This is a genomic window from Bradyrhizobium arachidis, from assembly GCF_024758505.1.
GTDB lineage: Bacteria > Pseudomonadota > Alphaproteobacteria > Rhizobiales > Xanthobacteraceae > Bradyrhizobium > Bradyrhizobium manausense_C.
The window spans coordinates 6,075,781-6,133,451 of the sequence record NZ_CP077970.1; the positions used below are offsets into that span (position 1 = coordinate 6,075,781).

At 64.7% G+C, this 57,671-nt stretch carries 48 protein-coding genes (1 of these 48 running past the window's edge); 11 read left to right on the forward strand and 37 right to left on the reverse strand.

Going from position 1 to position 57,671, the window contains the following annotated elements; translation table 11 throughout:
- Together KUF59_RS28145 and KUF59_RS28150 are read left to right on the forward strand one after the other, a co-directional pair.
- Positions 1–528, forward strand: partial view of an ABC transporter ATP-binding protein gene (locus tag KUF59_RS28145; protein WP_212455453.1) — the 3' portion only. 258 nt of this gene lie to the left of the window's left edge; the window shows 528 of its 786 coding nt (coding positions 259–786); its start codon lies off the left edge, out of view; its stop codon occupies positions 526–528.
- Positions 521–1,747, forward strand: a complete 1,227-nt coding sequence (locus tag KUF59_RS28150; RefSeq protein WP_212455454.1) for a Zn-dependent hydrolase — start codon at positions 521–523, stop codon at positions 1,745–1,747. The genes KUF59_RS28145 and KUF59_RS28150 overlap by 8 nt, the downstream gene beginning before the upstream one ends.
- A gap of 3 nt (positions 1,748–1,750) precedes the next feature.
- On the opposite strand, the gene KUF59_RS28155 is transcribed toward KUF59_RS28150, so the two are convergent.
- Positions 1,751–2,647, reverse strand: coding sequence for a LysR family transcriptional regulator (locus KUF59_RS28155; RefSeq protein WP_212455455.1), 897 nt, complete (start codon positions 2,645–2,647; stop codon positions 1,751–1,753).
- A gap of 125 nt (positions 2,648–2,772) precedes the next feature.
- Here KUF59_RS28155 and KUF59_RS28160 point away from each other — a divergent pair, with 125 nt between their 5' ends.
- The 5 genes from KUF59_RS28160 to KUF59_RS28190 all read left to right on the forward strand — a co-directional run bounded on the left by KUF59_RS28160 (position 2,773) and on the right by KUF59_RS28190 (position 17,228).
- Entirely contained in the window at positions 2,773–3,711 is a 939-nt protein-coding gene (locus KUF59_RS28160; RefSeq protein WP_212455456.1) for a ring-cleaving dioxygenase, read from the forward strand.
- Positions 3,708–4,337, forward strand: coding sequence for an alpha/beta hydrolase (locus KUF59_RS28165; RefSeq protein WP_212455457.1), 630 nt, complete (start codon positions 3,708–3,710; stop codon positions 4,335–4,337). Before KUF59_RS28160 ends, KUF59_RS28165 begins: the two co-directional genes overlap by 4 nt.
- A gap of 504 nt (positions 4,338–4,841) precedes the next feature.
- Positions 4,842–16,520, forward strand: a complete 11,679-nt coding sequence (locus KUF59_RS44090) for a cadherin-like domain-containing protein (protein WP_309500872.1) — start codon at positions 4,842–4,844, stop codon at positions 16,518–16,520.
- Between the two features lie 39 nt (positions 16,521–16,559).
- The gene (locus tag KUF59_RS28185) at positions 16,560–16,958 is read left to right on the forward strand and encodes a hypothetical protein (RefSeq protein WP_212456032.1); all 399 of its coding nucleotides are present in this window, start codon (positions 16,560–16,562) and stop codon (positions 16,956–16,958) included.
- A gap of 147 nt (positions 16,959–17,105) precedes the next feature.
- Positions 17,106–17,228, forward strand: coding sequence for a hypothetical protein (locus KUF59_RS28190; protein ID WP_258767253.1), 123 nt, complete (start codon positions 17,106–17,108; stop codon positions 17,226–17,228).
- A gap of 24 nt (positions 17,229–17,252) precedes the next feature.
- Here KUF59_RS28190 and KUF59_RS28195 read toward each other — a convergent pair whose 3' ends face one another.
- The 10 genes from KUF59_RS28195 to KUF59_RS28240 form a co-directional block, all read right to left on the reverse strand.
- Positions 17,253–18,260, reverse strand: a complete 1,008-nt coding sequence (locus KUF59_RS28195; RefSeq protein WP_212455459.1) for a formate dehydrogenase subunit gamma — start codon at positions 18,258–18,260, stop codon at positions 17,253–17,255.
- A gap of 44 nt (positions 18,261–18,304) precedes the next feature.
- Entirely contained in the window at positions 18,305–18,901 is a 597-nt protein-coding gene (gene fdh3B, locus KUF59_RS28200) for a formate dehydrogenase FDH3 subunit beta (protein WP_212455460.1), read from the reverse strand.
- 12 nt (positions 18,902–18,913) lie between these two features.
- Positions 18,914–21,856 (reverse strand): formate dehydrogenase subunit alpha, encoded by a 2,943-nt coding sequence (locus KUF59_RS28205; protein ID WP_212455461.1) that lies wholly within the window; start codon positions 21,854–21,856, stop codon positions 18,914–18,916.
- A 14-nt stretch (positions 21,857–21,870) separates the two neighbouring features.
- Positions 21,871–22,080 carry a twin-arginine translocation signal domain-containing protein gene (locus tag KUF59_RS28210; RefSeq protein WP_212455462.1) on the reverse strand — a complete coding sequence of 70 codons (210 nt, stop codon included), beginning with the start codon at positions 22,078–22,080 and terminating at the stop codon, positions 21,871–21,873.
- A 27-nt stretch (positions 22,081–22,107) separates the two neighbouring features.
- Positions 22,108–22,887 (reverse strand): molecular chaperone TorD family protein, encoded by a 780-nt coding sequence (locus tag KUF59_RS28215; RefSeq protein ID WP_212455463.1) that lies wholly within the window; start codon positions 22,885–22,887, stop codon positions 22,108–22,110.
- Positions 22,888–23,046: 159 nt separating this feature from the next.
- Positions 23,047–23,676 carry a DUF3306 domain-containing protein gene (locus tag KUF59_RS28220; protein ID WP_212455464.1) on the reverse strand — a complete coding sequence of 210 codons (630 nt, stop codon included), beginning with the start codon at positions 23,674–23,676 and terminating at the stop codon, positions 23,047–23,049.
- A complete protein-coding gene (locus KUF59_RS28225) occupies positions 23,673–24,188 on the reverse strand; it encodes a DUF3305 domain-containing protein (RefSeq protein ID WP_212455465.1) in 516 nt (171 codons plus the stop codon). Before KUF59_RS28225 ends, KUF59_RS28220 begins: the two co-directional genes overlap by 4 nt.
- A complete protein-coding gene (locus KUF59_RS28230) occupies positions 24,185–25,192 on the reverse strand; it encodes a DUF6352 family protein (RefSeq protein ID WP_212455466.1) in 1,008 nt (335 codons plus the stop codon). Before KUF59_RS28230 ends, KUF59_RS28225 begins: the two co-directional genes overlap by 4 nt.
- Positions 25,189–25,734: a DUF6505 family protein gene (locus KUF59_RS28235; RefSeq protein ID WP_212455467.1), complete on the reverse strand. Its 546-nt coding sequence runs from the start codon at positions 25,732–25,734 to the stop codon at positions 25,189–25,191. The genes KUF59_RS28230 and KUF59_RS28235 overlap by 4 nt, the downstream gene beginning before the upstream one ends.
- The gene (locus KUF59_RS28240; protein WP_249139969.1) at positions 25,731–26,438 is read right to left on the reverse strand and encodes a biotin/lipoate--protein ligase family protein; all 708 of its coding nucleotides are present in this window, start codon (positions 26,436–26,438) and stop codon (positions 25,731–25,733) included. Before KUF59_RS28240 ends, KUF59_RS28235 begins: the two co-directional genes overlap by 4 nt.
- A gap of 197 nt (positions 26,439–26,635) precedes the next feature.
- Here KUF59_RS28240 and KUF59_RS28245 point away from each other — a divergent pair, with 197 nt between their 5' ends.
- Complete coding sequence (locus KUF59_RS28245) at positions 26,636–28,606, forward strand: 4Fe-4S binding protein (RefSeq protein WP_212455469.1); 1,971 nt, start codon at positions 26,636–26,638, stop codon at positions 28,604–28,606.
- A 20-nt stretch (positions 28,607–28,626) separates the two neighbouring features.
- Here the strand turns inward: KUF59_RS28245 and KUF59_RS28250 are convergent, their stop codons facing one another.
- Entirely contained in the window at positions 28,627–29,916 is a 1,290-nt protein-coding gene (locus tag KUF59_RS28250) for a c-type cytochrome (RefSeq protein ID WP_212455470.1), read from the reverse strand.
- A gap of 83 nt (positions 29,917–29,999) precedes the next feature.
- Positions 30,000–30,275, reverse strand: a complete 276-nt coding sequence (locus KUF59_RS28255) for a hypothetical protein (RefSeq protein WP_212455471.1) — start codon at positions 30,273–30,275, stop codon at positions 30,000–30,002.
- A gap of 119 nt (positions 30,276–30,394) precedes the next feature.
- On the opposite strand from KUF59_RS28255, the gene KUF59_RS28260 reads away from it, so the two are divergent.
- A complete protein-coding gene (locus KUF59_RS28260; protein ID WP_212455472.1) occupies positions 30,395–30,634 on the forward strand; it encodes a hypothetical protein in 240 nt (79 codons plus the stop codon).
- A 7-nt stretch (positions 30,635–30,641) separates the two neighbouring features.
- Here KUF59_RS28260 and KUF59_RS28265 read toward each other — a convergent pair whose 3' ends face one another.
- From KUF59_RS28265 to KUF59_RS28295, 7 genes are all read right to left on the reverse strand, one after another.
- Positions 30,642–30,857, reverse strand: a complete 216-nt coding sequence (locus tag KUF59_RS28265; protein WP_212455473.1) for a hypothetical protein — start codon at positions 30,855–30,857, stop codon at positions 30,642–30,644.
- Between the two features lie 156 nt (positions 30,858–31,013).
- Positions 31,014–32,510: an ABC transporter substrate-binding protein gene (locus KUF59_RS28270; RefSeq protein ID WP_212455474.1), complete on the reverse strand. Its 1,497-nt coding sequence runs from the start codon at positions 32,508–32,510 to the stop codon at positions 31,014–31,016.
- 56 nt (positions 32,511–32,566) lie between these two features.
- Positions 32,567–33,580, reverse strand: coding sequence for an ABC transporter ATP-binding protein (locus tag KUF59_RS28275; RefSeq protein ID WP_212455475.1), 1,014 nt, complete (start codon positions 33,578–33,580; stop codon positions 32,567–32,569).
- Complete coding sequence (locus KUF59_RS28280) at positions 33,577–34,587, reverse strand: ABC transporter ATP-binding protein (RefSeq protein ID WP_408918036.1); 1,011 nt, start codon at positions 34,585–34,587, stop codon at positions 33,577–33,579. Before KUF59_RS28280 ends, KUF59_RS28275 begins: the two co-directional genes overlap by 4 nt.
- Before the next feature lie 2 nt (positions 34,588–34,589).
- Positions 34,590–35,486 carry an ABC transporter permease gene (locus KUF59_RS28285; RefSeq protein ID WP_408918037.1) on the reverse strand — a complete coding sequence of 299 codons (897 nt, stop codon included), beginning with the start codon at positions 35,484–35,486 and terminating at the stop codon, positions 34,590–34,592.
- Entirely contained in the window at positions 35,483–36,433 is a 951-nt protein-coding gene (locus KUF59_RS28290; RefSeq protein WP_212455477.1) for an ABC transporter permease, read from the reverse strand. Before KUF59_RS28290 ends, KUF59_RS28285 begins: the two co-directional genes overlap by 4 nt.
- Before the next feature lie 99 nt (positions 36,434–36,532).
- Complete coding sequence (locus KUF59_RS28295) at positions 36,533–37,957, reverse strand: amidase (protein ID WP_212455478.1); 1,425 nt, start codon at positions 37,955–37,957, stop codon at positions 36,533–36,535.
- 123 nt (positions 37,958–38,080) lie between these two features.
- Between KUF59_RS28295 and KUF59_RS28300 the strand changes: the two genes are divergently transcribed.
- The gene (locus tag KUF59_RS28300; protein WP_212455479.1) at positions 38,081–38,968 is read left to right on the forward strand and encodes a LysR family transcriptional regulator; all 888 of its coding nucleotides are present in this window, start codon (positions 38,081–38,083) and stop codon (positions 38,966–38,968) included.
- Between the two features lie 123 nt (positions 38,969–39,091).
- On the opposite strand, the gene KUF59_RS28305 is transcribed toward KUF59_RS28300, so the two are convergent.
- From KUF59_RS28305 to KUF59_RS28375, 15 genes are all read right to left on the reverse strand, one after another.
- Positions 39,092–40,027, reverse strand: coding sequence for a carbohydrate kinase family protein (locus tag KUF59_RS28305; protein ID WP_212455480.1), 936 nt, complete (start codon positions 40,025–40,027; stop codon positions 39,092–39,094).
- An 11-nt stretch (positions 40,028–40,038) separates the two neighbouring features.
- On the reverse strand, positions 40,039–41,700 hold the full coding sequence (locus tag KUF59_RS28310; protein ID WP_258767256.1) for an FGGY-family carbohydrate kinase: 1,662 nt from the start codon (positions 41,698–41,700) through the stop codon (positions 40,039–40,041).
- Between the two features lie 28 nt (positions 41,701–41,728).
- Complete coding sequence (locus KUF59_RS28315; RefSeq protein ID WP_212455482.1) at positions 41,729–42,502, reverse strand: SDR family NAD(P)-dependent oxidoreductase; 774 nt, start codon at positions 42,500–42,502, stop codon at positions 41,729–41,731.
- Positions 42,503–42,535: 33 nt separating this feature from the next.
- Positions 42,536–43,543, reverse strand: coding sequence for an ABC transporter ATP-binding protein (locus KUF59_RS28320; protein ID WP_212455483.1), 1,008 nt, complete (start codon positions 43,541–43,543; stop codon positions 42,536–42,538).
- 14 nt (positions 43,544–43,557) lie between these two features.
- The gene (locus KUF59_RS28325; protein ID WP_212455484.1) at positions 43,558–44,388 is read right to left on the reverse strand and encodes a carbohydrate ABC transporter permease; all 831 of its coding nucleotides are present in this window, start codon (positions 44,386–44,388) and stop codon (positions 43,558–43,560) included.
- A 3-nt stretch (positions 44,389–44,391) separates the two neighbouring features.
- On the reverse strand, positions 44,392–45,264 hold the full coding sequence (locus tag KUF59_RS28330; protein WP_212455485.1) for a carbohydrate ABC transporter permease: 873 nt from the start codon (positions 45,262–45,264) through the stop codon (positions 44,392–44,394).
- Positions 45,265–45,347: 83 nt separating this feature from the next.
- Positions 45,348–46,601 carry an ABC transporter substrate-binding protein gene (locus KUF59_RS28335; protein ID WP_249140012.1) on the reverse strand — a complete coding sequence of 418 codons (1,254 nt, stop codon included), beginning with the start codon at positions 46,599–46,601 and terminating at the stop codon, positions 45,348–45,350.
- Positions 46,602–46,901: 300 nt separating this feature from the next.
- Positions 46,902–47,855: a sugar-binding transcriptional regulator gene (locus tag KUF59_RS28340; RefSeq protein ID WP_212455487.1), complete on the reverse strand. Its 954-nt coding sequence runs from the start codon at positions 47,853–47,855 to the stop codon at positions 46,902–46,904.
- Between the two features lie 8 nt (positions 47,856–47,863).
- Positions 47,864–48,529, reverse strand: a complete 666-nt coding sequence (locus KUF59_RS28345; protein ID WP_212455488.1) for an HAD family hydrolase — start codon at positions 48,527–48,529, stop codon at positions 47,864–47,866.
- Between the two features lie 72 nt (positions 48,530–48,601).
- Complete coding sequence (locus tag KUF59_RS28350; protein WP_212455489.1) at positions 48,602–50,527, reverse strand: nitric oxide reductase activation protein NorD; 1,926 nt, start codon at positions 50,525–50,527, stop codon at positions 48,602–48,604.
- A gap of 8 nt (positions 50,528–50,535) precedes the next feature.
- The gene (locus tag KUF59_RS28355; RefSeq protein WP_212455490.1) at positions 50,536–51,348 is read right to left on the reverse strand and encodes a CbbQ/NirQ/NorQ/GpvN family protein; all 813 of its coding nucleotides are present in this window, start codon (positions 51,346–51,348) and stop codon (positions 50,536–50,538) included.
- A 64-nt stretch (positions 51,349–51,412) separates the two neighbouring features.
- Positions 51,413–52,759: a cbb3-type cytochrome c oxidase subunit I gene (locus tag KUF59_RS28360; protein ID WP_212455491.1), complete on the reverse strand. Its 1,347-nt coding sequence runs from the start codon at positions 52,757–52,759 to the stop codon at positions 51,413–51,415.
- Positions 52,760–52,795: 36 nt separating this feature from the next.
- Positions 52,796–53,248 carry a c-type cytochrome gene (locus tag KUF59_RS28365; RefSeq protein ID WP_212455492.1) on the reverse strand — a complete coding sequence of 151 codons (453 nt, stop codon included), beginning with the start codon at positions 53,246–53,248 and terminating at the stop codon, positions 52,796–52,798.
- Between the two features lie 115 nt (positions 53,249–53,363).
- Entirely contained in the window at positions 53,364–53,621 is a 258-nt protein-coding gene (locus tag KUF59_RS28370; RefSeq protein WP_249139971.1) for a cytochrome C oxidase subunit IV family protein, read from the reverse strand.
- Positions 53,621–54,196, reverse strand: coding sequence for a cytochrome c oxidase subunit 3 family protein (locus tag KUF59_RS28375; RefSeq protein WP_212455494.1), 576 nt, complete (start codon positions 54,194–54,196; stop codon positions 53,621–53,623). Before KUF59_RS28375 ends, KUF59_RS28370 begins: the two co-directional genes overlap by 1 nt.
- 173 nt (positions 54,197–54,369) lie before the next feature.
- Between KUF59_RS28375 and KUF59_RS28380 the strand changes: the two genes are divergently transcribed.
- On the forward strand, positions 54,370–54,525 hold the full coding sequence (locus KUF59_RS28380) for a hypothetical protein (protein WP_212455495.1): 156 nt from the start codon (positions 54,370–54,372) through the stop codon (positions 54,523–54,525).
- Positions 54,526–54,698: 173 nt separating this feature from the next.
- Here the strand turns inward: KUF59_RS28380 and mmsB are convergent, their stop codons facing one another.
- Positions 54,699–55,889 carry a multiple monosaccharide ABC transporter permease gene (gene mmsB, locus KUF59_RS28385; protein ID WP_212455496.1) on the reverse strand — a complete coding sequence of 397 codons (1,191 nt, stop codon included), beginning with the start codon at positions 55,887–55,889 and terminating at the stop codon, positions 54,699–54,701.
- A complete protein-coding gene (mmsA, locus tag KUF59_RS28390; protein ID WP_212455497.1) occupies positions 55,886–57,463 on the reverse strand; it encodes a multiple monosaccharide ABC transporter ATP-binding protein in 1,578 nt (525 codons plus the stop codon). The genes mmsB and mmsA overlap by 4 nt, the downstream gene beginning before the upstream one ends.
- Between the last annotated feature and the right edge of the window lie 208 nt (positions 57,464–57,671).

Sequence of the window (57,671 nt, forward strand, 5' to 3'; positions counted from 1 at the left end):
TACACGCTGTTTCCCTGGCTCACCGTGCGCGAGAACATCGCCTTCGGGCTGCGCGAACGCGGCGTCTCGCAGGACGAGCGCCACAAAATTGCTGATGGCTTCATCAAGCAGGTCGGCTTGTCCGGCTTCGAGAACCACTGGCCAAAGCAGCTCTCCGGCGGCATGCAACAGCGCACGGCGATCGCGCGTGCGCTCGCCAACGATCCCAAGATACTTTTGCTCGACGAGCCCTTTGGCGCGCTCGACAACCAGACCCGCGCGCTGATGCAGGAGATGCTGCTCGGCATCTGGGAGCGCGACCAGAAGACCGTGCTGTTCGTCACCCACGACATCGAGGAAGCGATCTTCCTCGGCAGCCGCGTCGTCGTGATGAGCGCACGTCCCGGCCGCATCAAGGCCGATATTCGCATCGACCTGCCGCATCCGCGCTCCTACAAGATCAAGACCACGCCGGAATTCACCGCGTTGAAGGAACGGCTGGTCGAGGAAATCCGCACCGAGGCTTTGAAGGTCGCTGCCCATGCCTGACGATCGTTTCGACGGCGCGCGCGTACTCGCCGATCTCAACGCGCTACGGGCGATCGGTACCTACAAGACCGGCGTGCACAAGCCGACCTTTTCCGAGCCGCACAAGCAGTCCCTGGAGTGGCTAGCGCGGAAGCTGCCCGAAGCTGCGCTCAGCGCGACTATCGACGGCATCGGCAATGTCTTCGGCACCAGCACTAAGGCAGGACCCAAGCTGCTCGCCGGCTCCCATCTCGAAAGCCAGAACTATGCCGGCTGGCTCGATGGCCCGCTCGGCGTCGTCTATGCGCTCGAAGCGGCGCGCGTAATCAATTCAGATCCGAGTGCGCACGGCGCGGTCGAGGTCGCCTCGTGGTGCGATGAGGAAGGTCATTTCGGCAGCTTCCTGGGCTCACGCTCCTATGTCGGTCAGGTGACGGAGGCCGAGATCGACGCCGCGCGCGACCGAACCAATGGTCGCACCATGCGCGATGCCCTCGCCGACATGGGTCTCGCGGGACGCGCGCGCGTCGCGGTCGAGCCGGGACGGCACGTCGGATACCTGGAGGCACATATCGAGCAGGGCGACACACTCGAAAGCGGCAAGCTCGCGATCGGCGTCGTGACCTCTATCGTCGGCATCTGGCAATACAGGATCAATTTCATCGGTGAACAGAACCACGCCGGCACCACGCGCATGGCCGTGCGCAAGGATGCCGGCCTGGCAATGGCCAGATTCTGCGTAGCGATCGACGAGCGCTTCCCCGGAGCGCGCGGTCCGCGCACGGTGTGGACCACCGGCCGCATCACGCTCGATCCCGGCGCGCCGAGCATCATTCCCGGCGGCGCCGAGATGTTGTTCCAGATCCGCGACGACAATCCGGCCGTCATCGCGCGGCTGGAGGAGTTGCTGCGAGCGATGGCGGCCGAGGCCACCGCGAAGGGCCCCTGCACCGTTACCGTGGAAAAAATCCGCACTGGCGCGCCCGCCATGATGAACCCGGGCATTCGGGACGCAATCGAAGCCGCAAGCAAGGCTCTGGCCGACGGACGTTCCATCCACATGCCCAGCGGCGCCGGCCATGATGCGCAGATGCTCGCGACCGTGATGCCGGCGGGCATGCTGTTCGTGCCGTCGATCGGCGGCATCAGCCATCACTGGACCGAGAACACTGCTGATGCCGACATCGTTACGGGTGCACAGGTGTTCGTCGATGCCTGCCGGCGCATTTTGGCAGGTTAGGCGCTACGCGCCGCCTTCGCGGCCAAAGCGCTCGACCAGAAAATCGATGAACAGCCGCACCTTCACCGAGAGGTGCCGCGTCGGCGGGTAGACGGCGTAGAGTGCGAGCGGCGGCGCCGCGTATTTTTCGAGCACCGGCCGCAACTCTTTGCGCTTCAGCGCATCCTCCGCAATGAAGGTCGGCAGCAGCGCGAGACCCCTGCCCTTGATCGCGACGTCGCGCAACACCTCTGCATTGTTGACGCAGAGCGACCAGGCGGGCTGGATCCAGTGCACGCCGTCCTTTCCCGTCAGCTTCCACTGATTGCCGGTGAGCAGAAAACCGTAGGTCAGCGAGACATGCATGCGCAGATCCTGCGGATGGCTAGGGGTGCCATGACGCCTGAGATAGTCCGGCGAGGCGCAGATCGACCGCTCGACCGGCATGATCTTGCGCGCGATCAGGCTGGAGGATTCGAGCTCGGCAATGCGCAGCGTCACGTCAAAGCCGTCCTGCACGGGATCGAGCAGATCGTCGCTGAGCACGAGCTGAAGCTGAAGCTCCGGATACTTCGTCATGAAATCGGCGAGCACCGGCCCGAGCCGCATCGTGCCGAACGACATCGGCGCATTCACGCGCAACAGCCCGCGCGGCGCCGACTGCGATTGCGTCACGGCCTGATCGGCGGCCTCGATCTCGCCGAGAATGACCAGCGCACGCTCGTAATATTGCTGGCCGTTCTCAGTCGGGCTCGCATGCCGCGTGGTGCGGTTGAGCAATTGCACGCCGAGGCTCTCCTCGAGGTCGGCGATGTATTTTGAGATCGCCGAGCGCGACAGCCGCAATTGCCGGCCGGCCTCGGCGAAGCTGCCGCTGTCGACCACTTTCACGAAGGCCCGGAGGCTCGCGAGCTTATCCACCTGGGCGGCTCGATTGTTTCCAAATCGTAGACATAGCCGTCATAAAAGCACGGATTGTCGCCAAAACAAAGCTGCACGATATTTCCTGCCAGAGCGAAACTGCTCCCCAAGCTTTGGAGGATGAGATGTCAGGACTTCATCACGTCACCGCGATCGCCGGCGACCCCATCAGGAATTTCGGCTTCTACACGCGCGATCTCGGCCTGCGCTTCGTCAAGAAGACCGTCAATTTCGATGATCCCGGCACCTATCATTTCTATTACGGCGACGAGACCGGCCGCCCCGGCACGATCCTGACGTTCTTCCCCTGGCAGGGCGTACCGGCCGGGCGCCGCGGCGTCGGCGAGACGCATCAGACCGCGTTCCGCGTGCCGCAGCGCTCGCTCGGCTACTGGACCCAGCGCTTCACCGAAAAGGGTATCCGCTACGAGGCGCTCGAAAAGCGTTTTGGCGAGTCCGTGCTGCCGTTCACCGATCCCGATGGCATGGCGCTGGCGCTCGTCGGCGTGGCCAGTGCGGAGAACGAGCCTGCCTGGAGCAATGGCGAGGTGCCGGCCGAGCATGCGATCCGCGGCTTCCACGGCGTGACGCTGCTGCTCGACGATGCCGCAAAGACGGGTGCCATCTTGACCGACGTGCTCGGCTTCAAGGAGATCGCGCGCGAAGGTTCTGTCATCCGCTTCAAGGCGCCAGGGGACGTGGAAGGCAGCGTGGTCGACATCTACCAGGCCAAGGGCTTTCTGCGCGGGCATCAGGGCGGCGGCTCCGTGCATCACATCGCCTTCCGCGCGGCCGATGACGCCGAACAGGGCGCGATGGCGCAAAAGCTCGTCGACAGGCACGGCCTGCGCCCCACCGAGCAGCGCGATCGTAACTACTTCCGTTCGATCTACTTCCGCGAGCCCGGTGGCGTGCTGTTCGAGATCGCAACCGACATCCCCGGCTTCGCAGTCGATGAGCCCGTGGCAACGCTCGGCCGCGACCTGAAGCTGCCCGGCTTCCTGGAGCCGCATCGCAAGCAAATCGAGGGCGTGTTGCCCAACCTGGAAGAGACCGCGTCATGACCGACGAGACCGCATTCACCTATCGCTTCGAGCCGGGCTCCAAGCCCGGCGCGCCGCCCCTGCTCCTGCTGCACGGCACCGGCGGCGACGAGAACGATCTGCTGCCGCTCGGCGGCATGATATCGCCCGGCTCCGCTTTGCTCTCGCCGCGCGGCCGCGTGCTCGAGCACGGCATGCCGCGTTTCTTTCGCCGGCTGGCGGAAGGCGTGTTTGACGAAGACGACGTTCGCAAGCGCGCGCTGGAGCTCGGTGCGTTCGTCGCGGATGCGCGGCAGCGCCGTGGCATCGCGCAACCGGTCGCCGTGGGCTTCTCCAACGGCGCCAACATCGCCGCAGCGCTCCTGTTGATGAAGCCGGATGCGCTTGCAGGCGCGATCCTGCTCCGCGCGATGGTGCCGCTCTCGGATCCGCCGCAGGCAAAGCTCAATGGCAAGCCGGTCTTGCTGCTGTCGGGACAAGCCGACCCGATCGTGCCTGCGCACAACTCGGCGAAGCTTGCCACGCTGCTCTCTGACGCAGGCGCTCATGTCGACCACAAAATCCTGCCGGCCGGCCATCAGCTCTCGCAGGCCGACGTGATGCTGGCACGCGACTGGATCGGCGGTGTCGACGCGCGCGCCGCCTGATCAACACAGGGCGGCGCGTCGGCCGACGACGATGCGCCGCCTTTGGTTACCGGCGCCCGCCACAACCAGCCCGTGCGTGCCGCGCACGTTGCGCCGGCGTCGTTAACGACAGTGATTTGTCGTCCTGCACCCTATTTTTTTGCGTTGGTGAACGTGCGCGGATTCAACGCTGCAGCTTCGCGGCGTTGCTTTGCCTGACGTCAGCCCGGCGCGTGGAGCGGTAATAAACTACAGCCCACAACGTCGAACGGCAGATGATCGCGCCAGGACGCATCGGGAAAAACCTGCAAACTACAGGGACGCTGAAAAGCTCGGCAAGGTCTACTCCGAATAGACTTGCCTGTACTTGCCGAACTACTTCGGCGCCGACCAAGCGGTCCGGCGGGCGAGCAGCGTCTCGCCGCTGCAGGATGTTTCCCGTCATTTCATTGTACTTCCGGCCCGCCGATTCCGATGATAGCGTCACAGATATTTACGTATTTTTAATTTTTTGATGGTGGGGCGTTGAATAAAGCCTTCGGCGATTCATTCAACCTGTCGTCCTCTCACCCAGAGACATTTTCCTCGGGGCACGACGCTGGTCATGCTGTCATCGTACCGGATGCGCATCTCCTGTTCTCGGGAGAATATGCGCGCGCCGGGCGCGATCTCATTATCTCCGACGAACATCACCGCTTCACGGTGCCGAACTATTTCGTGGGCACCAAGCATCCGGCGCTGGTGTCGCCCGAGGGTGCGCCGCTCGATCCGAGGGTAATCGAGGCCTACACCGCACACACCGCTTACGCACAGGCCACTGATCCCGCCGCATCCGCCGGCAAGGTGGTCGGCCATGTCGTGAAGATGACCGGCAGCGCGAGCATCGTGCGCAACGGCGTCTCCATCGTCGTCAACACCGGCGACGTCATCTATCAGAACGACCTCGTCCAGACCGGCAGCAACTCGACGCTCGGCCTCGTGCTGGAAGACGGCGGCGCGTTCAACCTGTCCGCCAATTCGCGGTTCATGCTGAACGAGCTGACCTACGATCCCACCAGCAGCTCGAACAGCGCACTGCTCACGCTGGTGCAGGGCGCGGCGAGCTTCGTCGCCGGCCAGGTCGCCAAGAGCGGCGACATGAAGGTTGCGACGCCCGTTGCGACCATGGGCATTCGCGGCACCGCCGTCATCCTCGACATCAACTCGACCGACGGCAAGGTGTCGATCTCGGTCGTCGATCAGCAGGACGGCCAGGTCCACGCCGTGCAGGTCTACAACACGGCCGGCGTCCTGATCGGCACGGTGACGAGCAACGGCAACTCGCTCACGCTGACGCCGACCGCGACCTTCGAGGTCATCGCCCAGGAGAGCAACAAGACACCGGCCCAGGTCGCGCAGGAATTCGCCGCCTTCCAGCAAGCGCTCAGCACCTACGACGCCGGCAAGCAGCTCTTCCCGAACCTGCCGCAGCACACCGAGAACACCGGCGGCAACGGCAACAATGCCAGCCCGAACACGCCAACAAAGTTTGCCGGCAGTCCGCCACTCAATCCTCCCGGCACCGAATATCATCCGCCGGCGGGCACAACGAGCGGGCAGAACACCGGCAACGGTACGCCGACCCAGGTCGTAATCAACAACACGCCTCCCTCAGGCGGATCGCCTACCTCGACGCCCACCTCGTCCGACCCCATCCCGATCCCGGTCAAGGCCTCGGCGATCCCGTTCGTGGTAACGCCGCCGACGCTGTCCACCATCTCCTCAGGCGCAGGAGATCATTTCGGCCCGGTGATGAGCGCCAGCGGCGACGTGGTCTACGACCCCGACGGCGCGATCTATTTCTACGACCGCGAGACGCAGACCACGATCACGGTCGCCTCGCCCGCCGACGGCTGGACGTACGGCGCACCGACCATCAGCATGGATGGCCGCTACATCGTCTATCAGGGCTCGAACGGCGGCAGCAGCTACGTCTTCGTCTATGGCACCGATCCCGGCGATGCCGCGCATTATCACACCCAGACCCTGATCGCGCAGGGCGGCGCTGCCGCGATCAGCGGCGACGGCAACACCATCGTTATCGAGCAGGGCGGCGGCAACATTGCCATCTACGATCTGCAGGGAACGCTGAAGGGAACGATCACGCCGCAGGCCGTCGGCGGCGGCACGCTGTGGCGGCCCGCGATCAGCGCCGACGGTCATGTCATCACGTTCTGGAGCTCGGATTCCGGTGCGCCCGGCGGTTCAGGCCATCTCTATGCCTTCAACGTCTCGACCGCTACGCTCACCGAGATCGCCAGCACCTCGAGCGGCGCCGGGACGAGCGCCGTCTCCGTCAGCGCCGACGGCCATCTGATCGCCTATGCAGCAACCGACGCAAGCGGCCATTCCGAGGTCTATCTGTACGACCTCAACACCGGCCATGTGGTCTTCCATACCGCGAATGCGTCAGGCAGCAGCTACTATCCCGTGCTCAGCCCCGACGGGCATTTCATCGCGTTCACGAGCGATGCGCACGTCACGTCCGCCGACAACAACGCGTTTGCCGACATCTATATCGTCGACGTCACCAACCCGGCCTCGCCGCAATACAAGCTGGTCTCGGAAGGCAATGCTGCGGCCAGCAATGGCGGCGTTGCGATCAGCGCCGGCGGCCAGTATGTCGCGTTCGGCAGCGCCAGCCAGATCTTCTTCGCCGACCCGACGTCAGGCAAGAGCGCGATCATTCTGGAGACGACGAATTCTCCCGACATTCTGACGGCCCACGGCACCATCACGCTGACCGGCGATTTTACCGGCGTCGGGATGAGCATTACCGATGCGGACGGGCATGCGACGTCGAACTTCAGCGCGACCTTCGATGCCGCGGGTCACATCAACTGGACCTTCAGCGAAGCCAAGAGCGATTTCGCCTTCCTGTCCTACGGCGAGGACGCCACCCAGGAATTCATCATAAAACTGTCGGCCGACAACGGCACGCTGACCATTCCGGTCTTCGTCACCGTGCACGACGGTGTCCAGCCCACGATCACGCCGACCGACGCCGCGCCGATCGCCCATCCGGTCACGCTGGCGCAGAGCGACGAGAATACGCCCTACACGATCACGGCCGCCACGCTGCTTGCCGGCGTCACCGATATCGACGGCCCGTTCCCGCTCACGATCACCGCGCTCAATATCGCAAGCGGCGGCGGTACGCTGGTCGACAACCATAACGGCACCTGGACCTATGCGCCCGCGGAAAACTACAGCGGTCCCGTCAAATTTGGCTATACCGCGTCCGACGGCACGCTGAGCGCGAGCTCGACCGCAAGCCTCAACATCTCCGCCGCCGATCAGCCCCCGGTCGCGGGACCGATGACGCTGGCGCAGGGCGCCGAGGATACGGCCTACACGATCAACGCATCCGACCTTCTCGCCGGCGTGAGCGATCCGGACGGACCGTTCCCGCTGTCGATCACGGCGCTCAGCATCGCCAGCGGCGGCGGCGCACTGGTCGACAATCATGACGGCACCTGGACTTACACGCCGGTTGCCAATTACAACGGCCCGGTCAGCTTCAACTACACCGCGTCCGACGGCACGCTGGCATCGAGCGCGACCGCCAGCCTGAACCTTGCGCCGGTGAACGACGCACCGACGATCGCCGGCGGCTCGGTCGTTGCCGGAACGGTCGACGTTCCCGTCACGACGGGCGGCAGCGGCAGCCACACCGCCGGCGCGGACCTGATCCTCAACGCCGGCTCCGGGCTGATCAGCGGACTGAACGGCCATTCCGGCTACGGCACGCTGGCACTGTCAGCGGGCGACGACAACTCGTCCGGCGCGATCGACATCACCTCGGTGTTCGGTACCGGTGGTATCAACTTCTTCGGCCACGCCTACACCTCGCTCTACGTCAACAACAACGGCAACATCACCTTCAACGGGCCGAACTCCACCTTCACGCCGAGCCAGATCAATGCCGGCTTCGGCAACCCGATCATCGCGCCGTTCTGGGCCGACGTTGATACGCGCGGCGCCGGGCACGTCTATTACGACCTCGATCCCGTCGACGGGGTGATGACCATCACCTGGGACCATGTCGGCTACTACGCCGGGCACACGGACCGGCTGAACTCGTTCCAGGTCGTGCTGGTGAACGAGGGCGGCGGCAATTTCGACATCGTCTATCGCTACGCCGGCATTGAGTGGACGACCGGCGACGCCAGCGGCGGTCAACCCGCCCGTGCCGGCTATTCGGCTGGCGACGGCAGCCACTATTTCGAGCTCCCCGCCTCCGGCAACGTCTCGGCGCTGCTGGCGCTGCCGACGACCGAGGGCAACACCCATGTCGGCGGCGTGGACGAATTCGACGTCCGCAACGGCGAGGTCGGCCCGCCTTCGCTGACGACGAACGGCACCATCAACTTCTCCGACATCGAGCCGAACGACGTCCATTCCATCCAGAGCGTGACCTATACCGGCGCGGGTGACGCGCTCGGAACGCTGCACTTCACCAAGGTGTCGGACACGACGGGGACCGGCACCGGCGGGCAGTTTACCTGGACTTACACCACCGATCCCGTCGCGGCGCGTGCAGCGCTCGACGCCCTCCCTGATCATACCAAGACGGAAACGTTCGACGTCGTCATCACCGACGGCGACAAGACCGTAACCCAGACCATCACGGTCACGCTCAATGAAACCGGCGATCATGCGCCGGTCGCCTCCGCCGTGACGCTGGCAGCCGGCACGGAGGACACGGCCTATACGGTGCACGCCTCCGATCTGCTTGCCGGCGTCACCGACAGCGACGGCCCATTCCCGCTGTCCGTCACCGCGCTCAGCGTTGCCAGCGGCGGCGGCACCCTCACCGATCATCACGACGGCACCTGGACCTACACACCGGCCACGGACTACAACGGCGCCGTCAGCTTCAACTACACGGCCTCCGACGGAACCCTGACTTCGAGCTCGACGGCGAGCCTGACACTGGCCCCGGTTGACGATGCGCCCGTTGCGATCCCGGTGACGCTGATCGCCGGTACGGAAGACACCGCCTATACCATTCATGCCTCTGCCCTGCTTGCGGGCGTGAGCGATGTCGACGGGCCCGTCCCGCTGTCGATATCAGCCCTCTCCGTGGCAAGCAGCGGCGGCAGCCTCGTCGCCAATGACGACGGCACCTGGACCTATACGCCGGCGGCCAACTACAACGGCCTGGTCAGCTTCAATTACACCGCCTCAGATGGGACGCTGGTTTCAAGCTCCACCGCGAACTTGACGCTCACCGCGGTCAACGATCTGCCGAGCGGATCGGTCACGATCGACGGGATATTCCATGCGAACGAAGTGCTGGCAGCGAATACGTCGACGCTTGCGGACGCCGACGGCCTTGGCGCGCTCACCTATCAGTGGCAGCGCGACGGCATCGACATCAGCCTCCAGACCGGCAGCACCTATACGCTGACGGCCGGTGACGTCGGTCACAGCATCGATGTGATCGTGCGCTACACTGACGGCCAGGGTAACGCTACGAGCCTCACCAGCGCCGCGACGCCGCCGATCGCGCCTGCCAGCACCATCGCCGGCGACAACGGCAACAACACGCTGACGGGCACAAACGCCAACGACGCGCTCCAGGGTTTTGGCGGCGACGACACGATCATCGGTCTCGATGGCGTCGATCGTGCGGTTTACACCGATGCCAGCGGCGGTATCACCGCCGATCTCGCGGCCGGAACGGTCACCGGGCCCGGCGTCGGCAGCGACACGCTGACCGGCATCGAGGCGATCCAGGGCAGCAACTTCGTCGATCACTACACCGCCACCGGCTTCAACGGCGCCGCAAACGTTCCGGGCGTGCCGGCCGGCTTCAACAGTTTTGAAGGCATGGGCGGCGACGACATCATCACCGGCAACGTCAATATCCAGGGCCAGATCCTCACCCGCATTTCCTATCTCAGCGCGACTTCGGGCGTGACCGTCGACCTCGCGTCGGGCATTGCCAGCGGTGACGCCTCGGTCGGCACCGACCACTTCACCAACGTCAATTCGATCATCGGATCGAGTTCCGCGGACAATTTGTCGGGTAGCAACAATCCCAACGGCACGTACGAGCAGTTCGACGGGCGCGGCGGCGACGATTTGATCGACGGCCGTGGCGGCTACGATTTCGCGGTCTACAATAACGACCCCGCCACGACGTCCGGAATCTCCGTCGATCTCGCCGGCGGCAAGGTCTATGGCGACGCTTCGATCGGCACCGATACGCTGAAGAGCGTCGAAGGCGTGCGCGGCACGAATTTCGACGACACCTACGACGCCATGAATTTCAGCGGCAGCAGCACGAATGCCGGATCGAACGGCACGTTCAACAATTTCGACGGCATGGGTGGCGACGACACCATCCTCGGCAATGGCAATACGCGAATCCAGTATTCGCAGTCCACCGACGGTGTGAACGTCAACTTCGTCCTGGGAGTTGCGAGCGGCAACAGTTCCGTCGGGACCGATCATTTCAGCGGCGTCAACGCCGTGATGGGGTCGATGTTCGACGATACGTTCGTCGGCAGCAACAACAACGAGACCTTCATGGGTCTCGCCGGGGACGACTTCATCGACGGCGGCAACGGATTCGACACGGCCCTGTACAACAACATGACGTACACGACTGGTGGAATCACGGTCGATATGGCCGCCGGCACCGTGACCGGCGACGCCTCGACCGGAACCGACACGCTGCGTTCGATCGAGGCCGTTCAGGGCACGGCCTTCGCGGATACCTACGACGCCAGTCATTTTGCTCAAGCCGGGTACCTCGATCCCTCCAAGAACAACGTCGGCAACTCCGGAAGCTACAATCAGTTCGAAGGGCTTGGCGGCGACGACGTCATTACCGGCAACGGCAATACGCGCGTCGTCTATCAGAATGCCACCGGCGGTACTGGCGTCACGATCCATCTTGCTGCGGGCACCGCAGACGGCAACGCGTCGGTCGGTCACGACACGTTCTCCGCCGTGAACGCGGCAACAGGCACCAATTTCGATGACGTCTACGATGCCACCGGTTTCAACGGTGTGTTCGGACCCTACAACCAATTCGTCGGACTGGGTGGCAACGACCAGATCACCGGCAACGACTGGACCCAGCTCAACTACACGAGCGCAACCGCCGGCGTGACGATCCATCTCCAGGCCGGTACGGTCGACGGCCATTCGTCCGTCGGACACGACACGTTCTCCGGCGTCAGTTCCATCATCGGAAGCAACTACGACGACGTCTACGACGCGACGGGGTATTCCGGCGGCTCATTCGGTCCGTACAACCAGTACCTGTCGTCAGGGGGCAACGACCAGATCACCGGCAACGGCTGGACCACGCTCTCCTACCTCAATGCCACATCGGGCATCACGGCCGACATCGAGGCCGGCACCGTCGACAAGGGCGCATCGGGCCACGACTCTTTCACCGGCGTCTTGTCGATCCAGGGATCGAATTTCGCCGATACGCTGCTGGGGAGCTCAGGGGGCGACCAACTCTCGGGTTTCGCGGGCGACGATGTGATCGACGGCCGGGCTGGCAGCGATTTCCTGGCCGGCGGGTCCGGAGCGGACACGTTCGTCTATGGCGCGGGCTATGGTGCTGACGCCATCGTCGACTTCCTGCAAAGCGACGGCGACAAGATCGACCTTCGCGGGATAACCAGCGTCCACAAGTTCGCCGACCTGAACGTCAGCCAGGCCGGTCCCGACACTCTCATCGACTTCGGCAGCGGCAACACTCTCACGCTTGCGAATGTTGATCATACCCACCTCGGCGATGGCGACTTCCTCTTCGCCCCGCCGGACGCACCGCCCTCGATCTCGGGCGACCTGTCCGTGCTGATTGTCAAGGGTGGTGGCGTCGCGCTGCGGGGCCTCGCCGCGGGCACAGCGACCGCTGATCTGGTCGGCGTCGATGCCGACAACACTCCTGGCCAGCTCGTCTACACCGTCACCGGGACCCAGCATGGCCACCTCGCCAGTTCGCTTACCGGCCCGGCGATCACGAGCTTCACCCAAGCCGACGTCAACAGCCGCTCCGTCTTCTTCGTGAGCGACAGTACGACCTATGTCGGCGCCGGCGACTTCACCGTGACGCTGTCCGACGGCACCATCACGACTGCCCCGACGACGATCGGCGTCACCATCGTTGATGCGCAGCTCTCGGTGCAGACGGTCGGCGGCTTCGATTTCGACCAGGACAATCCGATCTCGGCAATGGGTCTGGGGACCATCGCGGACGGCGCTGGTGACACCGGCTTTAAGATCGAGAACCAGGGCGCGAACCGAGATTTCACCTTCACTGGCACCGGATTCACCTACGCCGGCACCGGCAGCGAGATGCACCTGACCGGCGGCATCATCACCGCCATCGTCGAGACCGGGCATGGCACGCCGCCCCAGCCCGGGTTCTCGCGCTTCGATCTCTACGTCCCTGCGGTCGACTGGATGAACGCAGTCGCCGCTGCGGCCCATGGCGACCAGAGCGTGATCGAGAATCTGACGCGCACCTGGACGTTCAATTTCAACGGCAACGCCGGGCCGGACGGGTTTGGTGCCTCGATCCTCAACGACATCTTCACCGGCAATGGCGGCGACGACACCTTCGAAGGCGATTTTGGCTACGATCGCGCCTATTACGGCAACGCCAGCGCGGCGATCAACGTCCAGCTCACCGACGGTTTCGTCACCGGCGGCTCGACCGGAACAGACACGCTGAACTCGATCGAACTGGTGACCGGCAGCGACTTTGCCGATCTCTACAATGCCGGCCCGACGCCGAACAATCCCGGCGGCTTCAGCGCGGCCAGCACCAATTCCGGCAGCACCGTCACCAGCAACACGCTTGGCCTGTTCAACGAATTCGAGGGACGCGGCGGCGACGATCAGATCTTTGGCAACGGCCAGACCCGCGTGTCGTACTACCATGCGACATCAGGGGTCACCGTCACCTTCACCGGCTGGACCAATCCGGCCTCGGGCTCGACCGGTTTCGCCGATGGCGATGCCTCGGTCGGGCACGACACCTTCGCCGGCGTGAACTGGGCCCGCGGCTCGTTCTTCGACGATACGTTCCATGGCGCGAACAATCCGAGCGGCTCGACGGAGAATTTCGAGGGGCTCGGCGGCAACGACCTGATCGACGGCGGCAGCGGTTTTGACCGGGCCGTCTATCTGGGTGCCTTCGACGGCGTCGGGGTCAATGTCCAGCTTGCCAAGGGCATCGTCACGGGCGGGCCGACGACCGGGACCGACACCCTGCTTTCGGTCGAAGCGATCCGCGGCACCAATTTTGCCGACGTCTATGACGCGAGCGGCTTCACGACGATTGCGACTGCAGACAATCCGAACGCGGGAAGCGCCGGCTTCATCACGGTCAGCGGCACTGACCGCGCCTTCAACGAGTTCGAGGGCGAGGCTGGCAACGACCTCGTCACCGGCAACGGCAACACCCGCGTGGCCTACTACCATGCCACGGCCGGCGTGGTGGCGACGCTGGGCGTCAACGGCAGCGGCACGGCCGATGGTGACGCCTCGGTTGGACACGACACCTTCATCAGCGGCGTCAGGTCGATCACCGGCGGCGAATTCAACGACATCCTCACCGGCAACGGCGGCAACAATGTGCTCGACGGCCGCGGCGGCAACGATATCCTCGATGGGCGCGCCGGCAACGACACGCTCACCGGCGGCACTGGCGCTGATATCTTCGTCTATTCCGCCGGCGGCGGCGCCGACCGCATCACGGACCTCAACCAGGCCGACGGTGACAGGATCGACCTGCGCGGCGTGCCGGGCGTCTACAGCCTTGCCGACGTGCTTGCGCTGGTTTCGACCAACGGCACTGACACCGTCATCACCTTCAGCCCGGGCAATTCCATCACGCTGGCGAACACGGCGCCCGGCAATCTCGTGGCGAGCGAGTTCATCTTCGCAGGTCCCCCCGGCTTCGTCAGCGAGATGTCGAGCGAAGGCGGCCTCGGCGTCCGCAGCGAGCATACATCGAGCGCGCCGGTCACCCTCCACATGCAGCTCAGTGCCGCCGCGTCCGGCGTCCTGACCCTTCTCGCCAACGACGTCGAGAACGGCGCCAGCCCCGAGATCGACAACGTCTTCATCAACGGCCATGCGCTCGGTCAACTGAACCAGGCCGCGGACGGCACCGATTCGACCACCGCCTTCACCATCGATCCGTCCTTCCTGGTCGAGGGCGACAATCTCATCCAGGTCGCCAACGGCAACCCCACCACCGGATGGAGCTTCACGGTCGTCGCGGCGCAATTCCAGTCGGCCACGACGGGCTTCACCTCGCTCATCGTGCCCGACGACGTGGTGCGCCAGGACTCCTCGACGCCGACCGGAAATCTCGGTGTCCGCTCGAACTGGAGCGCCGCAAATCCCGACACGTTCACGCTCGCTTTGCCGAATACCGGCACCCTGAAGAACGTGGCGCTCACGCTGCATGCGAACGACGTCGAGCTGCCAGGCACCGGCGCGCCGAACGGTGAGCTTGACCAGGTCTTCGTCAACGGCCACCTGGTCGGCTTTCTAACCCAGGCGCCCGATGCGCAGAACTCGGTCACCGTGCTCAGCGTCGACAGCGCGTTCCTGGTCAACGGCAACAATGTCGTCAGCGTCTACAATGTGAACACGGACAGCCCGGGGACCTGGAACTTCCAGATCGATCAGCTCTACTTCACGGGCGGCGTCAGCACCGCAGCCGCCGCGACACCGCCCTCCGTCGCGGTCACGGTGCAGGCATCCGACGGTTACGACTTCAGCACCGTCACGACGGACCTGCTTGCCAGCGTCATCGCGAGCTCAGCCTCGACCTCCGACCACATTTTCCTGGTCGATGCCGCCAAGGGCATCACCTTCGAGATGATCGGCACCGGCTTCACCTACAATCCGGACACCCATCATGTCACCGGCGGGACGATCAACGAGATCGACATTCTCGACAGCGCCGATCCCACCCAGACCGGCCAGGACCATGTGCTGGCGAATTCCAACGGCTGGGGTGCGGACGCCGCCACGCTGTTCAGCGCCATCAACCAGGCGAACAGCCCCATCGCGGAGACCAGTGCCTTCGGCAAGGCCATGCTCAACTCCCTCCTTACCTCGCCGATCTTCAGCTATGTCGGCAGCCGCGGTTCCGACGATCACGATGGCGCGCCGCATGACGGCGCCGACGTGTTCGTCAGCGGCAAGCATGCCGACGTCTTCAACGGCATGCCGGGCGCCTTCGGCAATAGCGATCCCGGCAGCGACACCGTCAGCTATGCGGCCGCGACCGCCGGCGTTACGGCGAACCTGCTCAATCCCGCCGGCAATACCGGTTCCGCGGCCGGCGACATCTATATCTCGATCGAGAATTTGCGCGGCACCGCCTACGACGACGCTCTGACCGGCGACGCCGGCAACAACACCCTCGAGGGCGGCGCGGGCCACAACATACTGGACGGCGGCAGCGGCGGCATCGACACCGCGAGCTATGAGCACGCGCCGACGGCCGTGAACGTCAATCTCAATTCGTCGGGCATGCAGCCGGTCGCCTCAGGGATGTTCGACCAGTTCATCAGCATCGAGGGCCTGCGCGGCTCGAGCTACGACGACACGCTGACCGGAAACGGCAACAGCATCCTGGAAGGCGGCCCCGGCGACGACAATCTGATCGGCAACACCGACGGCAGCGACACCGCAAGCTACGGGCACGCGCCGTCAGGCGTGACGGTCAATCTTGCGATCAGCGGCGCGCAGAACACCGGCGGCGCCGGAACCGACAAGCTCGCCAACATCGCCAATCTGATGGGCTCGCAATTAAACGACATCCTGGCCGGCGACAGCCACGACAATATCCTGACCGGCAACGGCGGCAACGACACCTTCGTGTTCCGGGAGGTCTCCGGCGGCATCGGCCACGACACTATCCAGGATTTCATCACCGACACCGACCACATCCAGCTCGATTACGCCGCGTTCGACGCCGGCGATCCCACGAGCTTTGCCGCGTGGCTGTCCGACCATGCGACGCAACAGGCGAATGGCGACCTGCTGGTCGACCTCAACGTGAACGGTCCCGATGTCGATACGATCCTCCTGAAGAATACGTCCATCAACAGCCTCCGCGCCAACGACTTCATCCTGCCCGCCGGTGGGGGCGGCGTCTTTGCGTGAGACAGGTTTTGTCATTGTCATTTTGCCGATGTGATTGCCATGCCCGAGCCAGGACTTAACGATCAGACCATTGCCATAGCGTTTTCGAGCGAAGTGGATACCGGTTCGCGTCAAGAAAACGCGTCAAAGCAAGAATCTAGAGCCCCGTTCCAATCCCATTGGAACGGAAAAGGCTCCAGTTCAACCGACACGATCGGCGCCACACTGCAACCCCGGCCCGCGCGGCCCAGGAGGGGCGAACGTCTCGATCTCTTCGAGGTCCGCCGCCACCTGGTCGCGGTCCGCTCGAGCCACTCCGAAGATCCGGCCCTGACCCGCCGCATCAACCAGATCCTGATCCGGATTGCCTGCCTCCAGGAGGTCAACGACTGCCGGCAGGACCGGCGGCTGAGGCAGGCCCTCGACCAGATCTCGCGGGGATCGCAGGCCGAGCACTGAGCTCGTCACCTGCGGCAACGCCTCCAGGCGGGGCGCGGCCGAGACCGGTTCAATTGAGTGTCAGAAGTGGCCGTCCAGCGCAGATGCACGTTGTCTGCGACGCGGCGCCTTGTATAGGATTGCCGCAAGGAACTTTGGAGAGCCAGGATGAAAGCCTTCCTGCTGGCCTGCGTGGCAACGATCGTGATCGCGGCCGCATCCATTGGCGTGCTGAACCGCCTGCAGCAGCCGGTCGATCAAGCTTTTGCGACGACGGGCGTGCGTCTCTGAAGCGCTTTCAAGCGACGTGGATACCTATTCCGCCGGCGCGGGCGCGTGACCGGATTGCGAGGGGCTGGAGCCCGACTGTGCGGACTTCTGATCGAGCCACAGGCTGTGGTGCTCGCGCGCCCAGTTGACGTCCACGTCTCCCGAACCCATCGCCTCGAAGGCGCCCTCCATGCCGATCGTGCCAATGTAGATGTGCGCAATCATGGCGGCGACGAACAGCACGCCAACGATGGAGTGGACGATCTGGGCCATCTGCATGCCCTCGATCCCCGTCACGTAGAACGGGAACATGAGCACGTAGCCGGTCGCTGCGACGAGCCCGCCACCGATCACCACGATCCAGTAGATCGCCTTCTGGCCGGCGTTGAACCTGTAGGCCGGCGGATGATCATGGCCGATCAGGCCGCCGCCGCGCTTTGCCCATTCGATATCAACCTTGTTGGGGATGTTGCCGCCGATCCACATCAGGAAGATCAGGACCACGCCGATCGTGAACGGGAAGCTCAGGTAATTGTGGGCGTATTTCGCCCATTGCGACCATTCGGAGAAGGCCTCGTAGCCGATCAATGGCAGCAGCAGTGGCCGGCCGAAGGTGATGTTCAGCCCCGAGATCGCCAGAATGATGAAACAAGTCGCCGTCATCCAGTGCACGAAGCGCTCAAAACCGTTGAAGCGCACGATGGTTCGGCCCGATCGGCCGCTTTCCAGCCGGACCATGCCGCGGGTGAGATAGAAGATCACGATCACCGCAAGCATGCCGACGATGGCGATGCCGCCGATCCAGCGCAGCGCAACGTTGCGGAATTCACGCCACTCACGACCTTGCGGCTGAACGAGGACACTGGAACGCTGGTCGGGGATGCTGACGCGGCCCTGGATCCGGTCCAACTCCTGTAGCAACTGCCGCTCATTGACCGAGCTCGCGGTCGGGTTGACCTGTTGGGCGCCGAGTAGCGCAGGTGCCGCCATCACGAGCACGAGAAGTGCCCAAGCGCCAAGCGCGAGGCGAACGAACCTTCCAAACGACGCCATAGGCTCCTCCCGGATATCTACCCGCCCCAGACTTTCTGCCCGCCTCAGGATTCGATCGACTCGCGATAGGCCGTCTTCCAACCCCAAGCGCCCGAGCCGTAGCCGCGCTTGGTCACCCGTTCCTTGTAGATCTGGGCGATGATCTCGCCGTCGCCGGCGAGCAGCGATTTGGTCGAGCACATCTCGGCGCAGAGCGGCAGCTTGCCTTCGGCCAGCCGGTTGGCTCCGTATTTTTCGTATTCCTCCTTGCTGCCGTCGGCCTCGGGGCCGCCGGCACAGTAGGTGCATTTGTCCATCTTGCCGCGCGAGCCGAAGTTCCCAACCTTCGGATATTGCGGTGCGCCGAAAGGACAGGCGTAGAAGCAGTAGCCGCAGCCGATGCAGAGGTCCTTGGAGTGCAGCACCACGGCATCCGCGGTGGTGTAGAAGCAGTTCACCGGACACACCGCCGCGCAGGGCGCGTCGGTGCAATGCATGCAGGCCATCGAGACGGAGCGTTCGCCCGGTTTGCCGTCATTGATGGTGACGACGCGGCGCCGGTTGATGCCCCATGGCACCTCGTGCTCGTTCTTGCAGGCCGTCACGCAGGCGTTGCACTCGATGCAACGGTCGGCGTCGCAGAGAAATTTCATACGTGCCATCGTCGTTGCTCCTTATGCCGCCGCGATCTGGCAGAGAGTGACCTTGGGCTCCTGCATGCCCGTCGCGGGATCGTATCCGTAGGTGGTGATCGTGTTCGCGCTTTCGCCGAGCACGATCGGATCGGTGCCCTTCGGATAGTTGCCGCGCAGATCCTTGCCTGCCAACCAACCGCCGAAGTGGAACGGCATCCAGGCAACGCCCTTGCCGACGCGCTCGGTGACGAGCGCCTTCATTCTCGCCCGGGAACCGTTCTCGGCGCCCGTGACCCAGACCCAGCCGCCGTCCTTGACGCCGCGCTCGGCGGCATCGGCAGGATTGATCTCGATGAACATGTCCTGCTGCAATTCGGCGAGCCAGGGGTTGGTGCGCGTCTCCTCGCCGCCGCCCTCATATTCGACCAGGCGGCCGGACGACAGGATGATCGGAAACTGCTTGGCAATTCCCTTCTCCACAGCTGCTTTCTGTACCGAGAAGCCGATGTTGGGCATGCGGAACTGCTTGGCATCCGGCATCGTCGGATATTTCGCGACCAGGTCGACGCGCGGCGTGTAGATCGGCTCGCGGTGAACCGGAATTGGATCGGGCAAGCCAAAGGCATGCATGCGCGCCTTGCCGTTACCATAAGGCACACAACCATGGGCCAGCGCCACGCGCTGGATACCGCCCGAAAGATCGAGCGACCACGACACCGTGTCCGGATTGGCCGGGTTGATCTTGTTGATCACGGCCATTTCGGCTTCGGTGAGCTCCGTGTCCCAGCCGAGCTTCTTCAGACTCGCCAGCGTGAACTCGGGATAGCCGTCCTCGATCCCCGAACCCTTCGAGAACGAGCCGTCCGCGAGCAGGCTCACTTTCCGCGTCGTACCGTCCGGCAGCTTCTCCTCGCGCTCCACGCCAAAACGCGGCCGGAACGTACCGCCGCCATCCATCACATGCAGATTGGTGTTGTAGAGCAGCGGCGTGCCGGGATGTTTGACCTCCGGTGATCCCCAGCACGGCCAGGGCAGACCATAATAGTCGCCGCCGACCTCGGGATCGTCCTTGGGCGCCCGCATCGTCAGCATGTCGAACTTCGCCTGGTTCTTCATATGCGCCTTGAGGCGCTCAGGCGATTGCCCGCAATAGCCGGTCGACCAGCTGCCGCGGTTCATCTCGCGCAGCACATCTTCTGCTTCAGGCAGATTGTTCTCGACCTTGATTTTCTTGAACATTTGGTCGGCGAAGCCGAGCTTCTTTGCCATCAGATAGATGATCTCGAGATCATCCTTCGATTCGAAGATCGGCTTCACGATCTGCTCGCCCCATTGCAGCGAGCGGTTCGAGGCTACGCGCGAACCCTTGCACTCGAATTGCGTGGCGACCGGGAGAATGTAGACGCCATCCTGGCGTCCTGCCTCGACGGCGAGCGAGGCCCAGGTCGTCGGGTGGGGGTCGGCGATGACGAGCAGCTCGAGCGCCTTCAGGCCCTTGAGCGATTCAGGAATGCGGGTGATGCTGTTGGAAGCGTGTCCCTGTACGAACACCGCCCTCACATTGTCTTTCTGCGCGACCTGATCTTTCGGCAGCGTCACAGCATCAAACCAGCGGGTCAGCGGGATGCCGGGGGTTTCCATGATCTGCTTGGAGTCGAAGCGTGACTTCAAGTACTCGTAGTCGACCTCCCAAACCCGCGACCAGTGCTTCCAAGCGCCCTCGGCGAGGCCATAGTAGAACGGCAGCGTGACGATATCGAGCCCGACATCGGTCGCGCCCTGCACGTTGTCATGACCACGGAAGATGTTGGCACCCTTGCCCTCTCCGCCGACATTTCCTGTCATCAGCAGCGCGATGCAACTGGCCCGCACGTTGGCGGTGCCGACGGTCTTTTGGGTCTGGCCCATGGCCCAGATCAGCGTTGCCGGCTTCTCCGTGGCAAACTTCTGGGCGACGCGCTTGAGCTGTTCGCCGGGAACGCCGCTGACGCGCTCGACCTCTTCCGGATTCCACTTCTCCACCTCCTTGCGGACATCGTCGAACCCATAGACGCGCTGCCTGATGAATTCCTTGTCCTCCCACCCGTTCTGGAGAATGTGCCACATCATGCCGTAGAGCACGGGGATGTCGGTCCCGGGCCGCATGCGAACATATTCGGTCGCGTGTGCGGCCGTACGTGTCATGCGCGGATCGATGACGATGAAGTTGGCCTTTTGCAGTTCCTTGCCCTCGAGCAGATGTTGCAGCGAAACCGGATGCGCCTCCGCCGGATTGCCGCCCAGCACGACCTGTGTCTTGGCGTTGCGAATGTCATTGTAGCTGTTAGTCATCGCGCCGTAGCCCCAGGTATTGGCGACGCCGGTGACGGTGGTTGAATGGCAGATGCGGGCCTGATGATCGGTGTTGTTGGTGCCCCAGAACGCGCCGAGCTTGCGGAACAGATAGGCGCCTTCGTTGGTCATCTTGGCCGAGCCGAGCCAATAGACGGAATCCGGGCCCGACTTCTCGCGCACGGCCTGGAACTTGTCGCCGATCTCGTTGATCGCGGTCTCCCATGAGACGCGCGTCCATTGCCCGTTCATGAGCTTCATCGGGTAGCGCAGCCGCCGCTCGCTGTGCACGAGCTCGCGCACGGAGGCCCCCTTGGCGCAATGCGATCCACGATTGATCGGGGAATCCCAGCTCGGCTCCTGGCCGATCCATACCCCGTTCAGCACCTCCGCCGTCACCGTACATCCGACCGAACAATGCGTGCAGATGCTCTTGCGGACGGTTGCGCCCGCGGTGAGCGGACCTGCCATCGCCGCTTCCGCCTTGCGCACACTGGCGACCGGCAGGGTGCCGAGCGCTGCAAGCGCGCCGCCGGCAAGACCGGATTTGCGCAGGAAGCTGCGGCGGTCGAGGCCACCGCCTCGACTGGACAGAGCGTCAGCGACGGAGCCGCGGCGATCGGGACGCTGATGGGTTCGCTTGATAAGCACGGGCGGCCTCCCTCTCAAGCCGGATAGCGATTGACGCGGTAAAAGGCCTTCACATGATCGGATTCCTTGTAGCGCGCCTTGCGCTTCTCATCGTTGTTCTCGCTGTCGGCCTGCGCCGACCCGACCAGCGGCGTCGCGAGCGTCGCGCCGGCGCCGACCGTGCCGATGCCGACCTTGCGCAGAAAATCGCGGCGTCCGACCTTGGCTTTCGTCTCGTCACTCATCGCAGCTCTCCCGGACCAACGCGTCGGTCAGTTGGCGAATGTGAATGCTTCCGTCTCGATTTCGAGCAAGGCGCGACCGAGCGCGCCGACCGCCCGATAGAAACGGGCGTTTTCGGCACTCTCCATGTCGGCAAACAGCCGTCCCATCCAGGACGACACGTGCTTTTCGAAGAAGGCACGCTGGGCCTCGGGCGACGCCTCGAAGCTCCCGCCGGCAAGGCCCGCCATGACCTCACACAGGATGGCAGCGTTATCCTCGGGCTCGGAACTGTTGGCGACCCGCTCGATGCCGAGCGCAGTCAGGTCCGCACGCAGACGCGACAGCGGTCGCTCGTTGAGGAAGCCAGTGAGATAGTAGGAGGCATAGGGCAGCAACTCGCCGCGGCCAAGCCCGACGAACAGATCGAAATATTCGCGCTCGATCTTCGCTGCTACAGTATCTGATGCGGCCCTCGCGAGGTCGGCATGCGCGCGTCCGAGCGGCGTCGCATCACCGGTCAATGCAGCAAGCTGCTCGAGCAATCTTTTCGACGGCGGCGCGGATAGAAGTGTTGCCAGCAACGCGTATTCCTGCGCGCGGGCCGCATCGATGGGATCGAGCGGCTCTGCGGCGACGGCCTGTTCGCTGTAGAGATCCGGCCGCAAGTCGGTGCGCGACACTCCGGTCGCAGCTTCGACTGCAACCACCCGTTGCGCCGGCACCCTGCTCCAGTTCGAGACCGAGGGCTGGCTGATGCCGATCTTGCGCGCAAGCTGAGCAATGCCGCCCGCAGCATCGATCGCACGATCAAGACCGTCATCGCGCACGTGGACCTCCCATCCGAGTCCCGTCTGCTTGTCCCGTCCGAAGTGCCGTCTGCTTGATTATTTCTTTTGTTACAAAGCAGTAGGGCAAGGGTAGTTCCGGTTCCACCGCCGGTCAATCGCCCACCAATAGTCTAAGGCTATAGCCTTTCGTCGCGCTGCTCAGCGCGGCAGTGCACCACCGTGTGTGCGGGACCGGACCGGCTCGGCAAAATCCGCATGTCTCTCGGCCACCGTCGGTTGCACCGCAGCAGGTATTGGCGGGAGTTCCGCCGCACCCGGCGGCTCGACGACATCGGGTGCGGTTGCCGTATCGGTTGGATGGGATTCCTCCGATGAATCCGCTGATTCAACGGATAGGTCAGGCAATGACTCCACCGCCTCGCGTACGCCGCCGACGATGCGATCGACCAGCGCGGCCAGCTCCTCCGCGGAGCAATCCAGCGGTCCAAAGCCCGGCATCGCGGTCGGGTCGTTGAAATCCCATGCGTTCTCCGCAAGCCCGACGAAGTCGCGGATGGCGGGGTCGGCGGCCCAGGCGCGGCGAAGCGCCGCACGGCTCAACTCCTGTGGAATACCCTTGCGCAGGAAAGCGGTGATGTCGGTCGCGGCATTGATCTCGTCGATCGACGGCAGATCAGACAGATCGAGCTCGCTCTCCTCGCCCTTCGCGGCAGGCGCCGGCGGCGCGGGTTGCGCGTCGGCAGGCTTCGCCGGCTCCGCAGGCGCGACGTCCGCGCGCTGCTCGCGCTTGCGGCGGGACCAGCGTGCAAGGAACTCTTCCTCGCTCATTCCTGTCCACCCTCATGATCGCGCCGCGCCAGCGCCTCCGGATCGGCACGGCGCCGCTTGCGCTTCACGAATTCCCGCTCGACATGGTGCTCGGCAATGAAGCTTTCAATTGCCTCGCGCAGCACCTCCGGCATCGGCACCGCCTCGACCAGATTGTCGGCGGCTTCGGTAAATCCCTCGCCCTCCGCGGGATCGGCGGTAACAGCCGTGACGGCATAAGGCCAGGCGCCTTCCGACGGCGACAGCACGGTCCAGATGCTCGGGCTACCCGAGGCGAGATTGTCGCGATAGCGCGCCGTCTCGGACGGATAGAGATCGACGGCGGCGCTGCCGGCATAGAACAGCGTCGTGCCGTCCTGATCGCGAAGCACGGTCCAGGGTTTTGTGGCGGGCTCGTCGGGCAGGACGGCGATACCGCGCCAGATGAAGTCGACCCAGGGCGAGTCGGCCTTGCGCCGCTCGACCACGACGCCGACGGGGATCGACAGCAATGGCGACGCCGCGGGGCTCATGTCACCATCTCCAGACGCTTCACCGGCAAGCCAGTCAGCAGATTTTGTGGCTTCATCCGGAGCTTCTGATCCGCCGTCATCGACAGGATCAGGTAGACCGGCTCGTCCTCGACATCGTCGAGCGCAAGGGTTGAATCGACAAACGTCAGACGGAACAACGCCAGCACGCGGTCGGCGCTTCGCTCGTCGAGTTCCTCGCCGTGCCAGAGGCGATCGCCGAGCCTGGTGGCGTCGGCATCGAGCCCGACATACCAGGTGAGCTTTGCGTCCTGCAGCGCGCGCAGCGGCTCGATCGTAACGTCGATGCCGAGCAGATGGGAAACCCAGCGCGTCATTGCCTGCGCCAGCGCAGTCGGTCCGCTGCCGTCGGCCGTGAGATCGAAGGCCATGTCGAACTGGTCGCTGCGCTGCCAATAGGCCTCGGCATTCTCCGCGTTCAACACGTCGACCACCTCATCGGTCGTCGCGCCCAGCATCGACATCAGCGAGAGCACCGGGGTCGGCGTGCGCCCGCCGACGATCTCCTCGTCGCCGAGCAGGAGGGCCTGCTCATGCGGCAGGATTCGCTGGGTCCGGAAGAATAGCTCGGCCGCGCGCAGCACGAACGGATCATCGCAACCGTCGAGCGCATTGCGCAGGATGACGTGCACGAGCTGGTTGACGAACAGCGGCGGCAGGTCGTTCGCACCTGATCGTACCAATGCAAGATAGGCAGCTTCGAGCGTCGGATGCCGCAACAGGAGATCGCGAAACGTCAGCACGAACTGCCAGTTCTCCCTCGCATCGGCATCGGCAATCCCAGCGATCTCATCGGCACTGACCGGCTGGCGCGGGTCAGCGAGCAATTCGCGGTGCAGCCGGCGTTCGACCGGGCACGCGTCCTCCGGCGGCATCAGCTCGGGACGGGCAAAATAGGCCTTCAGGAACTCGTCGGTGACGCAGAGACCGCCGCCCTCGTCGCGATCGAGCAAATGATGTCCGCAGGCGATCCAGAAATCATTCATCTCTGGCCGGGCTCCCGGCCCAACTCCGCAAGATTGAGACTTTCGTCGGGTTCGGTGTCTTCAACCACCTCCATGAAGGAGAACGCCTTGCTGTGCGTCCGCCCCTGCCCTTCCCGCAATTGCAGCCGGCGGAAGGATTCGCGCATCTCGCCGTCCTGCGCCACCCGATGGACTGCAATCAGCGAAGAGATCGGATGGGTGCAGAGCGATTGGGCAAAGGTGACTTCCTCCTCCGCAGCGGTCCGTGCGGCGGCCATGTCCGGCGCGCCGAAGCGGTCGACGAGTTGCCGGGCCAGGAGGTCGACAAGGTCCCGGTAATCGGCCTCCGTCGCCGGCACGATCTGCGCCAGCGTCGACCAGCCCCAGGATTGCACGCCGAGGAAGCCGCCGCGGAACGCGGCGCGATCCTTGCCATCGAGCTTCGCAGCGTCGCGATCCCAGAAGCGGAAGGCGCCGGAGACGGCCCATTCGCCCGGTTCCGCTGCCACGTCGAACACGAACGTGTCGGAGGGATCGAGCGCGATGGTGCGCAGCAGCTTCACAGGCGCGGCCCTCCAAGCGCCGGATCGAGCCAGGATGGCGTCGCGAGCGCCTGAACCAGCCCGCTTCGCTCGATCGCGTCCGTGCCAATGCGGCGCGTGAGGAGATCGCCGTGTTCGTCGATGCGCTGAACGGTTTGCCGCTCGCGCGGCATCCGACCGAGATATTCGCGGGCGACGCTGTCAAAACCGTCGGCCTGCCAGCTATCGATGGTCAGCATCAGGTGCCGGGCAAAGCTCTCCGTCACCTGCGCTGCGCCGGCCTCGCCAAAACCCTCCTGGTCGAGTGCCGAAGCCAGCGGATGCACGCCCGGCTCGTCGTCGCTCATGGCCACCGTCCGGATCATGGCGCCGAACACCAACCAGGGCGGCGGCTTGTCCTCGTCGGCGGCGGGAGGCCATCCCATGCGCCCGCCACCAATCAGGCCGCCGTCGATCCTGACCGCATCCGGCCAGCCGATCGTGACCGGCTTGTTCGGCGGCGCGTAGGCGCGCAGGGCATCTGACAGTGCGACCATGCCGGCATAGAACGCGCGCCGCGCTTCGCCCAGCGGCTCGCACGGCTCGAGCACCACGGCGAACTCCGCGAGGTCGAAGCGGCCGACATAGACCAGCGTCCCGGCCCCGCTCTCCTGTGCAATGCGGCATGCATGGGCAAAAGCGTCACCACTCTCGCGCAACCGCACCAATGTGAACGGCGGCGGCAAGTGGATTGGTTCCGCCAGGGAAACGTGGCTCGTTGGGGTTGACGGCAGGCCGTCCTCCACTTTCCTTTTCTTCCCGGTCGATAATGTCTATACGAGGCGAAGAGCCGGCGCGAGTCCACAGTCGGCGCCGGATTGGCAGAGAGGTCGACCTGGAGCAGCCAGCGAAAACCGTCCTGATCTGCTCGTGCGAAGACACGATGCGTCTCGACACGGCCGCGATCCGGCGCGGATGCCCGAACGCTGAGATCAAAACCTTCCGCCATCTCTGCGGCGCCGAGCTCGATCACTTTCGTAAGGCTGCCGCGGCAGATGGCGCGCTGACGGTCGCCTGCACACAGCAGGCGGCGCAGTTTTCGGACGAAGCCGGCGAACGTGCTGACGCGATCGACTTCGTCAACATCCGCGAAACGGCCGGCTGGTCGCGCGACGGCGCGCGCGCCGGCGCGAAGATGGCGGCCCTGCTCGCGTCCGCATCAGTCCCGGCACCGGATTATCCGCTCGTCACCTTGTCGAGCGACGGCGTGGTCTTGATCTACGGGCGCGACGAAGCCGCAATCGAAGCCGGCCGCCTGCTTGCCGATCACCTCGACGTCACGGTCATGCTGAAGCAACTCGGTGACACGGTGCCGCCGGCCGCAACGGTCTTCCCGATCGTGCAAGGCGCGATCCGCTCCGCAAAAGGGCATTTCGGTGCATTCGAGCTTACGATCGACGATTATGCGCGTCCTCGCCCCTCCTCGCGCGATCGCTTCGTGCTCGATACGCCCAGAAGCGGCGTCACGTCGCGCTGCGATCTCGTGCTCGACCTTTCGGGCGAGAGGCCGCTGTTTTCCGCCCATGATTTGCGCGACGGCTATCTGCGTGCCGATCCGAACGATCCCGCTGCAGTGCTGCGCGCGGTGCTGGCCGCGCGCGATCTCGTCGGCAGCTTCGACAAGCCGAAATACATCGACGTCACGCCCGATCTCTGCGCCCATTCGCGTTCGAAGCGCACGGGGTGCCATCGCTGTCTCGATCTCTGTCCGACCGGCGCGATCACGCCCGACGGCGATCACGTCGCGATCGATCCGAACATCTGCGCAGGTTGCGGCCAATGCGCGGCCGCCTGCCCGACCGGCGCGGTATCGTACACGTTACCGCCAGCGGATACGCAGCTCCAAAAGCTTCGCGCCATGTTGCTCGCCTATCACCAGGCCGGTGGCACGAATGCGGTGCTGCTGTTTCATGACAGCCCGCACGGCGCGCCGCTGATCGATGCCCTGGCACGACATGGCGACGGCCTGCCGGCGAACGTGCTTCCTTTTGCCGTCAACGAGCTCACGCAGGTCGGGCTGGACGCGATCGTCGGCGCATTCGCCTATGGGGTAACAGCCGTGCGCTTCCTGCTGCGCGCAAAGCCGCGCCACGATGTGACCGGACTATCGCAGACGATCAGCACGGCCGAGGCGATCCTTGGCGGCCTCGGATTTGAGGGCCGCCGCGTCGCCACCATCGAAACCGACGACCCCGACGCGCTCAGCGGCCATCTGACCGGCATCGGACCACTGGCGGCGGTCGCGACACCGGCGACCTTCAAGACGGTCGGCAAGCGGCGCGACCTCCTGCGCTTCGCCCTCAGCGAGTTGCATCGCCTCGCACCAAAACCGGTTGACGTGATCGCCCTGCCGCAGGGCGCGCCAGTCGGCGCTGTTAGCGTCGACACCGGCGGCTGCACCTTGTGCCTCGCTTGCGTCTCAGCATGCCCGACCGGCGCGCTGCGCGACGATCCCGATCGGCCAGTGCTGAAATTCATTGAGGATGCCTGCGTGCAATGCGGCCTGTGCCAGAGCACCTGTCCTGAAAAGGTCATCACGCTCAAGCCGCAGATCGATTTTCGCGCCGCCCGCGCGCCAGCCAAGATCATCAAGGAAGAGGAGCCTGCGCTCTGCGTGCGCTGCGGCACGGCCTTCGGCGTCAAGAGCACGATCGATCGCATCGCGGCCAAGCTCGAGGGCCGACACTGGATGTATCCCGCCGGCGACCGACGGATCGACGCACTCAGGATGTGCGCCGACTGCCGCGTCATCGTGATGAGCGAACAGCAGTTCGATCCGTTCAAGGGCGTTCCCGAACGCACGCCGCCGCGCACCACGGACGACTATCTGCGCGAGCGCGACAACAAGGAATAGGCGCCAACCACGGACATCTTCTAGCGCGACGTCGCGCGGCCGAGGAAGTCGGTCAGCGCGCGGCGATCCTCGGCCGAGCCGATGCGCTGCTCCGGCATCTTGGTGCCGGGCGTAAAGACATTCGGTCCGACCTCAAACAGTTTTGCGACCGTCTCCGGCGTCCAGACGATGTCCATCGTCTTCAGCGCGTCGGAGAAGCGATAGCCGGGGAGAGACGCGATCTTGCGGCCGAAGAGTCCTGCGAGCGTCGGGCCCGCGCGCTGAACCTCCTTGTCTGACAGGGTGTGACAGGCAACGCACGCCCGAAACACATCGGCGCCGTGATCGCCGGCATAAGGCGCGAGCGGATCGGCCGGCGTACCCAGGAGGTTCGAACCGATGGGGTCGCCGGTACGCGCATTCCAGCGCCTAATCTTGCCGTCAGCGCCGCCCGTCACCAGCGTCTCGCCATCCGGCAGGAACGCGACCGACCACACCGGCAGCCCTGGCCCCACCAGCGTCCGCAACAGGCTGCGCGTCTTGCGATCGACGATCGCCACCGTGCCGCCGATACCGGCGGCCGCGATCAGGATTCCGTCACCGGAGAGCGCCAGCGCCACGACGGGTGTCGGGCCAACCGCGACCTCGCCCGCCGGTTTGCCGTCGGCATCAAGCATCCGCAACTTGCCGTCCGCGGCACCGGTGACGATCTCGCCATCGGGCGCAATCGTCACCGCATTCAGAGGTGCCCGCAACGTGACAGTGTCGGACGTGCCGTCCGCGAGGCGCCAGATCCGCACGGTGAGATCATAGCCCACACTGACGAGCGACTTGCCGTCCGGCGCAAACGCGACGCCGTTGACGTTTTGCGAATGCCCTTCGAGTACGCGTGATCCGCCGTCCGACAGCGACCAGAGCCGCACCGTGCGGTCCCATGACGCGGAAGCGAGACGCGACGCATCGGGCGCGACCGCGAGCGCGACGATTGGCCCGGCATGGCCCTCGAGCACCGCGTCCGGTTGCGGCCGGCCTTCCGTCCAGAGTGCGATGCGGCCGTCCGCGCCGGCGGTTGCCATGCGCGCGCCGCCGAGGAACGCGACCGCATTCACCGCATCGCTGTGGAAGCGCAGCACCTGCTCAGCCGCCTCGCTCGACAATGACCACCGGATCGCGGCCGTGTCAAAGCTGCCCGACAGCACCGTCTTGCCGTCGGTCGACACCGCGATGGCGCGAACGGGCCCGCCATGTCCCATCAACTGCGCGCGTGCAGGCGGTGGCCCGAGCGACGACAGCGCGAGAAGCAGAGCGGCGGAAAGCAAACGGAAATGCATGAGCAGTCCGGGCCGGTTGCTGGGAAGCAGACGCCTCCCCATTCTGCCCGAACTTTCCGTCCCGGCAAAAGCGCTAGCCTGCCCTATTTCTCCGGCGCGACGACCGTTTTGTCAGATCCTTCCGGCGCCGCCTGCATGCCGGGCGGGCTCTGGCCTTGCGGACTTTCGGCGGGCGCACCGCCGGATTGCGTGTTGAGCGGCCCGGTCCAGCCCTGCGGCTGCAACTGCCCCTTGTCCTCCGGCGGCGTGCGTGCCGTTCCGACCGTCGCAGAATTCGCGTTGCCCTGATCCGGCTCGGCGGTGGCGCCGCCGCAGCCGAAGGCGGCCGTCAGGCAGACGATGAGCACAAGGGTCCGCACGGGGATATCTCCGTTCGTTGATCCAACTCAACGACAGCGACCTGCCTTCGTTCCAGATTGCGACAAGCGGCGCCTTGAGCCGCAGGACAGCCGAACCTAGGATGGTTCAGAGGCCGGCCATGCACATACGAGCAAAAGCGTATCTGCAATTGATCGCGCGGTGGCGCAGTGCCCGGGCGCTATTGTCACGGCGTCAGGGTGCTGCGAGCCGGAAAGCCTCGCCGGCCCTCATCCTCGCCGCGACCACGCTGGCGCTGCTGCTGGCGATCCTCGAAATCGACCTGCATGCGGCAGATCTGCAATCCCTCGGATTGCTCGGCCACTACGTCGCGATCGATCCGATGCTGCTGAGCCCTTGAGGGTGTCTTAAGGCTTGACGTCCCGCGGGAAGACCAGCGAGCGGTCCTCGAAATCCTGCACGGGCAGTTGGCCGGCTTGGGCGACGCTGGCGCTGTCTTGCGATGCCGATGCGCGCGCCTGTCCGACAGTGCCGCCGTCGAGGTGAGAATGTGATCGCATTGCGCCGGTCGCAACGGCGAGCAAGGCGGCGGAAACCAGTCCTGAGATGATCAGGCGCGACATGCGAACCTCCATTGGTTCTGTACGTATCGACGACCTGATTAGTGTGGAACGTGAGGTTCCACTGTGAGCCGCTTCACACCTCCCTATTCGTTGATCACAAGGTGATGTCAGGCAAGCGCGGCGGACAACGAGTTCCGCCGCGCCTGCCGCTTCCAGCTATTCCCAAGCCCACGCCGAAAAGTCGTTTTCGAATTGCGGAACTTCCTTCCACACGCCCTTCAGCTTCTTGTTGGTGATGGTGATCAATTGCGGCTGGAACAGGAAGCCGGCGACCGCATCGGTCGCCAGCATCCGCTGGGCATCGCCAAGCAGTTTTGCGCGACCGGCTTCGTCAGGCGTCGTCACGATCTGCTTGTAGAGCGCGTTGAACGCCTCGTTGTTGTAGCCAAGATAGTAGTCGGGCTCGGTGATCTTGACGAGGTCGAAAGGCTCGACATGGCTGACGATGGTGAGATCGAAATTGTGCGGCCCGTTGCCGGCAAAGACCTGCGACAGCCATTGCGCCCATTCGACGTTCTCGATCTTGGCGATGATGCCGACCTTCGCCAGCTGCGCCGCGAGAACCTCCCCGCCTTGCCGCGCGTAGGACGGCGGCGGCAGCTTGAGGGAGAGCTCGAGCGGCGCGGTGACACCGGCTTCCGCGAGCAGCTTCTTGGCCTTCTCGGGGTCGTAAGGATTGATGCCGGTGGTGTCGACATAGCCGAGCGATCCCGGCACGTAGAAACTGCCGATCGGCGTGCCGAAACCGTCAACGGCCCCGTCGATCATCGCCTTGCGGTCGATCGCGGCGAGGATCGCGCGGCGAACCCGCACGTCGTCGAGCGGCTTCTTCTTCTCGTTGATGGCGACGATGGTCTTCGCCTTGGAGCCGCCGATTTGCACGTTGAAGCGCGGATCGGCCTTGAACTGCGCAAGGCTGCGGGCTGCGGCTACACGCGGAAATGCATCGACGTCGCCGGACAGCAGGGCCGCGACCTGCGCCGCCGGATCGGAGATGAAACGGATCGTCACCTTGGAGAGCTTGATCGCCGCGGCATTGCGATAGTCGGCCCATTTGTTGAGCGTGATCGACGATCCCTTGGTCCAGCCACCGAGCTGATAGGGCCCGGTGCCGACCGGTTGCGTCACATTGGTCGGCGCGCTCTTGGGCTCGACGATCGAGCCGCTCGCCTGCCCCAAGAGAAACGGCAGGTTCGGCTCGGAATATTTCACAGCAATGACGATGGTGTCCGCGTCAGGCGCGGTCACGGACTCGAAGCTCTGGAACAGGCTCTTGTCCTTGTTGGTGCTGGTCGGCACCGCATTGCGATCGAACGAGAACTTCACTGCCGCAGAATCAAAGGGCTCGCCGTTGTGGAATTTGACGCCCTTGCGCAGCTTGAACGTATAGGTCTTCAAGTCGGGCGAGGCCTGCCAGCTCTCGGCCAGCAGGGGCGACACGGAGCCATCTTCGTTGATCTTGGTCAGCGTCTCATAGACGTTGTAAAGCGTCACCTCCGCGATCGCTGCGGCGGCCGCGACGGTGGGATCGAGGCCCGGTGGCTCCAGCGCCATCGCCATGACGACGCTGTCCTTCTTGCCCTGCGCCAGGGCGGGCAGCGGTGCCGCGGCAAAGGCGGCGGCAACCGCGACAATGATGAGCTTCTTGAACATCGATTTTTCTCCCCGGCCATTCACGTGACTAATTTACGCCAATCCGCGCCCCGACGCTAACCCGCTTCGGCCACCAGAGCCGGCAGGGTCATGACCTCCTCGGCCTTGTGGCAGGCCGCAAGGTGCGTCGGGCCGACCTTGCGTAGCGCAGGCGCGGTGTCGCGGCAATGCTGGTCGGCTAGCGGGCAGCGGGAGGCGTAGGGACATCCAGTCGCAGCTGATGATTGCGAGGCGATCACCTGCGCGCCCCGGCGGCGCCGTTCGCCACCGGCGCGCGCCCGCGGAACGGCTTCCAGCAGCGCCCGCGTATAGGGATGGGCGCAATGTGCGAAGAGGTCGTCCGGCCTGCCCTGTTCGACGATCCGCCCGAGATACATCACGGCGACCTCGTCGCAGAGGTAATCGACGACGGCGAGATCGTGGCTGATCAGGATGTAGCTGAGGCCGAACTGCTCCTGCAGGTCCTGCATCAGGTTGAGCACCTGCGCCTGCACGGAGACATCGAGCGCGGACACCGGCTCGTCGGCGACGATAAGTTTCGGCTGTGTGATGAGCGCGCGCGCGATGGCGATGCGCTGGCGCTGGCCGCCGGAGAACTCGTGTGGATATTTGTCCATGTCGGCATCGCGCAGGCCGACCTGTTTCAGCACGGCGGCGACGCGCGCCCGCTGGGTGGCGCGGTCGACCTGCTCCAGCGCAGTCAGCGGCTCGGCGACGATGCGGGAAATGGTCTGCCGCGGATCGAGCGAGCCATAGGGATCCTGGAACACCATCTGGAAATCGCGACGGGCGCGGCGCAGCTCATCCGCGGGCATTTTGTTGAGATCGCGGCCGAGCAGCGACACCGAGCCGGAGGTCGGCCGCTCCAGCGCCATCGCGAGCCGGGCGAAGGTCGATTTTCCCGAGCCGGACTCGCCGACAACGCCGAGGCTCTTTCCGGCGGTTACTCGTGCGCTCACGCCATTCAGCGCCCGCACCACGCCCGGCGGACGAAACACGGATTCTCGCGGCAACGTGTAGCGCTGCACGAGATCCGTCACCTCGAGAAGCGGTTGGGATGCGGCGGTCATGCGGACGCCCCGACGCGTTCAGCCATCGACACATCTGTCCTGATACAGCGGACGCCGTGACCGGGTCCGACGTCTACGACAGGCGGAAGTACGGCGCGACAGGCGTCGATCACGAGCGGACAGCGATCTGCAAAGGTGCAGCCGGCAGGCAGATCGGCAAGCTCGGGCACCGTGCCGGTGATGGTCTTCAGCCGCGTCCCCTTGCGTGCGCCGAGGCGCGGACGGGCCCGGAACAGCCCCTGCGTATAGGGATGGCCCATGCGCCTGAAGACCTCGTTGGTCGGTCCGCTCTCCACCACGGCGCCGCCATACATCACCATCATGCGCTGGACGTTCTCGGCGATGACGCCGAGATCGTGCGAGATCAGGATCATGGACATGCCGCGCTCCTCGACGAGATCGGCGATGAGATCGAGGATCTGGCCCTGAATCGTGACGTCGAGCGCGGTGGTCGGCTCGTCCGCGATCAACAGATCAGGCTCGCAGGCGAGCGCCATGGCGATGGTGACGCGCTGGCGCTGGCCGCCGGAGAACTGGTGCGGATAGGCATCGACGCGCTTGGCCGCATCGGGAAGGCCGACGCGATCGAGCAGCGCGATCGCTTCGCGCCGCGCCTGTGCCGCTGAATAGTTCTTGTGCCGCCGGAGCGGCTCGGCCACCTGATGCCCGATCGTGTGCATCGGATTGAGCGCGGTCATCGGCTCCTGAAAGATCATGCTGATGCGGTTGCCGCGCAGCTTGCAGTAATCGGCATCGGAGAGCCTTGCGAGCTCGCTTCCGTCGAGCCGGATGCTGCCGCCGATCACGGCGCTGTCCGGCAGCAGTCCCATCAGCGCCAGCGCGGTGACGGATTTGCCGCAGCCGGATTCGCCGACAAGGCCCAGCGTCTCACCGCGCTTCAGCGCAAAGCTGACGCCCCGGACGGCCTGCGCCGGCCCACGGCTGGTATTGAGCCGGACGCCCAGGCCTTCGACCTCGATCAGGGGCGCGTTCGCGGGGCCAGCCATTCTCATCGCTCCCGCGCCAGTCGGGGATCGAGCAGATCGCGCAATCCGTCGCCGAGAAGATTGAGGCCGAGCACCGCGACCGCGATCGCCGCGCCAGGATAGACCGCCAGCATCGGCGACTGGAACAGCAAAGTCTGCGCATCGTTCAGCATGCGGCCCCAGGACGGCTGCGGCGGCTGGGTGCCGAGCCCGAGATAGGAAAGCGCGGCTTCCGCAAGGATCGCCAGCGCGAACTGGATCGTCGCCTGCACGATCAGGATCGACAGGATGTTCGGCAGTACATGCTCAATGGTGATGCGAAAGGCACCCTTCCCCGATGCGCGTGCCGCGAGGACGAATTCGCGCGCCCAGATCGCATTGGCCGAGCCGCGCGTCACCCGGACGAAGGTCGGTATCTGGAAGATGCCGATGGCGGTGATCGAGGTCACCATGCCGGGACCTACGACCGCGGCAAGCATGATCGCAGAGAGAACGGCCGGAAAAGCGAAGGTGAAATCGCTCATGCGCATGATGAGCTCTTCGGTCCAGCCTTTTCGCGCGGCGGCGATCAAGCCGAGGCAGACGCCGACGCTGAGCCCGATCCCGACCGCGATGATGCCGACCGCGATGGTCGAGCGCGCACCGACCAGCAGCAGCGAGACGATGTCGCGGCCGAAGGCATCGGTGCCGAGCCAGTGCGACCACGACGGCGGCCGCAGTTTTGAGGCGATGTCGATCTCGTAGGCAGACCACGGCGTCCACACCAGCGACAGCAACGCGGAGCCGATCACGAGGCACACCAGCGCGCCACCGAGCACGAAGCTGCGATGCCGGAACGCGCGGCGCCAGAAGCCGGTCGCGGGCCGCGACGGCGCTGGTGTGATCGGCAAGCCGACGGCTGCGGTCAGCGGATCGCTCACAGGTCATGAACCTTGATGCGGGGATCGATGAAAGCATAAAGCACATCGACCACGAAATTGACGATGACCACCATGGCCGCGAGCAGCATCACGCAGTTGCGCACCACGATCAGGTCGCGATTGGCAATCGACTGGAAGATGAGACGGCCGAGGCCCGGCAGGTAGAACACGTTCTCGATCACGATGGTGCCGGCAAGCAGATTGGCGAATTGCAGGCCCATCACGGTCATGACAGGGATCATGGCGTTGCGCAGCACATGGCTCCAGAGCACCTCGCGCTTGCCGAGCCCTTTTGCGCGCGCGGTGCGCACAAAGTCCTCACGCAGGACCTCCAGCACCGCCGAGCGCGTGACACGGGCCAGGATCGCCGCCTGCACCACCGACAGCGAGAAGGCCGGCAGCAGCAGAGATCTCACGCCCGGCCAGACGCCGTCCTCCCAGCCGGCGAACCCGCCCGCCGACAGCCATTGCAGCCGCACCGAGAACAACAGGATCAGCAGGATGGCGAACCAGAAATTTGGCAGCGCAATCCCGATCTGGGTCAGCGACATGACGCCGACGTCGCCGATCTTGTTGTGGTTGGCGGCGGTATAGATTCCGGCCGACAGCGCCAGCGTCACGGTCAGCGACATCGAGATGATCGCCAGCGGAACGGTCAGCGTCAGCCGCTCCGCGATCAGGCCGGCGACCGGCGTGCCGTAGACATAGCTGTTGCCGAGGTCGCCGACCGCCATGCCCTTGAGCCATTGCAAATAGCGAAGCATCAGCGGCTGATCCAGGCCGAGCTTGACGGTGAGCGCGCGCACCGCATCCGGCGAGGCATCGGCGCCCATCAGCATCTGCGCGGCGTTGCCGGGAAGTGCGTCGAGCACCAGGAAAATGATCAGGGATGCGCCGACCAGCGTCGCCAGCAAGGTCACAAGCCGCCGTAAGACAAATACGCTCATGCGCTTTCGGGCTCAGGGCTTCCGGTTTCGACGCTTCCTCTCGGCACGATCAACATGTCCCGATGTCGGACGCAAGCCCCTTGCTGCACGGGTCTCTCCTTAAGCAGGCCACCGGGACAACAGGTCCTGCGAAGCCTCGAACAGCGCGCTCACACGCAACAATTCGGCGTCGGCGCGGAAACGGCCGACGAGCTGAAGGCCGATCGGCAGTCCGTCCCGGCCGAACCCGCAGGGAAGGCTGATGGCGGGATGGCCGGTCATGTTGAACAACATAGTCCAGGGGAACCAATGCGGCCGCACGCTGTCAAACTGCTGGCCGTCGATCTCGATGGTGCCGAACAGGTCCTGGTCGATCGGCAGCGCGGTGCGCGTCAGGGTCGGCATCGCCAGCAGATTGCCACGGGTGAGCAGCGATTGCACCCGGCGGAACAGCGTCGTGCGCGCGAACATTGCCTCCTGGTAATCAACGCCGGTCACCTTGGTGGCGAGCGCGAGCTGCTTGAGGAACGCTTCGCTCAGCTCACCCTTGTGCTCGGCCGCGAGCTTCGAGAAGCGGGTCCGCCAGACCGTGTGGTTGATGGCCCGCCAGATCGGCTCGATGTCGTACCCATCGCCGGAGAATTCTTCGAGCTCAGCGCCGAGGCTAGCCAGCCGATCGAGGCTCGCCTTGAAGGCGCCTGCGACGTCGGCCGAGACCGGACGTCCGGGCGGCGACAGGCAGTACAAAACCTTTTGTCCGCGCAGGTCGCCGCGCGGCGTAGCGGTGCCCATGAAATCGGGCACGGGAATACCGATCGACCAGGGGTCGCAGGCGTCCTCGCCCGCCATTGCCTGCATCATCAGCGCGGTGTCAGCCACGCTTCGCGTGGTGGGCGTGACGTAGGTCTGGTTGCCAAAGGCATCCGGCGCCTGGCTGTGCGCGATCACGCCGTTGCTCTGCTTCAGGCCGACGAGGCCGTTGCAGGCCGCGGGAATGCGCGTCGAGCCGCCGCCGTCGGTTGCGACCGCGAGCGGCGCGATGCCGCTCGCAACCGCCACCGCGGCACCGCCGCTCGATCCGCCACTGGAGCGCCGCGCGTCCCACGCATTGCGAGTGCGGCCGAACAGCGGCGAGTCCGTCAGGCACTTTGAGCCGAACTCGGGCGTTGTGGTCTTGCCGATCAGGATCGCGCCATGGGCGCGCAGCCGCGCCACCGCCACGGCGTCCTCATCGGGCACATTGTCCTTGAAGGGCACCGCGCCGAACGTGGTTCTCACGCCCTTGGTGTTGACGATGTCCTTGACGGTGATGGGAATGCCGTAGAGCAGGCCGAGCGGCTCGCCGGCCATCAATTTCCGCTCGGCGTCGCGCGCCTGCGCCATCGCCTCGTCGCCGCAGAGCGTGATGAAGCAGTTCAGTTTCGGCTGCAACGCTTCCGCGCGCGCCAGCGCGGCGCTCACGACCTCGACTGGCGACACCTGCTTGCGGACGATGCGCTCGCGCAGCTCGACCGCGGAGAGGAAGCAGAGATCGCCACTCGGCATCGGATCATTCTTTCTGAAAGGCAGCCGCCATTGGCCGTCAGCATTGACAGCGAGAATGGCACCCATGTTAACTCGGCGTCCAATACGAATTTCGTGGTCAACCCATACGTTTTCGGTATGCCTATGGATCTTCGCCGGCTTCGTTACTTCGTTGCGGTCGCCGAGGAGCGCAGCGTCGGCAAGGCCGCCGAGCGGTTACGAATGGCGCAGCCTCCGCTCTCCGTCCAGATCCGCCGGCTCGAAGCCGACATTGGCACGCCCCTGTTCCGCCGTGGCACACGCGGGATGGATCTGACCGAGGCAGGCCAGGCCCTGCTGTCGCGCGCGAGCGAGGCGCTTGCGCTCGCCGCCGATGGCGTCGAAGCGGCGCGCGCGGTTGCAGCGGGACGACACGGGCGGATCACCGTCGGATACATGTTCGTGCTGGCGAACGCGATCCTGCCGCGCCTCATTCCGGAGCTGCGGCGGTCGATTCCCGGCGTCGATCTGGAATTCGCCGAGCTCAGCGCCTCGACACGCCGGGCTCGCGTGCTCGACCGCAGCGTGACCGTCGCGCTCTGCATGCCGGCCATCGACCATCCGGAGATCCAGGTCGCCCGCATCGGCACGCAACGCTTCGTGCTCGCCGTACCGGCCGGCTCGTCGCTGGCACGCCTCAACGCTGTGCCGATGAGCAGATTGCAGGGACGTCCCCTCATTGCGCTACCCAAGCCGGACGAAGAGCCCGCCTCCTCCGCGGTCGCAGCGCTGCTGCGGCGGCATCAGATAGTCATGCCGATCGTAGGCCGCGTCGAAACGGTGCATTCGGCGCTGAGCCTCGTGCTGGCCGGCGAAGGCCTCGCCATCGTTCCCGCCTGCGCAAAGCTCGGTGCCCCCAGCGGCATCGTCTTCCGGCCTCTTCGTGACGCCACCGACTCGATCGAGATCGCCGTCTGCTGGCGCCGCGACTCCCACAGCCCCCTCATCCGCAATTTTGTCAAATGCGCGGAGAAGGCGGTGGCAAGGTTGTAGCGTCCTAGAGCCACACCGTCATGGCCGGGCTTGTCCCGGCCATCCACGACCTTCCTTGCGGCATCAAGAACGTGGATGCCCGGGACAAGCCCGGGCATGACGAGTCTGAGGCGCCGCCCTCGCCTACCAGCTCCAGCTGATCTCGCCGATGCGCGGCGGGTCGGCGCCCGGACGGGTGCAGGTCAGGCCGGCGCAGTTGGCGGCAAAGGACAGCGCGCGGCGAAGCTCGTCGGCGCTGATATCCCGAAGCCGCATTCGCTGCAGCCGTCCCTGCTTATGCAGCGCGAACAACAGCGCGGCCTGAAAGCTGTCGCCGGCGCCGATCGTATCCACCACCGTCACCTTGGGCGCGGCGACCTCGATCTGTCCCGCGGTAGCGTGCCAGGCGATGGCACCGTCGATTCCACGGGTGATGACGACGAGGCTCGCGCCTTGCGCCAGCAGCGCCTGTGCCCGCGCGGCATAGGGCTCATTGCCGTAGAGATAGGTGAAATCGACGTCGGACATGCGGACGATGTCGGCATTGGCTGCGAACTCACCCATGCGCGCAAGATAGGCCGGCTTGTCATTGACCAGATTGGGACGGCAGTTCGGATCGAAGGAGATCGTCGCCGACACCCTGGCATCCGCGATCAACGCCTGCGTTTCGGCCGCTCCTTGGTCGTTCACTAGCGTGGTCGATCCAATGTGCATGGCCTCGACCGCCGCAAACGGTATAGAGCCGCGCCGGTAGGTCCAATTCCGCGTCGCGGTTCCGGCGTCGTAGAAAGCGTAGTGCGACTCGCCGCCGACGATCCGCACGAAGGCCAGCGTCGTCTGATGGTCGGTGCGGGTCGCAAAGCCGAGGGCGACGTTGGAAGCCGCGGCGTGAGCCGCGATCATCTGTCCGAACATGTCGTTGGAGATGCCGCCGACGAAGCCAGCCGGCGCGCCCAGGCGCGCCATACCGATTGCGACGTTGATGCAGGAGCCGCCGACCGCGGGCATCACGGCCTCGCGATTGTCAGCGGTCCGCGTGGGTACGAAATCAATCAGCGCATCGCCACAACTGATGAGCATCGCCCCGCCCCCTACATCGCCAACTCGAAGCCACGCATCGCCGCGCGGCTGCCGCGATCGACATCGCGCAGGAGCTTATAGACGTCCCGCTTGCGGCGATGGAAGTCCGCCATGCCTTCCGCGGTCGGCTCGCTCAACCTCCCAAGCGCCGACATCTTTGCCATGGTCTCGCCGATCGAGGCAAAGGCGCCGCCAGCGACCGCGCCGAGCATGGCGGCACCGAGCAACACGGGCTCCTTCGTCTGCGGCAGCGCCACTGTGAGGCCAGTCGTATCAGCCATGATCTGCCGCACCAGCGGGCTGCGGCTGGCACCGCCGCCCATGATCATGATGCGGCTCGTGACGCCATGCGCCGCAAAAGCCTCGATCACCTCTGCGAGGCCATAAGCCAGACCGCACAGCCCCGCCACGAACAGCCGCTCCATCGAGGCGATATCGGTGTCGAGATCCAGCCCCGCGACCACCGCGCGCGTGTCGGGGTCGGCGTAGGGCGAGCGATTACCGATGAACTCCGGCAGCACGTGGATGTCGCGTGCGAGCAGCGCCGCCTTGCTGGCACTGCCGGCGCGCGCAATGATGCGCTTCTCCAGGAAGTCGATGAGATCGAGGCCGTCCTTGCGCGCGGCCGCGCTGGCCTCGGTGTGTCCGGGATGCGACTTCAGGAGATGATCGATCGCAGCACCCGCAGCCGACTGCCCGCCCTCGTTCAGCCAGAAGTCCGGCACCATGCCGGAGTAATAGGGACCCCAGACGCCGGGCACGAAGCATGGCTCGCGGGTCGTCGCCATGATGCAGGCGGACGTCCCCATAATGTAGGCGAGGCGATCGCAGACATCGGCAGTGCCATCAGAGCCGTCGCGTCCGCCGATCGCACCGACCCCGCCGGCATGGGCGTCAATCAGGGACGCGCCGACGGGTATGCCGGGAATCAAACCCAGATCGGCCGCGGCCGCGCGTGTCAGGCCGGCGCCAAGCCGCGTGCCGGGCGGAACGATCTCGGTGCCGATGCGCGCATATTTCTCCCCGACGAACTCCGACAGGCCTATGCGCTGGAAAAACGGCGCACTCCAGCCGCCGGCATTATCCTGGGAGTTATGGGCCTGATAGTTCCACTTGCAGGTCACCGTGCAGGTCGAGCGCTGCAGCGAGCCGGTGGCGCGCCAGGTCAAATAGTCCGCAAGGTCGAAGAAGTGGCCGGCCGCATCAAAGCTCGCGCGCAGATGCCGCTTCAGCCACAGCAGCTTCGGCATCTCCATCTCGGGCGAGATCGAGCCGCCGACATAGCGCAGCACGTTGTCCTGCGTCTCGTTGATCAGCCGTGCTTCCGCCGTGGCGCGATGGTCCATCCAGACGATGACGTTGCGCTGCCGGTCGCCGGAAACGCTGACGGTGACGGGTTCGCCATCCCTGTCGAGCACCACCAGCGAACACGTCGCATCGAACCCGATGCCCTTGACCGCTTCGGACGCGATGGCCGCCTCGGCCATCGCCGCACGCACCGACTTGGCGCAAGCGTCCCAGATGTCGGAGGAGGACTGCTCGACGATATCGCCGGCCTCGTGCCAGGTCCTGATCGGATGCCGCGCGGTTGCGAGAAGATTTCCGGCCTCATCGAACACCCCTGCCCGCGTGCTGGATGTTCCCACGTCGACGCCGATATACGCCTGCGGCATTGTCGCTCCCGTCAGTTCTGACGCAAGCCTACCAGCAAGTGTAACCGCCATCCACAAGCACGATGCTTCCCGTCATCAGGCTAGCGGCCTCCGAGCTCAGGAACAGCACGACCGAGGCGATCTCCTCCACCTGCCCCATCCGCGCCATCGGGGTTCCACCGATCCAGGCGTCGTACATCTTTGGATTGCTCTTCACGAAAGCGTTGAGCGGAGTCTCGATATAGGTCGGCGCCACCGCGTTGACGCGCACACCGCGCGCGCCCCATTCGGCCGCCAGCGATTTGGTCAGATGGTGCACGGCGGCCTTGGAGGCGTTGTAGAAGCATTGCTCCTGCGGCTTGTTGACGATGAAGCCGGACATCGAGCCGACATTGACGATGGTTCCCGTCTTCGCCCGCAGCATGTGCTTGCCGAATTCGCGGCAGCACCAGAAGGTGCCGTTGAGATTGACGTCGATGACGTTGAGCCAGTGCTCGTCGGTCACGGTCTCGGCCGGCGTTTCGCTGCGCGCAATGCCGGCATTGTTGACGAGAATGTCGACCTTGCCGAAGCGCGAGACGAGGTCGTTGGCGACTTCAGACACCCGCTTGGTGTCGGTGACGTCCATGACGACGGTCTCGGCGTCAAAACCCTTGGCCTTGAGGCTGGCACGCGCGCTGTCCGCGACCTTGCCGTCACGGTCGGCGATGATGACCTTCGCGCCGGCCTCGGCCAGCGCCTCGGCGCAGGCTAGGCCAATGCCCTGCCCGCCGCCGGTGATGATCGCAGTCTTCCCGGTCAGCTTGAATTTTTCCAGGTACATGGTGCTTTTCCTGTTCTTGTTTGCCCCAGTGTTTCAGGCCCGGATCGCGTTGCCGCTTCCGTCGAAGCGATGGACGCGGTTTGGCTCCGGCGTCAGCGACACGCGGTCGCCGGCGCTCAGGCTCAATTCGCCGATGTAGCGCACGGTCAGCATGCCGAGCGGGCCGGCATCGACGTAGAGAAACGTGTCGCTGCCGAGATGCTCGGCGACCGAGATCGTTCCCGACCAGCCGCCGGCGCCGCCGCGCTCGATCTTCAGATGTTCGGGCCGCACGCCGATCGTGACCGCGCCCTGCTGTGCTGCCTGCTCGCCGGTGACGAAGTTCATTTTTGGTGAGCCGATGAAGCCGGCGACGAAGAGGTTGTTGGGCCGCTCGTAAAGCTCCAGCGGCGAGCCATATTGCTCGATCTTGCCGCCGTTGAGCACGACGATCTTGTCCGCCATGGTCATGGCCTCAACCTGATCGTGGGTCACGTAGATCGCGGTGGTGCCGAGCTGCTTTTGCAGCCGCGTCACCTCCAGCCGCATCTGAACACGCAGCGCGGCATCGAGGTTGGACAAGGGCTCATCGAACAGGAACGCTTTGGGCTCGCGGACGATGGCGCGTCCGATCGCGACGCGCTGGCGCTGGCCGCCGGAGAGCTCGCGCGGCTTGCGGTCCAGATAGGGCGTCAGGTTCAGCGTTGCAGCCGCGGCCTCGACTTTGCGGTTGATCTCGTCCTTGGCGAGGCCGGCCATCTTCAGGCCAAAGCCGATATTGCCGCGCACGCTCATATGCGGATAGAGCGCGTAGGATTGGAACACCATCGACAGCCCGCGCTTGGCCGGCGGCACGGCGACGACATTCTTGCCGTCGATCAGGATTCGTCCATCCGTGACGTCTTCGAGCCCGGCGATGAGCCGCAGCAGCGTGGTCTTGCCGCAGCCTGATGGTCCCACGAACACCACGAAGGAGCCGTCCGCGATGTCAAGGTCGGCACCCTTGATGATGTGGACTGGCCCGAAGGCTTTTTGTACGCCCTGAAGTGTGATCTGACCCATGACAGCGCCTTTTGTTACTTGACCGCGCCAAAGGTGAGCCCGCGGACGAGCTGCTTCTGGCTGAACCAACCGAGGACGAGAATGGGCGCGATGGCGAGCGTCGAGGCCGCCGACAGCTTTGCCCAGAACAGGCCTTCAGGACTCGAATATGAGGCGATGAACGTGGTGAGCGGCGCTGCGTGCAGCGTCGACAGATTGAGCGTCCAGAATGCCTCGTTCCAGGCCAGGATCAGGTTCAAGAGCATCGTCGAGGCGAGTCCCGGGATCGCCATCGGCGTCAGCACATAGACGAGCTCGCGGCCGATCGTAGCGCCGTCCATGCGCGCGGCTTCCAGGATGTCGCGCGGGATCTCCTTGAAATAGGTGAACAGCATCCAGATCACGATCGGCAAATTGCCGAGGCAGAGGATGAAGACGAGACCGATGCGGGAATCGAGCAGGCCGAAGGTCTTGTAGATCAGGTAGATCGGCACCAGCACGCCGACCGGCGGCATCATCTTGGTCGAGAGCATCCAGAGCAGAATGTCCTTGGTTCGCTTGGTCGGCGAGAACGCCATCGACCACGCCGCGGGGATCGCGATCAACAGTGCGATGAGCGTCGAGCCGCCGGCGATGATGATCGAGTTCATCGCGTGGTGCAGATAGTCGCTGCGCTCCTGCACGGTCGCGTAGTTTTCCAAGGTCCAGTGGAAGAACAGGAAGGACGGCGGAATGGCGAAGGCCTCGAGCTCGGTCTTGAAGCTCGCCAGGATCATCCAGAGGATCGGGAAGAAGATGAGAAAGCCAGCCAGCCAGGCTCCGGCCGTCGATACCGCCACCCGCCGTGTCGTTGCCATCCGCGCCATTTTTCAAGCCTCCAGGTTGCGGCCGACGATGCGGACGAGGAAGAAGGCGACGATGTTGGCGATTACCACCGCGACCAGCCCGCCCGCCGATGCGCTGCCCACGTCGAACTGGATCAGCGCCTGCGAATAGATCAGGAAGGCGATGTTGGTGGTCTGCAGCCCCGGGCCGCCGCCGGTGGTGACGAAGATCTCCGCGAACACCGTCAGCAGGAAGATCGTCTCGATCAGGATCACGACCGTGATGGGGCGCGCCAGATGCGGCAGCGTGATGTAGATGAAGGTGGAGAGCCCGCTGGCGCCGTCCATCTCGGCTGCCTCCTTTTGCTCCTCGTCGAGCGATTGCAGCGCGGTCAGAAGGATCAGGGTCGCGAAGGGCAGCCATTGCCAGGCCACGATCAGGATGATCGCGAACATTGGCACGTCGTTGAACCAGTCGATCGGAGTCAGCCCGAACAGCTTGGTAAGCCAGGCGAACAGGCCGGACACCGGGTGCATCAAGAGGTTCTTCCAGACCAGCGCGCTCACCGTCGGCATCACGAAGAACGGCGCGATCACCATTAGACGCACGATATTGCGGCCGACCACGGGCTGGTCGAGCAGCAGCGCCAGGGGAATGCCGAGCAAGATGGTCAACGCCAGCACCGAGCCGACCAGCACCAGCGTGTTTTGGAGCGAGGCGAGGAACGCCGGATCGGTGAGGAAGTAGCGAAAATTCTCAAGGCCGACGAACTGCTCGGAACCCGGATCGAGCAGGCTGTAGTGCAGCGTCGAGAAGTAGAGCGTCAGCGCGAGCGGGACGATCATCCAGATGAAGAGCAGCGCGACGGCCGGGGTCAGAAGCGACCGCGCAAGGGTTTGCGTCTGCTGGGTGGCCATCCCTCACTCTCCATCGGTGGGAAAGAGGCGGCCATCCAGTTCGTTGGATGGCCGCGAGTTGGGCTCTCAGGAGGCTGAGGGCATCACTTGATGTAGCCGGCGCGCTTCATCTCGCGCTCGGTGGCGGATTGCGCCGCCGTCAATGCAGCGTCCACGGTCATCGAGCCGGCAAGGGCTGCGGAAAATTGCTGCCCCACCTGGGTGCCGATGCCCTGGAATTCAGGGATCGCCGCATATTGCACGCCGACGTAAGGCACCGGCTTCACGGTCGGCTTGTTGGGATCGGCCGCGTCGATCGAGGCCAGCGTCGGCTTGGCGAAGGGCGCGACCTTCAGATAGTCGGGGTTCTCGTAGAGCGAGGTCCGCGTGCCCGGCGGCACGTTGGCCCAGCCCTCCTTCGAGGCAACGAGCTTTGTGTAGTCCTTGCTGGTTGCCCAGGCGATGAACTTCTCAGCCGCCTCGGTCTTCTTGGAGCCGGCGGGGATCGCCAGACTCCAGGCCCACAGCCAGTTCGCGTTCTTGCCGAGCCCGGTGTTCGGCGCGAGCGCAAAACCGACCTTGTCGGCCACCTTGGACTCCTTCGGGTTGGTGACGAAGGACGCTGCGACCGTGGCATCGATCCACATGCCGCACTTACCCGCGTTGAACAACGCGAGGTTCTCGTTGAAGCCGTTCGAGCTCGCGCCTGGGGGGCCGGCTTCCTTCATCAGGTTGACATAGGTCGTGAGTGTCGTCTTCCACTCCGGCGAGTTGAATTGCGGCTGCCACTTCTCGTCGAACCAGCGCGCGCCGTAGGAATTGGACATCGCGGTCAGGAACGCCATGTTCTCGCCCCAGCCGGCTTTGCCGCGCAGGCAGATGCCGTAGATGCCGCCGGCCTTGTCGGTGAGTTTCTTGGCGGCATCAATCACGAAGTCCCAGGTCGGCTTCTCCGGCATCTTCAAGCCGGCCTTCTCGAACAGGTCGGTGCGATACATCACCATCGAGCTCTCGCCGTAGAACGGCGCCGCATAGAGCTTTCCGTCGACGGAGACCGCGTCGCGGATCTTCGGCAGGAGGTCGGCGACGTCGTAATCGGCGCCGAGATTGGCGAGCGGCACCAGCCAGCCCTTCTTGGCCCAGATCGGCACTTCGTAGGTACCGATGGTGAGCACGTCGAACTGGCCGCCTTTGGTGGCGATGTCGGTGGTGACGCGCTGGCGCAGCACGTTCTCCTCCAGCGTCACCCACTTCACGGTGATATCGGGATTCTTGGCCGTGAACTCACTCGTCAGCCCCTGCATGCGGATCATGTCACCGTTGTTGACGGTGGCGATCGTCAGGGTCGTCTCGGCCATCGAAGGAACGGAAAGCAGAAGCGCAGACGCGCCGCAGACGGCGCCTAGGACTTTTTTCACGGTGACCTCCCTACATTCGCGTTTTGAGCATATGCCCACGCGTTGAGCGTATGTTCATATCAAGGGAGGCCGATTGTCAAGCAGGCGCGCGCACCTTCCCGCTGTTTGAGCTTCGGGTGGGACGGTCGACGCGCCTAGAGCCCTGGGTGCAAAAGCTGATACTTTGTTGCAGTCGCGCTGCAGAGAGATGTGCTGCGGTGCAAGAGAACGAAGCTGTCGGCCTGCCGCTGCGGCGCCGGATCAGCGCTCCAAAATCGCGCGCGCGGTCGCTTCGTCGGTGATCAAGCCGTTGATCAGCCGCCCGTTTAGCGCAGCGGCGATCGCCGTCACCTTGGCCGGTCCGAGTGCGGCGCCGATCGTCGTCGTTTTCGCCGGCACTTCCGGCGGAATGCTGGTCAGACGCTTGTTGGTGCCGCCCTTGAGCAGACGGCCCTTGGCGTCATAGGCCCAGCCGGTGATCTCGCCGATGGCGCCGAGACGCATCATCTCGAACAGCTCGTCGCGGGTGACGAAACCGTCGACATGCACCTGCGCCTTCTGGTCCATCTGGCCGATGCCGACGAGGCGGAGATCGGCCTTGGCCGCAACCGCCTTCACCTTCGCGATCGGCTCGATGCGGACCATCTTGTTGCGCTCGTCCTCCGACGACATCAGGAACGGCAGCGGCATCGGATAGTGCCGCGCGCCGGTGCGGTCGGCGAGCCGCCCCACCGTGTCGAAGAAGCTCGCCGAGCCGTCGGCGGAGATGTTGCCGACCAGCGAGACGATCTGGTGATTCGGCCGCTCGATCGTCGTCACGCGCTCGACCGCGGCGCGCACTGCCCGCCCCGTGCCGAGCGCGACGATGACGGGCGTTTCCGAGCGCAGCGTCGTATCGAGCAAATTGGCGCAGCGCTCGGCGATTCCGGCGATCGCCTGCGGCGCGCCTGGATCCGTCGGCACCACCTCGCAATGCCGAAGCTCAAAGCGCTCCTTGAGGCGTGCGGCCAGTTCCATGCAGGCGGCAATGGGGTGTTCGAGCCGAAAGGTGATGAGACGCTCGGCCAAACACAATGACACCAGGCGCTGCGCAGATGCACGCGAGACCTGGAGCATCTTTGCGATCTCGTCCTGGGTATGGCCGGCAATGAAATAGAGCCAGCCGGCGCGCGCGGCGTCGTCGAGCCTCGACTTTTCGTTCTCGATCACTGCCATGGCTGGCGTCAGCCGTCCTTCCAAAAATCCGTCATGCGCGCGAAGACCCGATCGGCTCCGGCAGCCGACAATATAGCGCGGCCGTCACGCGCAAGGTAATGGCTGCCGCCGACAAATCCCCACACCGTCATGCCGGCGGCCTTGGCCGCCTGCACCCCGCTGACGCTGTCCTCGATCACCAGCGTCCGCTCAGGCGGCGTGCCCATCTTCTCGGCGGCGTGGAGGAAGAGGTCCGGCGCCGGCTTGCCGTGCTTGACCATCTGCGCCGTGTACAACCGGTCGCCGAAATACGGCGCAAGGCCGGTCACCTTCAGGGACAGCGAGACACGGTCGATGTCGCTCGACGAGGCCACGCAGAACGGCGCCGGCAGACTGGAGACCACGTCGCCGATATCCGGGATCGGCTTCAGCGAGCCCTCGAACGTCGTGAGCACGCGCGATTTCAACTGCGGCCAGAAGGCGTCAGGCACGGTACGTCCAAGCTTGCCATAGTGCTGCGCGATCGCGGCGGTGCTGCGACCCAAAAACAGTTCGAGCGCCTGCTCTGGCGTGAGATCGAAGCCGAACTCGGACAAGGTGTCCGACAGGCACCGGCAGCTCAACAGTTCGCTATCCACGAGCACGCCGTCGCAGTCGAAGATGATGAGGTCGGGTTTTGGCTGGCCGGTGCCCATCCGGACATTCGATCATATACCCATCCGATGGGCAATAGCTCACGACCGGAACCCATTCGCCGAGCGCGTGCGTCAATGCGCCACTTGCCGGTAGATCGCCGGGAGCGCCGCGGGCAACCGGCGGATGTTGCCGACGATGGCGTAGCCGCCGCGCCCGAACAGGGTCGGGAAATAGGATTGCGCCGTCGCATCGACGGTGACGCCGAACACGGCGATGCCGAGCCGCCGCGCCTCCTGCACAGATTTGCTTGTGTCTTCGACCGCAAAACGTCCTTCGTAATGATCGACGTCATTCGGCTTGCCGTCGGTGAGAACGAGCAGCAGCTTCTTGCGCTGCGGCTGGCGGGCGAGCTCGGCGGCGGCGTGGCGCACCGCCGCGCCGATGCGGGTGTAATAGCCGGGCCTCAGCGCGCCGATGCGGCGTTCGACCGTCGCGCTCATCGCCTCGCCGAACGCCTTGACCGTCTCGAGCCGCACCCAGGAGCGGCGGCGCGAGGTGAAGGTCACGATACTGTGGTGATCGCCGCAGGCTGCGAGCCCATTGGCCAGCACCAGCAGCGCCTCCTTCTCGACGTCGAGCACGCGGTAGCCGTCGACCCAGGCGTCGGTCGAGAGCGAGACGTCGACCAGGAGCGTGACGGCGAGGTCGTGGCCTTGAGGCCGCATCGCCACATGGACGCGATCCGAACCATAACCGCCAGCGCGCAGATCGCAGCGCGCACGCACCAGCGCGTCGAGATCGAGATCGTGGCCGTCGGCCTGCGCGCGCATCAATTCGTGCCGCGGCCGCAGCACCTCGAAGTGCCGCCGCACCTGGCGGATGTGGCGCCGCGTGGCCTCGTCCGGCGTCCAGCTCTCGCCGGTCTCGGACGCTTCGCTCGCCAGCACGCGACAATGATCGGGCAGATAGCAGCCGCTGCGATAGTCCCACTCGGGATAGGTGAGGCCGGCGTCGAGCCGTGACGCCTCGATCGCCTCCGGCGGCAGGTCGAGATCGAATTTGAGTTTTGTCGCAGGCCTGCCTTTCCGCTGGCCGATCGCAATCTCTTCGAGATCGTCGGCCGCCTTCCGCGCGTCCTCATCCTCGGTATCGTCGGAGGGACGATCGACGTTGACCATCTCGGCCATGGCCAAGATCTTTTCGAAGCGGTTGAGCACGAAGGGATCTCTGCGGCTGGCGTCATCGCTGCGCTCGCGGACCGCAAAACGCTTGCGCTCGTCCGAGGCCGCCGACCCGGCATCCTGCGCCGCCTCGTCGTCGTTTGCATGCGTCCGGGAGAGATCGCGTATCCAGCAATCGCCCCACAGCGGACACGGCAGGATGGAGCGATATCCCGGCGGCGCCTTTGCCGGCAGCGGCCCCGTCCCCATCATCGCCGGCCACAACTGGCTGCCTAACTGACTCTTGGGCGCCCGCCCCGCGCCGAGCAAGGCGAGAACGACCTGCTCGACCTCCTGTTCGACGCGCGGCAGCGGCCGGCGCGGCCGGGCTTCGGCGGTTGCGGCGGCAAGCTGCGCATAGTCCCTGGCGAGACCCGGAAATTGCATGAGCACCCAGACCGCGGTCTCGCTCGCCCGGCGCAACATCAGAAGGTCGCGCCGCAGCGGGTCGGTCTCCGCGATCGCCTCAACCGGCGCGCTCGCGAACCACGCCGCGAGCCAGCGATAGAGTGCCGCATTCAGCGCGCGGTCGGGAAAGATCGCGATGCTATCAGGCAGAAACACGGTTGCGGCGTCCCGGCCTGGCTGCTCGAGGCGCTCGTCGCCGAGCCCGATGCGCTGTCGCCATCCGAGCCGATGCCCGGATCGGCGAGCGCTGACGCTCGCGATCTGGACGCCCGCCTCGCCGCCGAGGGCGCGGAACATCACGGCGATCCGGGCCCGGATCTCGGCGAGCGTCACCGCGTGATCGGCATGAACCGGATAGCTCGCGGTGCCCCCGACCAGCCGATGCCAGGTGCGTCCGACGGTCTCCTCCAGCTCGAGGAAGTCGAGCATGACAGCCCTCACCCGATCACGGCGCGCGCAACTTCGAGCAGGGCCGCCTTGACGTCCGCATCATCGGTCAGCGGCTCGATCATGGCCGCAAGAACGGCGTCGGCAATCGAGGCGCCGGCCGCGATCAGCGTCGCACAGTAAACCAGGAGCCGCGTCGAGACGCCCTCCTCCAGATCGTGGCCCTTGAGACTCCGCAGGCGGCCGCCGAGCTGCACCAGCGGCCGCACGCGATCGGGGGCAAGCCCACTCTCGGCGGCAACCACGGCGACTTCCTGCTCGGGCGGCAGGAAGCCGAACTCGATGGCCACGAAGCGCTGCCGCGTCGAAGGTTTCAACGCCTTCAGCAGGGTCTGGTAGCCGGGATTATACGACACCACCAGCATGAAGCCCGCGGGCGCAGCGAGCTCCTCGCCGGTGCGTTCCAGCGGCAGGATGCGGCGATCGTCGGTGAGCGGATGCAGCACCACCGTGACGTCCTTGCGCGCTTCCACCACCTCGTCGAGATAGCAGATGCCGCCCTCCCGCACCGCCCGTGTCAGCGGACCGTCGGCCCATACCGTGTCGCCGCCCCTCAGCAAATAGCGGCCGGTGAGATCGGCCGCGGTGAGATCGTCGTGACAGGCGACGGTGTGCAGCGGCAGTGCCAGCCGCGCCGCCATGTGGGCGACGAAGCGCGTCTTGCCGCAGCCCGTCGGCCCCTTGAGCAGGACCGGCAGGCGCCGCCGCCAGGCGTGCTCGAACAGCGCACATTCGTTGCCGCTTGGGACATAGGCCGGAAGTTCCGGCGCGGCGGGTGCGATGGCGTGAAGCGCGGATTTCATTGCTATCTCTCCGTGACGTTGCAGCGAGCGGCGGCCGCAGATGCTGCGGCCGCCGCTTCACTTCTCATTCGGCAGGCTGAAGCGCGGCGGGAATGGCGGCCTGCCTCTCGCGTCCGGGCACCAGCACCGCGTAGGCGAACATCAGGGCCGAGATCACCACGAACACGCCCGAGCCGAGCCGGACCCAGTAGAACATGGCGAGCTGGTCCTGCACGTCCATGTAGCCCTGGCCGAGCACACGCTGGAGATGAACCTGGACCACGCCGGCAAAGGTCAGCGCAAAGGTCATCACCATCATGGCCGTGCACATGATCCAGAAGCTTGCCATGCTGAGCCACTGGTTGTAGGGCGCGCGCTGCTTGAGCTCAGGCACCGCATAAGCCATCACCGCGAGGTTCAACATCACATAGGCGCCGAAGAAGGCGAGATGGCCATGTGCTGCGGTGACCTGCGTGCCGTGGGTGTAGTAGTTCACCGAGGACAGCGTGTGCAGGAAGCCCCACACGCCCGCGCCGAGGAACGCCATCACCGAGCAGCCGACCGACCACAACAGGGCTGCGCGGTTCGGATGCTTGCGTCCGGCCTTCCAGGTCATCTGCACCGTGAAGATCACCATGGTGAAGAAGGGCGCGACCTCGAGGGTGGAGAACAGCGAGCCGATCCACTGCCAGTAGCCGGGCGCGCCGATCCAGTAGAAGTGGTGGCCGGTGCCGAGAATCCCCGAGAACAGCGCGAGGCCGATGATGACGTAGAGCCATTTCTCGACCACCTCGCGGTCGATGCCGTTGAGCTTGATCATCAGGAAGGCGAGCACGGAGGCCATGATCAGCTCCCAGACGCCCTCGACCCAGAGATGCACCACGTACCACCAGTACATCTTGTCCACCGCGAGGTTGGCCGGGTTGTAGAAGGCGAACAGGAAGAAGATCGCAACGCCCCACAGGCCGAACAGAAGGATGTTGGTGACCGTGGTCTTGCGGCCCTTCAGCGCGGTCATCGTCACGTTGAACAGGAACATCAGGCAGACGACGACGATGCCGACCTTGATGATGAAGGGCTGCTCGAGGAATTCGCGGCCCTCGTGATAGTGGAAGAGATAGCCCACCACGGCCGCACCCGCCGCGCCAAAAAACATCCAGAACTGGACTTTTGCGAGCAGCGGGCTGAACAGCTCGGTCTCGGTCTCTTCCGGCAGAAGATAGTAGGTCGCGCCCATGAAGCCGATCAGCGACCACACGATCAGCGCGTTGGTGTGGATCATCCTGACGATGTTGAACGGCAGAATGACGGACAGCGTGTTGGGAAGAACGTAGATGGTCCCGGCAACGAGGCCGAACGTGACCTGGGCCAGGAACAGCGTCAGCGCGCCGTAGAAATACAGCATCGCGACTTTCTGGGTCTGATATTTCATCGAGAGGCTCTCTGTCTTGAGGGATTGTGCTCGCGGTCAGCCCGCCTTGTTCGGCGGCCATTCCTGGCGCTTGATGGTGCTCACCCATTGCAGGAAGTCGGCGAGATCGTTGAGTTCCTGGTCGTTGAGGTTGAACTGCGGCATCTGCCGGCGGCCGGGCGCGCCGGATGGCTGCGCCTGCATCCAGGCTTTCAGCGTCTCGCGGGCCCCCGCCGGATCCTCGTTGCCGCCCCAGCGATCCCAGACGTTGCCGACTTCAGGCGCGAAATAGGCGCCCTCGCCCAGCAGTGTGTGGCAGTTGATGCAGGAGTGCTTTTCCCAGACGTGCTTGCCTCGCGCGACGGACGACGTCAGCGTGGTCGTATCCGTCGAACTCGTCGTCATGTAGTAGTGGCTGTGCGCCGTCAGCCCGATGAAGATGGCGAAGAAAAAGGCCGACCCGCCGTAGAAGACGTTTCGAGCCGCCGACTTGGTCAGGCGTTCAGCCATTGCCAATCCTTTCCGTGTGATGCTGGTCGCGAAGTGCGGTCAGGCTGTTTTTACCGCGCTTCGCCAGGCGGCTATTTGTGCGCGCGCAATCAGCGCGACGATGGTCCGGCGTCGATCAGATCAGGGCGATCGCAGCCGAGGCGAGCCAGGCGACCAGCACGACGACAAGGACCCACGCGCTCACCAATCCGCGCCAGGGCGCGGGCGCGGCACGCAAATCGAGGTAGTCGAGCACGATTTTGCGGCCCTTGACGGCGGCGAAGGCCAACAGCACTCCGTTGGCAAGCAGCGCGCGCGGCAGAAGCGGGGGAAACACGACGGTTGCGACCGCGAGGCCGATCAGCAGCAGCCATGTCGCATCGAGACGCGCCATCACCGCACCAGGTAAAGAATCGGAAACATGACGATCCAGACCAGATCGACCATGTGCCAGAACGCGGTTCCCGTTTCGACGCCAATCGCTTCGGCACGCCTGATGACCACGGCCAGAATGATGATGCCGAGACAGACGTGCAGAAGGTGAAAGCCGGTCAAAAGGAAGTACAGGGTGAAGAACGGGCTGGTCTCCAGCCCGATCCCCTGGCCGATTTCTCCGGCATATTCGAAAAGCTTGATCGCCACGAACGCGGCGCCCAGCACCATAGCGCCACAGAGCCAGCGGCGCGAGACCGGCCGTTCGCCGGCACGCGCAGCGCGCGTGCCGCGGGCAGCAAGCCAGCCGCTGGTCACCAGGACGACGGTGTTGATCCCAGCAAGATGGGAATCGAGCGCGGCCTGCCCCGACGCAAACATCACGGGATGAATCGCGCGGGCGATGGAGAACGCGCCGAGGCAGAGACCGAACACGGCGAGCTCACTGAAGATGAGCACCCAGATCATGGGATCACCGGGCAGGTCTTCCAAAATGCCCCAGCCGGTCTCCTGCCGGTCGTAGTCGGTCGCCGCCATCTGGTCTCCGTTTCAAGACGTCGGCCGACTGCTATCCCCCTTGCCGAGATCCGGCTTTGTCGCCGGACAAACACGGACGAATCGATGACTTAGGTTTGTGCCCGCGCAATGTCGGCCGAGGTCGTCAGCGCTACACATGGCAATCGAAGTTCCCTGGACCGGCGAACCACACCATGAGCGATGCGCAAATCGGCCTGATGACCGCAACCCCCATCATCATCCTGTTCGCTGCGGCGCTCAGGAGGATGGGCGTGCTGTCGACGACGGCGACCGTTTCCGCAGTCAGCCTCTCCGTCGCGATTGCGATGGTGCTGTTCACGACGCACTAGCGAATGACGACGGAATCGTAGGGTGGGTTAGCCTTGCGACTGCGCGAAGCGCAGTTCGCTGGGCGTAACCCACCACTTCTGCCGATGCGGAAACCGAAGAGGTGGGTTACGCCGGGCGGATTGCGCTTCGCGCAACCGCGGGGCTAATCCACCCTACGGCACCGTCGATGGGGCTACCTTCTCTGGTTATACACGTCGATGCAGACGGCACCGAGCAGCACCAGCCCCTTGATCACCTGCTGGTAGTCTATGCCGATGCCAAGGATCGACATGCCGTTGTTCATCACACCCATGATCATGGCGCCGACCACGGCGCCGCCGACGCGCCCGACACCGCCATAGGCCGAGGCGCCGCCGATGAAGCAGGCCGCGATGACGTCGAGCTCGAAGCCGAGGCCCGCCTTCGGCGTCGCTGTGTTGAGGCGCGCGGCGAAAACGAGGCCGGCAAGCGCCGCCAGCACGCCCATGTTGACGAAGGTGAGGAAGGTCAGCCGCTCCGTCTTGATGCCGGACAGCTTTGCCGCCTTGGCGTTGCCGCCGACCGCATAGATCTGCCGTCCGACGACGGTCCGCCGCGTGACGAAGCCATAGAGCGCGATCAGCGCGGTCATGATGACGAGCACGTTCGGCAGGCCGCGATGCGAGGCGATCAGATAGGTGAAGTAGAGCACGGCGCAGGCGAGCAGCACGCTCTTGCCCAAGAAGAACGCGTAGGGCTCGGCCTCGATGCCGTGCGCCAGCTCGCGCGAGCGGCTCTTGGCGCTGGCATAGACCATCCCTAGCGCCAGCACCGCGCCAATCACCATGGAGGTCGGATGCAGCGTGCCGGCCTCAGGCAGGAACTCCGGAATGAAGCCCGACGACAGCTTTTGGAAGGTCGCCGGAAACGGCCCGAGCGACTGTCCCTGCAGCACCGCCAGCGCAAGTCCCTTGAACACGAGCATGCCGGCCAGCGTCACGATGAACGAGGGGATGCCGAAATAGGCCACCCAATAGCCCTGTGCCGCGCCGATGGCGGCGCCAAGCACGAGGCAGGCAAGGAAGGCGACCGTGTAGTCGACCTTGTACGTCACCATCAGAAGCGCCGCGACCGCGCCGACAAAGCCGGCGACCGAGCCGACCGACAGGTCGATATGACCGGTAACGATCACCAGCAGCATGCCGAGCGCCATGATGACGATATAGCTGTTCTGCAGCACCAGGTTCGTCAGATTGAGCGGCTGCAGCAGCGTGCCGTTGGTGACGACCTGGAAGAACAGCATGATCGCGATCAGCGACAGCAGCATGCCGTAATTGCGCAAATTGTTCTTGATGAAGCCCGTATGCCGGCGCTCCTCGGGCAGCGAAACCGTCTTGTCGGTCATGGCTGCGATCCTCCCATCTCCGCGGCCTCAGGCACGCCGTTCGTAAAATTTCTGTCGTTGCGCATGATGGCGCGCATGATCTTCTCCTGCGTCGCTTCGCTACCCTTGAACTCGCCGACAAAGGCACCGTCGTTCATCACGCAGATGCGGTCGCAGATGCCAAGCAGCTCCGGCATCTCCGACGAGATCACCACGACACCCCGGCCGGCCTCGGCCAGTTCGTTGATGATACAGTAAATCTCGTATTTCGCACCGACGTCGATGCCCCGCGTCGGCTCGTCCAGGATCAGGACCTTTGGATCGGTCATCAGCCATTTCGACAGCACCACCTTCTGCTGGTTGCCGCCGGAGAGCTGGCCGGTCTCCTGATAGACGTCGGAGCAGCGGATCCGCATCCGGTTCCGGTAATCGCTTGCCACCTTCAGCTCGGCGATGTCGTCGATCACCATGCGCGGTGCGACCTGGTCGAGGCTCGACAGCGTGATGTTCTTGCGGACGTCGTCGGCTAGGATCAGCCCAAGTTGTTTGCGATCCTCGGTCACGTAAGCGAGGCCCGCGTCGATCGCCGCGGCGACGTTGGGCAGGTGCACCTCATGCCCTTCCAGCCTGATCCGACCGCTGATGTTGTATCCCCAGGACTGCCCGAACAGGCTCATGGCGAATTCGGTGCGGCCGGCGCCCATCAACCCGGCAATGCCGACCACTTCGCCGCGTCGCACATTGAAGCTGACATTCTTGATGACCTGCCGCTCAGGGTGGATCGGGTGAAAGACCGACCAATTCTCGACCGCGAGGACCGGCTCGCTGACCTTGGCACTGCGCTCCGGAAAGCGATGGGCGAGATCGCGGTTGACCATGCTGCGGATGATGCGGTCTTCCTGCACGGGCTCGGACCGGCAATCGATACCGTCAACGGTGCGGCCGTCGCGCAGCACGGTGATGTGATCGGCGACGCGGGCGACCTCGTTCAACTTGTGGGATATCAGGATCGAGCCGATACCCTGCTCCCGGAATGCCATCAGGCGCTCGAGCAGCGCTGCGCTGTCGGCTTCGTTCAGGCTGGCGGTGGGCTCGTCCAGGATCAGCATCCGCACCCGCTTGGACAGCGCCTTCGCAATCTCGACCAGTTGCTGCTTGCCGACGCCGAGATCGGTGATCAGCGTGTCCGGCGACTCCCTCAGACCCACCTGGGCCAGAAGCTCCCGCGTGCGCCGGTAGACCTCGTCACGGTCGATGACACCGAGCTGCGACGGCGGATGCGAGAGGAAAATATTCTCCGCGATCGACATCAGCGGGATCAGCGCCAGCTCCTGGTGGATGATGATGATGCCGAGCGCCTCGGAATCGTTGATGTCGCGGAAGTGCCGCTCCTCGCCCTCAAAGACGATCGTTCCCTCGTAGCTGCCGTGCGGATAGACCCCGCTCAACACCTTCATCAGGGTGGATTTTCCGGCGCCGTTCTCGCCTACGAGGGCGTGGATCTGGCCGGCCTGAACGGAGAAATTGACGTCGCGCAACGCCTGCACACCTGCAAAGCTCTTGCTGACGCCGCGCATCTCCAGCATTGCGGTCATCGTGGTTGTCCCGTCTGTTAACTCACCTCGCCCCGCTCTTGTCCGCTGAAGCTTCAGCGAGGCGGATGCGGGGAGAGGTAATCGCGAAGCGATCGGGTGAGGAGGAGTCTCCGCGAGGGTGATGCCCATCGTCCCCGCGGGGACTCCCCTCACCCTGATCTTTTAGAACGGCGGCCCGAAGGCCGCCGATGCCCTCTCCCCGTAGGAA

What these genes read in the sequence shown, in the direction of transcription:
- KUF59_RS28150 (WP_212455454.1), top strand. Translation starts at nt 521, where the DNA reads ATGCCTGACGATCGTTTCGACGGCGCGCGCGTACTCGCCGATCTCAAC.
- KUF59_RS28160 (WP_212455456.1), top strand. Translation starts at nt 2,773, where the DNA reads ATGTCAGGACTTCATCACGTCACCGCGATCGCCGGCGACCCCATCAGG.
- KUF59_RS28165 (WP_212455457.1), top strand. Translation starts at nt 3,708, where the DNA reads ATGACCGACGAGACCGCATTCACCTATCGCTTCGAGCCGGGCTCCAAG.
- KUF59_RS28185 (WP_212456032.1), top strand. Translation starts at nt 16,560, where the DNA reads ATGCCCGAGCCAGGACTTAACGATCAGACCATTGCCATAGCGTTTTCG.
- KUF59_RS28190 (WP_258767253.1), top strand. Translation starts at nt 17,106, where the DNA reads ATGAAAGCCTTCCTGCTGGCCTGCGTGGCAACGATCGTGATCGCGGCC.
- KUF59_RS28195 (WP_212455459.1), bottom strand. Translation starts at nt 18,260, where the DNA reads ATGGCGTCGTTTGGAAGGTTCGTTCGCCTCGCGCTTGGCGCTTGGGCA.
- fdh3B (WP_212455460.1), bottom strand. Translation starts at nt 18,901, where the DNA reads ATGGCACGTATGAAATTTCTCTGCGACGCCGACCGTTGCATCGAGTGC.
- KUF59_RS28210 (WP_212455462.1), bottom strand. Translation starts at nt 22,080, where the DNA reads ATGAGTGACGAGACGAAAGCCAAGGTCGGACGCCGCGATTTTCTGCGC.
- KUF59_RS28220 (WP_212455464.1), bottom strand. Translation starts at nt 23,676, where the DNA reads ATGAGCGAGGAAGAGTTCCTTGCACGCTGGTCCCGCCGCAAGCGCGAG.
- KUF59_RS28225 (WP_212455465.1), bottom strand. Translation starts at nt 24,188, where the DNA reads ATGAGCCCCGCGGCGTCGCCATTGCTGTCGATCCCCGTCGGCGTCGTG.
- KUF59_RS28230 (WP_212455466.1), bottom strand. Translation starts at nt 25,192, where the DNA reads ATGAATGATTTCTGGATCGCCTGCGGACATCATTTGCTCGATCGCGAC.
- KUF59_RS28245 (WP_212455469.1), top strand. Translation starts at nt 26,636, where the DNA reads ATGCGTCTCGACACGGCCGCGATCCGGCGCGGATGCCCGAACGCTGAG.
- KUF59_RS28250 (WP_212455470.1), bottom strand. Translation starts at nt 29,916, where the DNA reads ATGCATTTCCGTTTGCTTTCCGCCGCTCTGCTTCTCGCGCTGTCGTCG.
- KUF59_RS28260 (WP_212455472.1), top strand. Translation starts at nt 30,395, where the DNA reads ATGCACATACGAGCAAAAGCGTATCTGCAATTGATCGCGCGGTGGCGC.
- KUF59_RS28265 (WP_212455473.1), bottom strand. Translation starts at nt 30,857, where the DNA reads ATGTCGCGCCTGATCATCTCAGGACTGGTTTCCGCCGCCTTGCTCGCC.
- KUF59_RS28270 (WP_212455474.1), bottom strand. Translation starts at nt 32,510, where the DNA reads ATGTTCAAGAAGCTCATCATTGTCGCGGTTGCCGCCGCCTTTGCCGCG.
- KUF59_RS28275 (WP_212455475.1), bottom strand. Translation starts at nt 33,580, where the DNA reads ATGACCGCCGCATCCCAACCGCTTCTCGAGGTGACGGATCTCGTGCAG.
- KUF59_RS28280 (WP_408918036.1), bottom strand. Translation starts at nt 34,587, where the DNA reads ATGGCTGGCCCCGCGAACGCGCCCCTGATCGAGGTCGAAGGCCTGGGC.
- KUF59_RS28290 (WP_212455477.1), bottom strand. Translation starts at nt 36,433, where the DNA reads ATGAGCGTATTTGTCTTACGGCGGCTTGTGACCTTGCTGGCGACGCTG.
- KUF59_RS28295 (WP_212455478.1), bottom strand. Translation starts at nt 37,957, where the DNA reads ATGCCGAGTGGCGATCTCTGCTTCCTCTCCGCGGTCGAGCTGCGCGAG.
- KUF59_RS28300 (WP_212455479.1), top strand. Translation starts at nt 38,081, where the DNA reads ATGGATCTTCGCCGGCTTCGTTACTTCGTTGCGGTCGCCGAGGAGCGC.
- KUF59_RS28305 (WP_212455480.1), bottom strand. Translation starts at nt 40,027, where the DNA reads ATGCTCATCAGTTGTGGCGATGCGCTGATTGATTTCGTACCCACGCGG.
- KUF59_RS28310 (WP_258767256.1), bottom strand. Translation starts at nt 41,700, where the DNA reads ATGCCGCAGGCGTATATCGGCGTCGACGTGGGAACATCCAGCACGCGG.
- KUF59_RS28315 (WP_212455482.1), bottom strand. Translation starts at nt 42,502, where the DNA reads ATGTACCTGGAAAAATTCAAGCTGACCGGGAAGACTGCGATCATCACC.
- KUF59_RS28320 (WP_212455483.1), bottom strand. Translation starts at nt 43,543, where the DNA reads ATGGGTCAGATCACACTTCAGGGCGTACAAAAAGCCTTCGGGCCAGTC.
- KUF59_RS28325 (WP_212455484.1), bottom strand. Translation starts at nt 44,388, where the DNA reads ATGGCGCGGATGGCAACGACACGGCGGGTGGCGGTATCGACGGCCGGA.
- KUF59_RS28330 (WP_212455485.1), bottom strand. Translation starts at nt 45,264, where the DNA reads ATGGCCACCCAGCAGACGCAAACCCTTGCGCGGTCGCTTCTGACCCCG.
- KUF59_RS28335 (WP_249140012.1), bottom strand. Translation starts at nt 46,601, where the DNA reads ATGGCCGAGACGACCCTGACGATCGCCACCGTCAACAACGGTGACATG.
- KUF59_RS28340 (WP_212455487.1), bottom strand. Translation starts at nt 47,855, where the DNA reads ATGGCAGTGATCGAGAACGAAAAGTCGAGGCTCGACGACGCCGCGCGC.
- KUF59_RS28345 (WP_212455488.1), bottom strand. Translation starts at nt 48,529, where the DNA reads ATGGGCACCGGCCAGCCAAAACCCGACCTCATCATCTTCGACTGCGAC.
- KUF59_RS28350 (WP_212455489.1), bottom strand. Translation starts at nt 50,527, where the DNA reads ATGCTCGACTTCCTCGAGCTGGAGGAGACCGTCGGACGCACCTGGCAT.
- KUF59_RS28355 (WP_212455490.1), bottom strand. Translation starts at nt 51,348, where the DNA reads ATGAAATCCGCGCTTCACGCCATCGCACCCGCCGCGCCGGAACTTCCG.
- KUF59_RS28360 (WP_212455491.1), bottom strand. Translation starts at nt 52,759, where the DNA reads ATGAAATATCAGACCCAGAAAGTCGCGATGCTGTATTTCTACGGCGCG.
- KUF59_RS28365 (WP_212455492.1), bottom strand. Translation starts at nt 53,248, where the DNA reads ATGGCTGAACGCCTGACCAAGTCGGCGGCTCGAAACGTCTTCTACGGC.
- KUF59_RS28370 (WP_249139971.1), bottom strand. Translation starts at nt 53,621, where the DNA reads ATGGCGCGTCTCGATGCGACATGGCTGCTGCTGATCGGCCTCGCGGTC.
- KUF59_RS28375 (WP_212455494.1), bottom strand. Translation starts at nt 54,196, where the DNA reads ATGGCGGCGACCGACTACGACCGGCAGGAGACCGGCTGGGGCATTTTG.
- KUF59_RS28380 (WP_212455495.1), top strand. Translation starts at nt 54,370, where the DNA reads ATGAGCGATGCGCAAATCGGCCTGATGACCGCAACCCCCATCATCATC.
- mmsB (WP_212455496.1), bottom strand. Translation starts at nt 55,889, where the DNA reads ATGACCGACAAGACGGTTTCGCTGCCCGAGGAGCGCCGGCATACGGGC.
- mmsA (WP_212455497.1), bottom strand. Translation starts at nt 57,463, where the DNA reads ATGACCGCAATGCTGGAGATGCGCGGCGTCAGCAAGAGCTTTGCAGGT.